Source organism: Lactiplantibacillus xiangfangensis (assembly GCF_001438845.1).
Classification (GTDB): domain Bacteria; phylum Bacillota; class Bacilli; order Lactobacillales; family Lactobacillaceae; genus Lactiplantibacillus; species Lactiplantibacillus xiangfangensis.
This window is the reverse complement of record NZ_JQCL01000074.1, coordinates 214,690-255,375: the sequence shown is the minus strand read 5'-3', so window position 1 is coordinate 255,375 and position 40,686 is coordinate 214,690. Positions and strand designations below refer to the sequence as shown.

38 protein-coding genes and 2 tRNA genes (1 of these 40 only partly in view) are annotated in these 40,686 nt (G+C 47.0%); 34 read left to right on the top strand and 6 right to left on the bottom strand.

Going from position 1 to position 40,686, the window contains the following annotated elements:
• Positions 1-62: 62 nt before the first annotated feature.
• Positions 63-134, top strand: a tRNA-Gln gene (locus tag IV64_RS09175).
• A gap of 176 nt (positions 135-310) precedes the next feature.
• Here the strand turns inward: IV64_RS09175 and pnuC are convergent.
• Entirely contained in the window at positions 311-1,129 is an 819-nt protein-coding gene (gene pnuC, locus IV64_RS09170) for a nicotinamide riboside transporter PnuC (protein ID WP_057706945.1), read from the bottom strand.
• Between the two features lie 381 nt (positions 1,130-1,510).
• Between pnuC and proC the strand changes: the two genes are divergently transcribed.
• From proC to IV64_RS09155, 3 genes are all read left to right on the top strand, one after another.
• The gene (proC, locus tag IV64_RS09165) at positions 1,511-2,302 is read left to right on the top strand and encodes a pyrroline-5-carboxylate reductase (protein ID WP_057706944.1); all 792 of its coding nucleotides are present in this window, start codon (positions 1,511-1,513) and stop codon (positions 2,300-2,302) included.
• 80 nt (positions 2,303-2,382) lie between these two features.
• Positions 2,383-3,519, top strand: coding sequence for an N-acetylglucosamine-6-phosphate deacetylase (nagA, locus tag IV64_RS09160; protein ID WP_057706943.1), 1,137 nt, complete (start codon positions 2,383-2,385; stop codon positions 3,517-3,519).
• 23 nt (positions 3,520-3,542) lie between these two features.
• Positions 3,543-4,244 (top strand): GntR family transcriptional regulator, encoded by a 702-nt coding sequence (locus IV64_RS09155; RefSeq protein ID WP_057706942.1) that lies wholly within the window; start codon positions 3,543-3,545, stop codon positions 4,242-4,244.
• A 65-nt stretch (positions 4,245-4,309) separates the two neighbouring features.
• Here the strand turns inward: IV64_RS09155 and IV64_RS09150 are convergent, their stop codons facing one another.
• Entirely contained in the window at positions 4,310-5,044 is a 735-nt protein-coding gene (locus IV64_RS09150; RefSeq protein ID WP_057706941.1) for a WecB/TagA/CpsF family glycosyltransferase, read from the bottom strand.
• A 156-nt stretch (positions 5,045-5,200) separates the two neighbouring features.
• On the opposite strand from IV64_RS09150, the gene IV64_RS09145 reads away from it, so the two are divergent.
• The 24 genes from IV64_RS09145 (at position 5,201) to IV64_RS09030 (ending at position 30,232) form a co-directional block, all read left to right on the top strand.
• Positions 5,201-6,667 carry a nicotinate phosphoribosyltransferase gene (locus IV64_RS09145; RefSeq protein ID WP_057706940.1) on the top strand — a complete coding sequence of 489 codons (1,467 nt, stop codon included), beginning with the start codon at positions 5,201-5,203 and terminating at the stop codon, positions 6,665-6,667.
• A gap of 13 nt (positions 6,668-6,680) precedes the next feature.
• A complete protein-coding gene (gene nadE / locus IV64_RS09140; protein WP_057706939.1) occupies positions 6,681-7,508 on the top strand; it encodes an ammonia-dependent NAD(+) synthetase in 828 nt (275 codons plus the stop codon).
• Between the two features lie 237 nt (positions 7,509-7,745).
• A complete protein-coding gene (locus IV64_RS09135) occupies positions 7,746-10,400 on the top strand; it encodes a cation-translocating P-type ATPase (RefSeq protein ID WP_057706938.1) in 2,655 nt (884 codons plus the stop codon).
• A gap of 56 nt (positions 10,401-10,456) precedes the next feature.
• Positions 10,457-10,891 (top strand): hypothetical protein, encoded by a 435-nt coding sequence (locus IV64_RS09130; RefSeq protein WP_057706937.1) that lies wholly within the window; start codon positions 10,457-10,459, stop codon positions 10,889-10,891.
• Between the two features lie 110 nt (positions 10,892-11,001).
• Positions 11,002-13,173 carry a Tex family protein gene (locus IV64_RS09125; protein ID WP_057706955.1) on the top strand — a complete coding sequence of 724 codons (2,172 nt, stop codon included), beginning with the start codon at positions 11,002-11,004 and terminating at the stop codon, positions 13,171-13,173.
• Positions 13,166-13,612: a SprT family protein gene (locus IV64_RS09120; protein WP_057706936.1), complete on the top strand. Its 447-nt coding sequence runs from the start codon at positions 13,166-13,168 to the stop codon at positions 13,610-13,612. Before IV64_RS09125 ends, IV64_RS09120 begins: the two co-directional genes overlap by 8 nt.
• Positions 13,613-13,681: 69 nt before the next feature.
• Positions 13,682-14,968, top strand: coding sequence for a homoserine dehydrogenase (locus IV64_RS09115; protein ID WP_057706935.1), 1,287 nt, complete (start codon positions 13,682-13,684; stop codon positions 14,966-14,968).
• Between the two features lie 8 nt (positions 14,969-14,976).
• Positions 14,977-15,852, top strand: coding sequence for a homoserine kinase (thrB, locus tag IV64_RS09110; RefSeq protein ID WP_057706934.1), 876 nt, complete (start codon positions 14,977-14,979; stop codon positions 15,850-15,852).
• Positions 15,853-15,907: 55 nt separating this feature from the next.
• Positions 15,908-15,991, top strand: a tRNA-Leu gene (locus tag IV64_RS09105).
• Positions 15,992-16,208: 217 nt separating this feature from the next.
• Positions 16,209-17,039, top strand: coding sequence for a C39 family peptidase (locus IV64_RS09100; RefSeq protein WP_338033757.1), 831 nt, complete (start codon positions 16,209-16,211; stop codon positions 17,037-17,039).
• Between the two features lie 290 nt (positions 17,040-17,329).
• Positions 17,330-18,304: a mannose/fructose/sorbose PTS transporter subunit IIA gene (locus IV64_RS09095; RefSeq protein WP_057706932.1), complete on the top strand. Its 975-nt coding sequence runs from the start codon at positions 17,330-17,332 to the stop codon at positions 18,302-18,304.
• Positions 18,305-18,334: 30 nt separating this feature from the next.
• Complete coding sequence (locus tag IV64_RS09090; protein WP_057706931.1) at positions 18,335-19,144, top strand: PTS mannose/fructose/sorbose transporter subunit IIC; 810 nt, start codon at positions 18,335-18,337, stop codon at positions 19,142-19,144.
• A gap of 18 nt (positions 19,145-19,162) precedes the next feature.
• Positions 19,163-20,077: a PTS system mannose/fructose/sorbose family transporter subunit IID gene (locus IV64_RS09085; RefSeq protein ID WP_057706930.1), complete on the top strand. Its 915-nt coding sequence runs from the start codon at positions 19,163-19,165 to the stop codon at positions 20,075-20,077.
• 147 nt (positions 20,078-20,224) lie between these two features.
• Entirely contained in the window at positions 20,225-20,608 is a 384-nt protein-coding gene (locus tag IV64_RS09080) for a DUF956 family protein (RefSeq protein WP_057706929.1), read from the top strand.
• Between the two features lie 188 nt (positions 20,609-20,796).
• On the top strand, positions 20,797-23,643 hold the full coding sequence (locus IV64_RS09075; protein ID WP_057706928.1) for a sigma-54-dependent transcriptional regulator: 2,847 nt from the start codon (positions 20,797-20,799) through the stop codon (positions 23,641-23,643).
• A gap of 68 nt (positions 23,644-23,711) precedes the next feature.
• On the top strand, positions 23,712-24,131 hold the full coding sequence (locus IV64_RS09070) for a PTS sugar transporter subunit IIA (RefSeq protein ID WP_057706927.1): 420 nt from the start codon (positions 23,712-23,714) through the stop codon (positions 24,129-24,131).
• Positions 24,128-24,643: a PTS sugar transporter subunit IIB gene (locus tag IV64_RS09065; RefSeq protein WP_057706926.1), complete on the top strand. Its 516-nt coding sequence runs from the start codon at positions 24,128-24,130 to the stop codon at positions 24,641-24,643. The genes IV64_RS09070 and IV64_RS09065 overlap by 4 nt, the downstream gene beginning before the upstream one ends.
• 181 nt (positions 24,644-24,824) lie before the next feature.
• On the top strand, positions 24,825-25,796 hold the full coding sequence (locus IV64_RS09060; protein WP_057706925.1) for a ketoacyl-ACP synthase III: 972 nt from the start codon (positions 24,825-24,827) through the stop codon (positions 25,794-25,796).
• 10 nt (positions 25,797-25,806) lie between these two features.
• Complete coding sequence (locus IV64_RS09055) at positions 25,807-26,196, top strand: acetyl-CoA carboxylase biotin carboxyl carrier protein (RefSeq protein WP_057706924.1); 390 nt, start codon at positions 25,807-25,809, stop codon at positions 26,194-26,196.
• Between the two features lie 2 nt (positions 26,197-26,198).
• Positions 26,199-27,521, top strand: coding sequence for an acetyl-CoA carboxylase biotin carboxylase subunit (locus IV64_RS09050; protein WP_057706923.1), 1,323 nt, complete (start codon positions 26,199-26,201; stop codon positions 27,519-27,521).
• Positions 27,518-28,315, top strand: coding sequence for an acetyl-CoA carboxylase carboxyltransferase subunit beta (locus IV64_RS09045; RefSeq protein WP_057706922.1), 798 nt, complete (start codon positions 27,518-27,520; stop codon positions 28,313-28,315). Before IV64_RS09050 ends, IV64_RS09045 begins: the two co-directional genes overlap by 4 nt.
• Before the next feature lies 1 nt (position 28,316).
• Positions 28,317-29,090, top strand: coding sequence for a carboxyltransferase subunit alpha (gene accA / locus IV64_RS09040; RefSeq protein WP_057706921.1), 774 nt, complete (start codon positions 28,317-28,319; stop codon positions 29,088-29,090).
• Between the two features lie 246 nt (positions 29,091-29,336).
• Positions 29,337-29,621, top strand: coding sequence for a LasU family protein (locus IV64_RS09035; RefSeq protein WP_057706920.1), 285 nt, complete (start codon positions 29,337-29,339; stop codon positions 29,619-29,621).
• Positions 29,622-29,635: 14 nt separating this feature from the next.
• Positions 29,636-30,232, top strand: coding sequence for an SdpI family protein (locus tag IV64_RS09030; protein WP_057706919.1), 597 nt, complete (start codon positions 29,636-29,638; stop codon positions 30,230-30,232).
• 371 nt (positions 30,233-30,603) lie between these two features.
• On the opposite strand, the gene IV64_RS09025 is transcribed toward IV64_RS09030, so the two are convergent.
• The gene (locus tag IV64_RS09025; protein ID WP_057706918.1) at positions 30,604-31,791 is read right to left on the bottom strand and encodes an LCP family protein; all 1,188 of its coding nucleotides are present in this window, start codon (positions 31,789-31,791) and stop codon (positions 30,604-30,606) included.
• Between the two features lie 276 nt (positions 31,792-32,067).
• Here IV64_RS09025 and IV64_RS09020 point away from each other — a divergent pair, with 276 nt between their 5' ends.
• The 3 genes from IV64_RS09020 (at position 32,068) to IV64_RS09010 (ending at position 34,955) form a co-directional block, all read left to right on the top strand.
• Positions 32,068-33,030 (top strand): AEC family transporter, encoded by a 963-nt coding sequence (locus IV64_RS09020; RefSeq protein WP_057706917.1) that lies wholly within the window; start codon positions 32,068-32,070, stop codon positions 33,028-33,030.
• A 78-nt stretch (positions 33,031-33,108) separates the two neighbouring features.
• On the top strand, positions 33,109-34,140 hold the full coding sequence (locus IV64_RS09015; RefSeq protein WP_057706916.1) for a DMT family transporter: 1,032 nt from the start codon (positions 33,109-33,111) through the stop codon (positions 34,138-34,140).
• Positions 34,141-34,277: 137 nt separating this feature from the next.
• Positions 34,278-34,955, top strand: coding sequence for a 2,3-bisphosphoglycerate-dependent phosphoglycerate mutase (locus IV64_RS09010; RefSeq protein WP_057706915.1), 678 nt, complete (start codon positions 34,278-34,280; stop codon positions 34,953-34,955).
• A gap of 88 nt (positions 34,956-35,043) precedes the next feature.
• Here the strand turns inward: IV64_RS09010 and IV64_RS09005 are convergent, their stop codons facing one another.
• The 3 genes from IV64_RS09005 to IV64_RS08995 form a co-directional block, all read right to left on the bottom strand.
• Positions 35,044-36,375 (bottom strand): C1 family peptidase, encoded by a 1,332-nt coding sequence (locus tag IV64_RS09005; protein ID WP_057706914.1) that lies wholly within the window; start codon positions 36,373-36,375, stop codon positions 35,044-35,046.
• Positions 36,376-36,452: 77 nt separating this feature from the next.
• Positions 36,453-37,139 carry a ribose-5-phosphate isomerase RpiA gene (gene rpiA / locus IV64_RS09000; RefSeq protein ID WP_057706913.1) on the bottom strand — a complete coding sequence of 229 codons (687 nt, stop codon included), beginning with the start codon at positions 37,137-37,139 and terminating at the stop codon, positions 36,453-36,455.
• A 20-nt stretch (positions 37,140-37,159) separates the two neighbouring features.
• Positions 37,160-37,522, bottom strand: a complete 363-nt coding sequence (locus IV64_RS08995; RefSeq protein WP_464426824.1) for a GNAT family N-acetyltransferase — start codon at positions 37,520-37,522, stop codon at positions 37,160-37,162.
• A gap of 55 nt (positions 37,523-37,577) precedes the next feature.
• Between IV64_RS08995 and IV64_RS08990 the strand changes: the two genes are divergently transcribed.
• From IV64_RS08990 to IV64_RS08980, 3 genes are all read left to right on the top strand, one after another.
• Complete coding sequence (locus IV64_RS08990; protein ID WP_057706911.1) at positions 37,578-38,114, top strand: dCTP deaminase/dUTPase family protein; 537 nt, start codon at positions 37,578-37,580, stop codon at positions 38,112-38,114.
• Between the two features lie 385 nt (positions 38,115-38,499).
• Positions 38,500-39,876: a DNA repair protein RadA gene (radA, locus tag IV64_RS08985; RefSeq protein WP_057706910.1), complete on the top strand. Its 1,377-nt coding sequence runs from the start codon at positions 38,500-38,502 to the stop codon at positions 39,874-39,876.
• Between the two features lie 20 nt (positions 39,877-39,896).
• Positions 39,897-40,686 carry the 5' portion of a PIN/TRAM domain-containing protein gene (locus IV64_RS08980; RefSeq protein ID WP_057706909.1) on the top strand. Its footprint extends 422 nt past the window's final position, so 790 of the gene's 1,212 nt are visible here — the first part of the coding sequence; its start codon is at positions 39,897-39,899; the stop codon falls past the right edge of the window.

The following is a 40,686-nucleotide window of genomic DNA, read 5'->3' as shown; positions in this document are numbered from 1 at the left end:
CGGACTGTAAATCCGCTCCTTCGGGTTCGGTGGTTCGAATCCACTCCCCTCCATTTCATTTTTGGGCTATAGCCAAGTGGTAAGGCAACGGGTTTTGATCCCGTGATGCGCTGGTTCGAACCCAGCTAGCCCAATTAATACCAAAGCGGCTAACGACTATCATGATGATAGTCGTTTTTTTGTGTATAAAAATCCATATTTTTTGACGGATGCCGTATGTTCAATCGGTCAAATAAAACCCACGTGCAGCAGTTTGCCACGTGGGTTACTTTTTTAAGGTGAAATAACGGGCCCCGTTCCAGTTGTATTCCTAACTAGTGGTCGTTGTACGCTTTTGCCCGTAGAACCACAGGTAAGCGCCGTAAAGCCCGTTTGCCAGCATGACAAGTTGGAGGGCAAACATTGACGCGGAAGCGGGACTAAAGCCCTTTAGCTGGTTAAACCAAATGATGACGTTGATCACATCAAGGGTGATCCAAGCGTACCATTGCGAACGGTAACCGTAGACCATCAATACCATGCCAACGATGCCTAGTGGAAGTAAGGTGGCGTCTAAGTACACTTGGGTACCGTTCAAACGTTTACTGAAATATAGCACGACCATGTAAATAATAACGGTTGTAACGAGCCAGCAAAAGCCAGCCAGCTTACTAAAGCTACGCGAGGCCAATTCATGGGTATCCGCTTGTTCACTGATTTTGCGGTGCCAGACGGCGATACCTACGAATTGCATGATGAGATAGAAGGATTGCGCAGCGATATCCCCAATTAAGCGGTTATTAATGGCAATAACTAGCCAGACGGCACAACCTAAAATGCCCCAGCTATAATTAGTCAGACGACCCTGATCGACTAAAATGAGATTTAAAACCACGGCTAGGCCAGTAATGAGGCCAATCCAGCCGTTAAAACTATAATCTTTTCCTAAAACGAAACCAATGATGTTTGCCAGTAGCATTAAGCTCATCATGACCTTGGTAGAGGAGCGGAGGGTCCGTAGCTCGGTCACATTGCGTTTTAAGTCAAAAACCGCGCAAATGGCAGCAGGGAGACTAGCTAGATCGCTTTTAAATCGGGAAGCTAGTTGTTGCAAATTCGGACTTGAATCTTGGTTGGCGCTATTATTCATAATAAAAAAACTCCTTTTTTGTTTTTAGACAGCCGTGTTCGGATGCAACGCTGTTGGAACGGGTCGTTATTAGTATGTAGGGTATACGTGCGGGTAGTCATTGTCAACGTTAGCCACAATGCTTACTAAGTGGATATAAATATATTTATTCTACGGGGTTGGTCCTTGAAAGTTACTACAGTTGCTAGTGATTGGACCGATAGCTAAGCTTAAGGCTTATTTTATAGTGAGAAAAATTATTTAATTGTTTTTTAGTCGTGGCGCTAGTTTGATTTTGGTTTGCAAGTCAGATAAATTCACTGAACGTTTGGCGTTGTCACTTAGGATAGTGTAAATTAGAGGTAACAAAACCTATATTCTACTTTAAGGGAGCAATTGCTTATGAAGATTGGATTTATCGGCGCCGGCAACATGGGGCGTGCCATTATTGATGGTTGGTTGAAGATGAAAGCCGTCGCACCAGCAGATATTTACGTGCACAGTGCGCACGCGTCTAGTTATGAACCTTACGCGAAGGTCAACGGGTTAAACGCCATGGAATCGAACTTGGCCGTGGCTAACGCCGCTGACGTGGTTGTCTTGGCAATTAAGCCCAACATTGCCTTGGACACTTTAAAAGCGGTTCAACCAGCCCTGACAGCTGGTAAATGGGTCATCACAATGGTCTCTGGCCTCAGCCTTGCCGACTACGCAACGGTTGCCCCCGATGTTCCCGTGTTACGCATCATGCCCAACGTTAACGTGGCCATCGGTGCTGGGATGACCGCCCTCATTGGCAACGCAGCGTTGTCCGCTGACCAGTACGCCGCCGGGAAAAAATTGTTTGACGCAATTGGGGAGACCAGCGAAGTTGCTGAAAAAGATTTCAGTACCTTCTCTGCCTTGGCTGGAAGCTCGCCCGCTTACGTTTACTTCTTTATTGATGCGATGGCGCGTGCCGGGGTCAAACACGGTCTAAGCAAAGCCGCTGCGACCAAGATTGCGGCTCAAGCGACCTTAGGCAGTGCCGAAATGGTACTCAAATCGGATAAAATTCCGTTTGACCTGATCGATCAAGTTTCTTCTCCAGGTGGAACGACCGTTGCAGGGTTATTAGCCATGGAAGAAGCCGGTTTTATGACGTCTGTCGTCAAAGGAATCGACGCGACGATTGCCAAAGAACTCGGTGAATAAGAAATAACTTGGTGCTAGCAGTTGCATGTTTGGTCTATACCGATTATAATTAAACCAGTAAATCCAAGGAGGAATTGTACATGAGCAAAGTGTTAAAACATGCCATCATCTATACCGGTCTAGAAAAGATCGATGACGGCTACATTCGTTTTGGTAAGGAAATTGAAGCGGTTGGTCCAATGGATGACTACGTTGCCCAACCCGACGACGACATTGAATTTGTCAGTGGCAAGACGATTGTACCGGGCTTTATTGATGTTCATAGCCATGGTGGTTATAGTTTTGATTCAATGGATGGAAATCCAGCTGAAATTAACGAAATGGTCAACGATATGGTGGCCCGTGAAGGGATTACTTCATACTTCTGTACGACAATGACCCAATCCAACGAAAACTTAAATCACTCGATGGAAGGGATCAACAAGGCGGCCCAAGAAAACCCTGTTATTCAAGGGGTTCATTTGGAAGGCCCATTCATTTCAGCAACCTTTAAGGGTGCTCAACCTGAAAAGTACATCAAAAATCCTAACGTGGAATTACTGGACAACTGGAATAAGTTATCTGGTGGTCGCGTTAAGTTAATTACTTACGCACCAGAAGATCCTGGCTCGCGTGATTTTGAAAAGTACTGTCTTGAAAATGGCATCGTACCTTCAGTTGGTCATAGTAATGCGACCCGTGAACAATTATTAGCAAGTAAAGCAACTCACGTCACGCATTTATATAATGCCCAACGTGAATTCAAGCACCGCGAACCCGGTGTCACTGGCCACGCCATGCTTGAAAACAACATGTACTGTGAATTGATCTGTGACGGTTTCCATATCGTTCCTGACATGATCAAATTGGCTTACGAACAAAAAGGTGCCGATCGGATTGAGTTAGTAACAGACTCAATGCGTGCGAAGGGTGAACCAGATGGTGTCAGTGAACTTGGCGGTCAAAAAGTGATCGTTAAGGATGGCCAAGCACGGCTTGAAGCTGGTAACTTAGCGGGTTCTGTGTTAACTTATATTAACGCCTTCAAGAACGTTCAACGATTCACTGGTTGTGGAATTGCAGAAGCCGTTAAGATGTCTTCTGTCAACCAAGCACGTGAATTCGGTTTGACTCAAAAAGGTAGCTTGGAAGCGGGTAAAGACGCTGATATCAACGTCTTAGACGCAAACCAAGACTTAGTCGCAACTTATAGCTACGGCCAAAAAGCAACTAAATAAATTAGAAGTAAGGGATGAGTACCATGAGTTCGCCAATCTATATTCAAATTCACAACCAAATTAAGCAAGCCATCGAAGCCGGAAGGTGGGCCGTTGGTGATCGGATTCCGTCTGAACGGGAGCTGGCGAGTCAATTTGATGTCAGTCGAATGACACTTCGCCAAGCGATTCAGACCTTGGTTGATGAAGGAATCTTAGAACGGCGAGTTGGTGCCGGGACGTTTGTGGCCAATCAAAAGGTCCAAGAAAAGATGTCCGGTGTCACCAGCTTCACTGATCTGATGCTGGCTCAGGGCAAGGTGCCATCTAGTAAAACGATTTCGTACCACGTGACGAGTCCTTCATTATCCGAAAGTGAAAAGCTTGCGTTGAAACCTAACGAACAAGTTTTACGGATGGAACGGATTCGCTACGGTGACGATGTGCCGATTTGTTTTGAAGTGGCAACCGTACCCGAACGGCTCGTTAAACAGTTTACGAAGGATGAAATCACGAGTTCGTTATACCGGACATTGGAAGAAAAAGCTGGGTTTGTTCCCGGTAAAGCCCAACAAACGGTATCCGCCATGTCAGCATCGGAACGGATTGCGGAGTTCTTGTCCGTTCGTCGCGGTGATGCGTTGTTGCGGCTACGACAGATTTCTTATTTGCAGACTGGGGAACCGTTCGAATATGTGCGTACTCAGTACGTGGGGAATCGGTTTGAATTTTACCTCGAAAAATAAACATTTAAATGCTAAAACGACCTTGATTCGTTAAAGAATCAGGGTCGTTTTTTAGTGAATACGGACTAATGTTTTTGTTTGGCGATCTTCTTCACCAGGTGTAAGTAGCGGGGCAAAACTAACATTCGTTTGAAACGGCTCGGTTCTTGAATCAACCGGTAGAGCCACTCAATATGATGCTTTTGCCAAAATTGCGGGGCCCGCTTGACGGCACCGGCGATCACGTCAAAACTGCCGCCGACCCCCATCCAGAGGGCGTCGTAGCGTTGTCGATATTTAGCGATGAAGATTTCCTGCTTAGGAAAACCAGTCGCAACGAACACCATTTCGGGTTTAGCCGCGACGATTTGGGCGGCAACCGCCGCTTCGTCATCAAAGTAGCCGTCACACGCCCCGACAATTTCAATGCCAGGATAGTCGCGTTGGACAGTGGCCGTGACTTGTTTTAGGACGGCTGGTTTAGCGCCTAGCAAAAAGATGCGCCGGTGCGTTTGACCACCCCATTTAAGTAGTTCTAAGAGCGTATCATAACCAGTGATACGCTCGGGGAGCGGGGTGCCCAGAATTTGGGCGCCCTGAATGACGCCAATCCCATCTGGAGCAATGTAATCAGCCTGGCGCAAGACCTGCTGATAATCTGGGTGTTCGCGCGCGTACATCAAAATCTCAGGGTTGGCCGTCACAACGAAGCGGTTCGCGTGGTGGTTAATGTCTTGTTGAAGCTGATGAACAAAGGCGGTGTTAGTCGTATTAATAAACGGAACGTTCAAAATTGAAACCGTGTCAAAAGGGGCTGACATAAGCGACCTCACTTTCTAATCATAATTAAAGTATAGGTAAATCATAGATTTCTGCAACTTTTTCTGGTGCTTACATTCATTACTATTATAAAAAATGCTAAAATAGGCTTATCTTACTGTAAACATCTTTACAATGACGAAATGGAGAAAAAACTCATGACGCAAATCTATCCGGATGATAGTTTAACCTTGCATACGGATGCTTATCAGATCAACATGATCCAGACCTATTGGGAAGAGGGAATTCACAACAAGCACGCGGTGTTTGAAGTCTTCTTTCGCAAGATGCCCTTCCAAAATGGGTATGCGATTTTTGCTGGCCTGGAACGGGTAGTTAATTATATCAATAATTTACATTTTACGGATACGGATATTGCCTACCTTCGCGATACCGGTAACTATTCTGACGGTTTTTTGGATTACTTAAAGAACTTTGAGTTTGATGCGACGATTCGTTCAGCCCGTGAAGGGGACTTAGTCTTTAACAATGAGCCCTTACTACAAGTTGAAGGGCCACTGGCAACCTGTCAGCTAATCGAAACGGCGTTACTAAATATTATTAATTACCAAACCTTGATTGCCACTAAGGCGGCTCGCATCAAGTCGGTCGTTGGTGAAGACGGCTTACTGGAATTCGGGACCCGGCGTGCGCAAGAATTTGACGCCGCAATTTGGGGGACCCGAGCAGCGTATATCGGCGGCTTTGATGCGACGAGTAACGTCCGCGCTGGTAAGATTTTCGGTATTCCGATTAGTGGGACCCACGCCCACGCGTTAGTTCAGACTTATCGGGATGATTATTTGGCATTTAAGGCTTACGCGGAAACCCACCACGACTGCGTTTTCTTAGTGGATACTTACGATACGTTGCGCAGTGGGGTACCAAGTGCGATTAAAGTTGCTAAGGAAATGGGCGACAAGATCAACTTCCAAGGGGTGCGGATCGACAGTGGTGACATGGCTTACTTGTCCAAACGGGTTCGTGAACAATTGGATGAAGCGGGTTTCCCCGATGCGAAGATTTACGCTTCCAACGACTTAGATGAAAAGACGATTCAAAACTTGAAAATGCAAGGCGCCAAGATTAGTGTTTGGGGTATTGGGACCAAGCTGATTACGGCGTTTGATCAACCCGCATTAGGCGCCGTTTATAAAATGGTATCGATTGAAGATGATCATCATAAGATGGTCGACACAATCAAACTATCGAACAACGCCGAAAAGGTTTCAACACCTGGGCAAAAACAAATTTGGCGGATTACGAAGCGGGCCGACGGTAAATCAGAAGGGGATTACATTACCCTGTATGACGAGGACCCCCGGAACGAAGATGCCATCTACATGTTCCACCCAAGTTACACTTATATTAATAAAACGGTCAGCGATTTTGACGCGCGGCCGGTACTAATTCCAATCTATGATCATGGTAAACAGGTCTACGATTTACCGAGCCTCGACGCGATTAAGCAGTACGCTTATGAGAGTCTCGACTCGCTGTGGGATGAGTACAAACGGGACTTGAATCCACAGGATTATCCCGTCGACCTATCACAAAAATTATATGATCATAAAATGAACATTATCAATTCTGTTCGCGGTTGGGTGAACAAAATCGATTATTAGGAGGAACTGGCCGATGCGACCATTACAAACAGAAATTATTGAAGCTTTACACGTTGCGCCAAGCATTGATCCCGAAACAGAAATTCGGCGCAGTGTTGATTTTTTGAAAGCGTATTTGAAGAAGAATACCTTTTTAAAGACGTACGTATTGGGCATTTCGGGCGGGCAAGATTCCACCTTAGCTGGTAAGTTAACACAAATGGCGATTGATGAAATGCGGACCGAAACTGGGGATGCACAGTATCAGTTCATCGCGGTTCGTTTACCATACGGCAACCAGGCCGATGAGTCGGATGCAATGGAAGCCATTAAATTTATGAACGCCGATGTGACTGACCGGGTTGATATCAAAGCGCCAACTGATGCCATGGTACAGGCACTCGAAGCCAACGACTTAACGATTCATGATTTTAACAAGGGCAATATCAAAGCCCGGCAACGGATGATCGTTCAGTACGGAATCGCGGGTGAGATGCACGGCGCCGTTGTGGGGACCGATCATGCGGCGGAAGCTGTGACCGGTTTTTACACGAAATATGGTGACGGTGGGGCCGATATTGTGCCACTATGGCGGCTTAACAAGCGCCAGGGCAAGCAAATGTTAGCCTTCCTAAATGCACCTAAGCACCTTTACGAAAAAGTGCCAACGGCGGACCTAGAAGAAGATCGTCCCGCTTTGCCGGATGAAGTCGCACTTGGTGTGCACTACGACGACATCGATGACTACTTGGAAGGCAAAACGATCGCTGATGACGCTGCTGAAAAGATCGAAGCGTGGTACCTTAAAACGGCACATAAGCGGCATGCCGCCATCAACATTTACGATAACTTTTGGAAATAGACCCAAAGGATTATTAGTAGACAGTTCAATATGAATCCGTTATACTAACGTTACAATCATAAGGGAGTAACTAGCGGAGTTAAATTCGCGGCAATATCGTCAGCAAGAAGCCAATCCGGTATTGTCTTAAATAGTGAGACTTATGTATGTTCACACATTTTGCGTGCATACATGGGTCTCATTTTCTATATCCAGACCATTTAGAAAATGAGATTCAGATGCCAGGAGGGATTTATTATGAGTAAACAACCTAAGTACCAACAGCCGTTATCGGCCATTTACGCCGAACTTAAAACGGATGAGCAAGGTTTACAACAGGCCGACGCCAAGCAGCGGTTGGAGCAGTACGGAAAAAACGCACTGAACCAGCAGAAAACGACTTCGATGCTACAAAAATTCTTGGCGCAGTTCAAGGATTTCATGATCATCGTGTTGCTAGTCGCCGCCTTAGTCGCTGCCTTTAGTGGTGAAGTCGTCGACGCTGTCATTATTTTACTAGTGGTTGTCTTAAACGCCGTGTTTGGTGTCTTTCAAGAATCTAAAGCTGAAGAAGCCATCAACGCCCTTAAGGAGATGGCCGCTCCGGATGCGACCGTTTTACGGGATGGTCAGTTACAAACCGTCAAGAGTGATGAACTCGTCCCTGGTGACGTGGTTACGCTTGAAGCCGGTGACATTGTGCCCGCAGACCTACGTTTGATTGAAAGTGCGTCACTTAAGGTTGAGGAATCCGCCTTGACCGGTGAATCCGTGCCGGTTGAAAAGAACGCCGCTACGCTTGAAGCCGGCGACCTTCCCATCGGTGACCGCCTAAACATGGCCTACATGAATAGCAACGTGACCTATGGCCGGGCGACCGGGATCGTGGTTGCGACCGGGATGCAGACCGAAGTTGGTCGGATTGCCGGGATGATCGAAGCTGCTGATGAAACGACGACGCCATTACAAGCGAACTTGACCCAATTAGGAAAGTCATTGACCATTTTGATTTTGGTCATCGCAGCCATCGTCTTTGGTATCGGAATGTTGCGTGGCACTGAGAACTTGATCGATATGTTACTAACGGCAATTTCATTAGCCGTTGCTGCTATTCCAGAAGGGTTGCCAGCTATCGTGACGATCACGTTAGCGCTAGGAACACAACGAATGGCCAAGCGCCACGCGTTAGTCCGAAAGTTGCCCGCCGTTGAAACGTTGGGGAGTACTGACATTATCGCGTCGGATAAGACTGGGACCTTAACGCAAAATAAAATGACCGTTGAAAAACTCGTCTTAAACCAAAAGTTAGTGGACGCGCGGACAACGGAATTACCAGTTGATAGTCACTTAGCCCAAGTTATGATTTTAAGTAACGATACGAAAATTATGGCGGACGGTTTAGCCGGTGATCCTACCGAAACGGCGCTGATTCAATATAATTTAGATCAGGGCTACCCGGTTGACCAACTATTGACCGATAAACCCCGGGTCAATGAAGTGCCATTTGACTCCGAACGAAAACTAATGTCGACGGTTCACCCGTTAACGGACGGCCAGTTCTTAGTTGCCGTTAAGGGTGCGCCCGACGAGTTACTGAAACGAGTCACCCAGGTCGAAACTGATGGCGACGTTAGCCTATTAACGCAGCCAATTCGGGACCAAATTTTAGCGACGAACCATGAATTAGCGACCCAGGCGTTACGGGTCTTAGCGTTTGCATACAAGGTTATCGATGAGGTTCCCGCCACGGTTGATTCTGAAACCATGGAAAATGATTTAGTCTTTGCCGGGATGGTCGGAATGATTGATCCGGAACGTCCGGAAGTTGAACAAGCCGTAACGGATGCGAAGTCAGCGGGAATTCGTCCGTTGATGATTACCGGTGACCACCGTGATACGGCCGAAGCCATTGCGGCCCGGTTAGGGATCATCGAACCTGGTGATGACGCCGCCGTGATTACCGGTGCCGAATTAGACGCTTTAACCGACGCCCAGTTTGATAAGCAAGTTAGCCAATATTCCGTTTACGCTCGGGTTGCGCCTGAACATAAGGTTCGAATCGTGAACGCATGGCAAAAACGTGGGAAAGTCGTTGCTATGACCGGTGATGGTGTGAACGACGCGCCAGCACTGAAAGCTGCCGATATTGGTATCGGGATGGGCATTACCGGGACCGAAGTTTCTAAAGGGGCCAGTGACATGGTCTTAGCTGACGATAACTTTGCGACCATCGTGGTGGCCGTTGAAGAAGGTCGGAAGGTCTTTGCTAACATTCAAAAAGCAATTCAATACTTGCTGTCTGCTAACTTAGGGGAAGTTTTGACCCTGTTCATGATGACGATGCTTGGTTGGCAAATTTTAGCACCAGTGCATATCTTGTGGATCAACTTAGTTACCGACACCTTGCCAGCCATCGCGCTGGGGGTTGAACCGACCGAAAAGAACATTATGAAACACCAGCCACGGGGCCGGAATTCAAACTTCTTCTCGGGTGGCGTCTTCAGCAGTATTATTTACCAAGGCCTACTTGAAGGTGGGATCACGTTACTTGTTTACTGGTTAGCCTTAACTTACCCAGTGCATGCCAGTGCTTCAATGGCGCACGCCGACGCGTTAACGATGGCCTTTGCAACCTTAGGCTTGATTCAGTTATTCCACGCGTTTAACTCGAAGTCGATTCACGAATCCTTGTTTACGGTTGGGCTCTTTAGAAACAAGTTCTTCAACTGGGCAATTTTAATTGCGTTTGCCATGTTAGCAATGACGATCATGGTGCCAGGCTTGAACGGCTTGTTCCACGTCACTAACCTGGATGCTTACCAATGGGGAATTGTGGCAGTGGCTTCCTTATCCATGGTTGTTATCGTGGAAATTGTTAAATTCTTCCAACGTCGTCACATGCGTCGCGCATAAGTGGCCGGTTACTGGTAGAATAAGGATAACTAAAAACAAAGAAAAGAGCTGTGAATATGCGTAAAGCAACGGTTCAGACTTACATGCCAGTATTATCTAAGGTGATTGAAAGTACGGAAAAGATGGGGGACCAATTAAACCCATTATTTGAAAAATTGCGTCAAGCTGTCGATGATAACGCAGTCGCACAAATGGTACCCGCTGAATTCAATGATATCCAGATGGAATTTAGCGACGGCACCGAACAGTACCAAAAGAATTTAGCACAATTGAAGAAAGCACAAGTGCCCGTTCGTTTGATTGGGCGTCACCGCAACTTATTAGCGGCCTATGAAACGTATACCAACGCTTGTGCCGCTATGACGGCTAGTTTAAACGTCGATGATCAAACCATTGACGTTGACACTTTCAACCAGGCGGAAAAGGATCAAGAAGCTGCCATGGAACGGGTCTCAGGTGATGTTCAACGAATCATGAACGTGGTGATGTAGCGTTCTTCATAAAGCTAACGACAAAAAAGGATCTGGTTTTTCCAGGTCCTTTTTGTCATCTTTACCGGGTATAATAGAAGGTATGAGTCTTAAAGAGATTGGGTGAAAAAATGGATAATCAAATTTTAACGTTAGTCAATCAGACACTGACCAAGTTTAAACCGCAACAGATCAAGGCCGTGTTAGGTTTGATGGACGAAGGCAATACCGTTCCCTTCATTGCACGTTACCGGAAAGAACGGACCGGCGAACTCGATGAAGTGGAAATTCGAGAAATTAAAGAAAACTACGATCGGTTGGCCAATTTACAAAGTCGCAAGGCGGACGTACTGAAACTGATCGATGAACAGGGGCAGTTAACGCCAGCGTTGACCGCAGCGATTAAAAAAGCAGCTAAACTGCAAGACGTGGAAGACCTATACTTACCGTACAAGCAAAAGCGGCGGACGAAGGCGACAATCGCCAAGGATGCCGGCTTAGAACCATTGGCCGCATGGTTACTGAAGTTCCCTAAGGATGGAATTCAAGAAAAGGCCCGTCAATTTGTGAATGCTGAAAAGGACGTGAATGACGCTACGGCTGCACTGGCTGGTGCACACGAGATTTTAGCGGAAGCGTTTAGTGACAACGCACAGTTACGTAACTGGATTCGTAACGATACACGGGATCACGGGATGTTGGTTGCAAAGGTAAAGCCTAAAGGGAAGGCGCTCGATGAACAGGGCGTCTACCAGCAGTATTACGACTTCACTAGCCCCATTAAGCAGCTAGTCTCGTACCGGGTACTAGCCCTCAACCGTGGGGAAAAGGAAAAGGTTTTGCGGGTTGGCATTCAAGTGGACCAAGCGGGCATTGACCGGTACTGTCATTTTCGCTTTGTTGGCCAGCACCAAGGACCAGCCGTGGCGTTGGTTGAAGCGGCCTATCAAGACGCTTATAAACGTTTTATTGGTCCGGCCATTGAGCGGGAACTGCGGAATGAATTAAGTGACGCGGCCGATGAACAGGCCATTAAAGTGTTTGGCGATAATTTATATCACTTATTGATGCAAGCACCGTTGAAGGGGCGGGTCGTATTAGGCTTCGATCCCGCTTACCGGACGGGGTGTAAATTAGCGGTCATGGATGCTAGCGGTAAGTTCTTAGATAAGTTAGTCATTTATCCGCATAAGCCAGCATCTCAGGCCAAGCGGGAAGCGGCAGCTGGTGAGTTTAAGGCGTTTATTGAAAAGTACCAAGTTGAAATGATTGCGATTGGTAACGGGACGGCTTCCCGTGAATCCGAAGAGTTCGTGGCTGAAGTCTTGAAAACGTTGAAACGGCCCGTTTACTACGTCATTGTAAATGAAGCCGGTGCGTCCGTTTATTCAGCGAGTGATAAGGCGCGACAGGAATTTCCAGAGCTCCACGTTGAACAGCGTAGTGCAATTAGTATTGGTCGCCGGTTGCAAGATCCGTTGGCTGAACTTATCAAGATCGATCCTAAGTCGGTTGGTGTGGGGCAGTACCAACACGATGTGCCCCAAAAGGAACTCAGTACCCAGTTGGATACGGTCATTGAAACGGCCGTGAACCAAGTCGGCGTTAATTTAAATACGGCGAGTTCTGAACTCTTAACTCACATCTCGGGGTTATCCAAAACGATTGCCACGAACGTTGTGGCGTTCCGGGATGAAAACGGCGAATTTGCCAGCCGGCCACAATTGAAGAAGGTTCCCCGATTAGGACCTAAGGCTTACGAGCAAGCGGTCGGGTTCCTCCGCATCATTGACGGGAAGAACGTATTTGATAACACGGATATTCATCCAGAAAGCTATCCAGCCGCCAAAGCGTTGTTAGCGGCGGCGGGACTAAAACCCGCTGATGTTGGGACGGATAAGGCACAACAGCTTAGCCAGTTAGATTTAGCCCGGTTAGCTGAAACGACCGGGGTGGGTCAATTAACGCTAAAAGACATCGTCAATAGTTTACAAAAACCTGGTCGGGATGTCCGGGACACGATGCCCGCACCGTTATTGCGGCAAGATGTTTTAAAGATGAGCGATTTAAAGCCGGGTATGCAGCTTCAAGGAACGGTCCGCAACGTCGTCGATTTCGGGGCCTTTGTGGATATAGGTGTTAAACAGGACGGCTTAGTGCACGTTTCTAAGTTGAGCCATAAGTTCTTAAAGGACCCACGCCGAGTCGTTGCGGTTGGTGATATCGTGACGGTCTGGGTCGAAAGTATCGATGAGCAGCGCCAGCGGATTGCCCTGACCATGGTGGCCCCAAGCGATGACTGATTTAGAACTTCAGCGTCTGGTGATGGCCATATCCGAGCAAGCATTTCGACAGCCGTTTCGTCACCGAGCTTACTTTAACGCGCGGTTACGTTCGACGGGTGGGCGTTATCAGTTAGAAAGTCATAGTATTGATATCAATCCTAAGATGCTGACGGATTTTGGAAAGGCAACGTTGATCGGTGTAATCAAGCACGAACTGTGTCACTATCACTTGCACTTAGCTCACCGGGGCTATCGTCACCGAGACGCCGACTTTAAGCAATTACTGGCTCAGGTCGGCGGATCACGCTATGCGCCAGCGCCTAAGCATCCAGCGAAACAAGCGTACCGGTACACGTATGTCTGCCAAAATTGCGGACAAGTGTATCGGCGCAAACGGCGAATGGATTTGACGCGCTATACGTGTGGACGGTGTCGGGGGCCAATCAAATTAGTCTGAAAAGGATTGCTTAACGACTGGGCTTTCGATAGAATGAGCTTAACTATTAAAAATAATGGAGGGTTTAGCATGGAAACGATTAAAATTGGGATTGTCGGACTGGGCACAGTTGGTACCGGCGTTGTAAAAATGTTACAAGCGCACCAAGAAAAGATCTCAGAAATCACCGGCCGCAAGCTGGAACTTGCTTGTGTGGTTGTCCACAACTTGAAAAAGCACGAACAAGTCGATTTAGGGGATGTCCAGTTGACCGACCAAATTGATACGTTGATATCTGACCCGTCCATTCAGATCATGGTCGAAGTGATGGGCTCGATTCACCCGGCGAAGGAATACATTACCCGAGCACTTCAAGCAGGTAAACACGTGGTCACGGCTAACAAGGATTTAATTGCGCAATATGGACGTGAACTCGTTCAGATTGCCCGTGAAAATCACCGCGACCTCTTTTACGAAGCTAGCGTTGCTGGTGGGATTCCTATTTTACGGACCATCGACAACAGTTTTGCAGCTGATAAGATCCAACGGGTGATGGGAATCGTCAACGGGACGACCAACTACATCATGACGCAAATGCTGACCAAAAATTGGTCCTATGAACAGGCATTGAGCTCGGCACAGGACTTGGGGTTTGCTGAAACGGATCCGACAAACGACGTTGAAGGGCTGGATGCGGCCTATAAGATGATTATTTTGACGCAATTTGCTTTTGGGATGAGTTTGTCCATGGATCACGTCCACGTTCAAGGGATTACCAACATTAGTCCTGAAGACATTCGGGAAGCAAACCAATTAGGATACACCATTAAATTATTAGGCATCGCGGAAGAAATCGATGACCGGATTGCCGTCTCGGTCGGTCCCGTCCTCGTTTCTGACCACCATCCTTTAGCAACGGTGCAAAATGAAAATAATGCCGTCATGGTTACGGGGACGGCCGTTGGGGATACGATGTTCTACGGCCCAGGCGCCGGTGAACTACCAACGGCGAACAGTGTCTTAAGTGACATCACCACCGTTGCCAAGAATATTGCGTTGAACACGACTGGGAATACGTTTAATTCGTACCGACAAGAAACCGTGTTAGCCGCACCGGAAGACGTTGTGTACCCACACTTTATCGCGTTAAAGATGCGTGACGTTCCCGGGATGATGATGAAGTTGACTGCAATTATGACTAAGGCGGAAGTTTCATTTAGCCGGATCATTCAAAACCAGTTAAGCGATGGTAACGCGCGGGTCGTCATCATTACCCATGCCATGAACGATCAACAGTTGGCCGAGATTACGGCGGCAATTGGTGAGCAGGACAATATGCGTTTGTTGGCCAGTTATAAAGTTTTGAAGAATGCGTAGGTGAGCACATGTTAACAATTTCAGTCCCTGCAACTTCAGCTAACTTAGGCCCAGGTTTTGATTCGATTGGGCTTGCGTTAGACATGCAATTAACGTTGCAAGTCTTGCAACCCAGCGATCATTGGCAGATTGATCATCCGTTTGGTGATGAAGTACCAACGGACGAACGAAATTTAATTATTAAAACGGCGCTGACTTTGGCGCCCGATTTAAAGCCCCAACATTTACAAGTGGATTCAAAGATCCCACTGGCACGGGGATTGGGAAGCAGTTCGACGGCCATCGTCGCGGGCTTAGCTTTAGCTAACGAATTGAGTGGTCAGCAGCGGTCGTTAGATGAACTGTTGGTCGTAGCAACCCAGCTAGAAGGGCATCCGGATAACGTGGCGCCCGCAATCTTTGGTGGGTTGGTCGTTTCAACGGCGGTCGAACAACAGGTGCACGCGGTCAAATTACCGTTACCAAGTCTTTTTGCTAGTGTCTACGTGCCTAACGAAGAGTTGTTGACGTCAGTAAGTCGTGAGGCTTTGCCAGCAAACTTACCGTTTAAACAGGCGATTGCGGGCAGTAGTGTGGCCAACACCTTAGTCGCGGCCTTAGCGACCCAGAACTGGGAAGTGGCGTTACCGTTACTAGAAGCGGATCAATTCCACGAGCAGTACCGAGCTAAATTGGTGCCAGCGTTAGCAACGATTCGGAAGACGGCCCACCAGCTGGGAATCGTGGGCACGTATTTGAGTGGCGCTGGCCCAACGATTGTCACGCTGGGTGATTACGGGCAGTTAAACGAGCTACAACAGAAATTACAAACGAATTCGACGTTAACGGGGCAATATCACTTGCTACCGGTGGATGCGGCTGGTTTAAAAGTTCAAAAATCTTGAATTAGACTTGTCAGACTCACAAAATTTTGGTATGATGTTTTTTGTGAGTTATGATGCGGCCATGGCGGAATTGGCAGACGCGCAAGATTAAGGATCTTGTCGGGGCAACTCGGTGGAAGTTCGAATCTTCTTGGCCGCACTAGCGAATAACAAAAGTAGTCGGTATTGAGACGTGCAAGCGTTGATGTATCGGCTATTTTTTTGCGCTTAGCATTTATGGCGCCAGGTATGGCCCTGATCCGTTGATTAAAATCAGCGTTTTTTTTACTTTTATCCCACCGTTTCCAGCATTATAATGAAACTGCTTAAATATTCTGAAAAGAAAGTGGGTTGAAACATTGAACAGATGCGGCGGAATCTTGGCCGGACTCATTGGGTTAGGTCTTGGTTGGCAAGCCAGTCAACCAGTTCAGGCGGCGACGACTTATCCAATCACGGGGATTCAGGTCGTTTCAAAGCAAACGTACCGCGCTAATAATCTGAACGGTCTAGCCTATCATTTAACGGTGCAACGGGGACACCGGGCCAAATTACGAGTAAACCTTCACTTAAAACGGCACCCTCAAACCGTTTGGACGCGTTCAGAGCAGGCTGACATTGTCCGCAACGGTAAGAAGCAACGTTACTACTATATTAGTAATGGAACTAAGCAAAGTGGTTGGGTTTTGGCGAGTGATTTAAAACCCGTGACCCCGGCAGCGGTCCGGTTAGCAGTGCCCCTAATTAGTCAATTACCGGAGTTACCGACGGGGTGTGAAATGACGGCGACGACCATGATGCTACAATATACGGGTGTTAAAATCGATAAAATGAAATTTGCGACCGTGGTTCCACGCAGTTCGGACCCAAACAGTGGGTTTGTCGGTGATCCAACTAGCAGCATGGGGGTGGGACTTTACATCTATCCTCAAGGGCTGTTAGCAACCGTCCGGCAATATCTTCCCACGGCAGTCAACCTAAGTGGGATGAGCTTATCCCAACTAAAAGCCCAACTGGCTAAGCGTCATCCGGTGGTCGTGTGGGTGACCGGATTAGATGGTTTTGCGAGTCATACGGTAACCATGACTGGCTATCAAGCAAACCAATTATTTTATAATGATCCGTGGACTGGAAGGCGAGAAACAATCAGTAATCAGGATTTTGACGCTATTTGGCAACAAAATGGCCGCCGAGCGCTCAGTTATTAAGTGCATCAGTCAAAAAGGTTAAGAAAGTGCAGTGTTTCGTAAGTTAGTATTAAAAACACGCTATTTGATACACAAATTGAACAAACTAATACTGTATCATAATTGTGTATCGGTCTAAAAGGCCGAAATAACGGTAATTTGTTTTTAGTGTATTTTGGCACGGAAGTTGCATATATATTAGTGAGGGCAAAAAAGATTGCGCTTTCAGTATCAAACAAAACCGTTACGGGCTATTTAGATATTATTTATTCGTTTTATTATGACTGTAACGAAAAATAGGAGGTACAAGGATGGTAAGCATTATCATTGCTAGTCACGGCGAATTCGCTAAAGGCATTTTTCAATCTGGTTCAATGATTTTCGGCGAACAAGAAAACGTTCAACCGGTTACGTTGATGCCTAGCGAAGGTCCTGATGACATCAAGGCTAAGTTGGAAAAAGCCATTGCTTCTTTCGACGATCAAGACCAAGTCTTATTCTTAGTTGACCTTTGGGGCGGAACTCCGTTTAACCAAGTCAACGGACTGTTCGAAGCACATAAGGACACATGGGCGATTGTTGCTGGTTTGAACTTGCCAATGTTGATTGAAGCCTACGCTTCACGGCTTTCGATGAACTCGGCTCACGAAATTGCAACCCACATCATTGAAACGGCTAAGGACGGGGTTAAAGTTCGTCCAGAAGCCTTAGCGCCTAAGGAAGAAAAGGCAGCCGCTGCAGCTCCTAGCGCAAACAATGCGGGTCGTCCTGGGTCACTCGAATACGGGTTGGCACGGATCGACTCACGGTTATTGCATGGGCAAGTTGCCACTGCCTGGAGCAAGACTGTCAATCCAACGCGGATTATCGTTGTTTCAGATAACGTTGCTAAGGACGAATTACGTTCTAGCATGATCAAGCAGGCTGCACCTGCCGGAATCAAAGCGCACGTTATCCCAATCAAACAAATGATTAAGATTGCTAAGGATGACAAGCATTTCGGTGGTCAGAAAGCCTTACTATTATTTGAAACACCAGAAGATGCTTTGACTGCTATCGAGGGTGGGGTTCCAATTAAGACCTTGAACATCGGGTCAATGGCTCACTCAGTTGGTAAAGTTCAACCAAACAAGGTTTTGGCTTTCAGCCAAGAAGATATCGATACTTACAAGAAGTTGGAAGCTGACGGCATTGAATTTGACGTTCGTAAAGTCCCAACTGATGGTAAGGACAACATGGATAACATCTTGAAAAAAGCACAAAACATGTTGAACGAACAAAAATAGATTATCAGAAGAAAAATGGAGGATTAAATCATGACTTTGAATTTTATTCAAGTGATTCTAGTCGTACTGGTCTCATTTTTAGCTGGTATGGAAGGTATTTTGGATGAATTCCATTTCCATCAACCAGTTATTGCATGTACGTTAATCGGTTTAGTAACCGGCCAATTAGTACCATGCATGATTTTAGGTGGTTCACTACAAATGATCGCCTTAGGTTGGGCTAACATCGGTGCCGCTGTTGCACCCGATGCTGCTTTAGCCGCAATTGCATCTGCAATTATTTTAGTTTTAGGTGGCCAAGGCCGTGCCGGAGTTTCTTCCGCCATTGCGATCGCCGTTCCTTTAGCTGTTGCCGGTTTATTATTAACCATTCTTGCTCGTACTTTAGCAACTATCATCGTCCATGTTATGGACCGTGCTGCTGAAGAAGGTAGCTTTACTAAGATTGATATTTGGCAATGGATCGCTATCTGCATGCAAGGTTTACGGATTGCCATTCCAGCCGCTGCTATCTTAGCCGTTGGTGCTGGCCCCGTTAAAGCAATGTTAAACTCAATGCCTTCATGGTTGACTGATGGTTTGTCAATCGGTGGTGGTATGGTTGTTGCCGTTGGGTATGCGATGGTTATCAACATGATGGCTTCTCGTGAAATGTGGCCATTCTTTGCATTAGGTTTCGTCTTAGCCGCTGTTAGTGAAATCACTTTGATTGGTTTAGGTGCTATCGGTGTATCATTAGCCTTAGTTTACTTACACCTTGAAAAGAGTGGTAATTCTGGCAATGGTGGTGGTGGTGCCAATACTGGTGATCCAGTTGGCGACATCATCGACAAGTATTAATGAAGGAGGAAACTAATAATGGCTGATCAAGTTAAATTAACAAAAACCGATCGTCGGCGCGTTTGGTGGCGTTCAACGTTCCTCCAAGGTTCATGGAACTACGAACGTATGCAAAACGGTGGCTGGGCTTATTCCTTAATTCCAGCATTAAAGAAATTATATACAACTAAAGAAGACCGTGCCGCTGCTTTGAAGCGTCACTTGGAATTCTTCAACACTCATCCATACGTGGCTTCACCAGTTATTGGTGTTACCTTAGCGCTTGAAGAAGAACGTGCCAATGGGGCTCCCATTGATGACGTTACGATTCAAGGGGTTAAAGTTGGGATGATGGGTCCACTGGCTGGTGTTGGTGACCCTGTGTTCTGGTACACGGTTAAGCCAATTGTTGGGGCCTTAGCGGCTTCACTTGCTATGGCTGGTAATATCATGGGACCAATCCTGTATTTCGTTGTTTGGAACGCTATCCGGATGGGCTTCATGTGGTACACTCAGGAATTCGGTTATAAAGCCGGTTCTAAGATTACCGAAGACTTATCTGGTGGTATTTTACAAGACATTACTAAGGGTGCTTCGATCTTAGGGATGTTCATCTTAGCTGCCTTAATTGAACGGTGGGTTAACGTGGACTTCAGTCCGGTCAAGGTTTCGACCATCAAGCAATCTAAGGGTGCGTTCATCGACTGGGCTAACTTGCCTTCAGGTGGTGAAGGAATCAAGAAGGCTTTAGTTGAACAAAAAGCTGGTCTTTCACTCGACAAGTACAAGGTAACGACCTTACAAGATAACTTAAACACTTTGATTCCTGGGTTAGCTGCCTTACTCTTGACCTTCTTATGCATGTGGTTACTCAAGAAGAAAGTTTCACCAATCATCATCATTCTTGGCCTCTTCGTATTTGGGGTTGTAATGCACGTTATTGGTGTGATGTAATCAATGGTTTTTAAATCTGAGTCGTAGGCTTAGGTGAAAAAGGATGGACTCATGGAGTTCATCCTTTTTCGTAATAGTGGTTTTGCATCGGCGGCGCTTGCGCCGTATAATCGGTGTAATCAATAAAAGAAATGGAGTTTTAAATAAATGGTTCAATCACTCAATCACAAAGTTGATTTGGTCATGGATGCAAACTCCCACATGGGATTAACCGATTATGGCAAAATTATGGTCGGCGACAAGGGGTTTGAGTTCTATGATGATCGTAACGTTAAAAACTATATCCAGATTCCTTGGGATGAAGTTGATCGGGTTGTTGTTTCGGTAATGTTTGGCGGGAAGTGGATTCCACGTTTTGCCTTTAAGACAAAGAAAAACGGGCTGTTTACTTTCTCATCTAAGGATCCTAAGCGGGTATTACGGGCTGTCCGTAAGTACATTAAACCAGATCGAATCGTCAAATCGCTAACGTTTTTCCAAGTTTTACGTCGTTCGTTTAAACGTAAAGATAAAGACGACTATTTAAAGTGAATCAATCGGATGAATAAACTATTAGATCTTGGTCTAATAGTTTATTTTTTTGTGATACTGAAACCGTTGTCAATTAGAGCTGATTCTCAAGAATATTGATAGTGTGTCAATACACTCTGTGGTAAGATTAAACACAACTGAAGTTATAGATTTAAACTGATACGCTGTGAAGTAAAGGAGTGGCGAAGTTGACCAGAAAAGCACGGATATTTGACTATCTCTGTCAGCATAGTGATGCGAAGGGATTAACCACCGAAGCGGTGGCCAACGCTTTGATGTTAGCTCGATCCAATGTCAGTAAAGAATTAAATGCACTGGTGCGAGAGGGCCAGCTGGATAAGTTAAGTGGCCGGCCAGTGCACTACGTACAGGCGTCTGCCGCGGTATCAAACGTGGTTGAACCGGTGACTGCCGCTGTAGCGAATGCTGGAAAGAATAGCGCTTCTCAGAAGAGGCAAGGTGTCGTTCAATCGCCGAAGCCGGACATCTTCAATAGTATGATTGGGTCCCATGAAAGCCTGTCAAATCAAGTCGAACAGGCCAAGGCCGCAATTTTATATCCACCGCGGGGATTGAACACGTTGATCATTGGGCCGACGGGTTCCGGGAAGACGTACTTTGCAAACGCCATGTATCGTTTTGCGGAGGGCAACGATGTTCTGACGAATGCTCAGGGATTAATCACGTTTAATTGCGCGGACTACGCCCATAACCCAGAATTATTGATGTCACACCTGTTTGGCTATGTTAAAGGGTCCTTTACGGGGGCTAATGAAGATAAGGATGGGCTGATTCAGGAAGCGGATGGCGGCATGCTCTTCCTCGATGAAGTTCACCGGCTACCACCGGAAGGTCAAGAGATGATCTTTTACTTTATGGATCACGGGACCTATTCGCGCTTAGGGGAAACGTCAAAGAATCACCACGCCAACGTTCGGTTAGTCTGTGCCACGACCGAAGATCCGGAGAGTACGTTGCTACAGACCTTCGTTCGGCGGATTCCGATTACAATCCAATTACCGGCGTTTAACAATCGCTCGGCGCAGGAACGGTTAGAATTACTTAAGGCTTTATTATCACTGGAAGCCAACCGGATTAATAAACAAATTAAACTGACTGAAGACGTCGTTCAGGCGTTACTCGGTTCCGTAACGTTTGGGAACGTCGGTCAGTTAAAGTCAAACATCCAGTTAGTCTGTGCCCAAGGTTTTGTGAATAGCCTTGAAAACGATAGTGAAATCAACATCACCATGGATGATCTCCCACAAAACATTCGTAGCGGACTCATGACGGTGGCGTCCAATCGCCATGAGCTAGGGGCCATTTCAGAACTATTGGATCCAATCTTAACCGTCAAGCCTAACGATGGGCCGACACCCATGCGTAATAAGAACGATAACTATGAGTTACCGTATAATTTATATGAAATTATTGGGGATAAAGCGTCCCTATTGCGGCGTGAGGGACTCGATAAGGAACACATTAATCGGTTTATCACGACGGATATCAATTTACACCTGAAGTCGTTTTATAAGCAGACCCAGATGGAAGTTTCACCCGAAAACAAGTTAGCGGAAATTGTTGACCAAGACGTTATTGACTTTACGAAGACGGCCCAAGCAACGATTCAAGAAATGCTCGGTTACAACTTTAAGGACAACTTCATTTATGCGGTTAGTTTGCACGTCAGTTCGTTCATCAAGCGTATTCAGGCGGGCAAACCGATGCGGCAGATGAGTTCTGATATGCTGGCCATGGTCAAAGAATATCCGGCTGAAATCAAGGCGGCCGAAGTCTTGAAGCAGGGACTAGAAGAACGCTACCACCTGCCAATTCCACAATCAGAAGTTTATTATTTAGCCATTTTGTTGATTTCTTTAAAATCCATGCAACTCAATGGCAAAGTCGGCGTGTTAGTCGCAGCGCACGGAATGAGTACGGCGTCATCGATGGCCCAAGTGGTGGGGCAATTACTGGATGACTACGATGTACGCGCCTTTGACATGCCGCTGGATATGGACCCAACCGTTGCTTACACGCACATAAAGAAACAAGTTCAGACGCTGGATGCTGGTAACGGCGTCCTGCTGTTAGTGGACATGGGGTCGTTGACAACGTTTGGTGAACGGATTCAATCCGAAACGGGGATTGCCATTCGAACGATTGATATGGTTACCACCCCGGTCGTTTTGGAAGCTGTTCGGAAAGCTAGCTTAATTGATAGTGATTTAGATTCGATTTATCAGGAGTTGGTCGGTTTTAAGGGGTACTCACGGATTTCACGGAACCTGCCAACCGAAGATCAGAAAAAGTCGGTTAAACCAGCGGCTGCCACGGATAATACGGCGCAACGTGCAATTGTGGCGATTTGTGCAACGGGCGTTGGGACCGCTGAACGAATCAAGTCGATCTTAGATAGTTTGCTTGCGCAGAACTTCATTGAAGGCATCACGGTCTTTCCGATTTCCGTCGTTAACATGACGACTCGAATCAAGCAGATCGGACAAAACTATCAGATCATTGCGGCGACTGGCATTACGCAGCCGGCCTTGGACGTTCCGTTTATTTCGCTTGAAGAACTGCTACAGGGTGGTGGCGAGAAGTTTATTGACCAATTGGCAATGGGCATTGATTCGCCTCAGAGTAACGTGGTCGAAAGCCAAGCGTTAACGCCTGAATTATGTGAACGTTACTTGGGCGACTACTTTACGTTTTTGAATCCCCATAAACTAATTAGCTTGCTGTGGCAGTATAGCGAAACGATTGAAGCGAGTCTTGCAAACGATATGAGCAATGCTTTTCGGATTGATCTCATCATGCACCTCGCTGGGGCACTTGAACGAACGGCAATTAAGGACGAGATTACGGCACCGACTGAGGAGCTACCCAGTGTGATGGCTTCCAAGTGGTACCCAGTGGTCCAAAAAGCCAATCAGCAAATCAGTGATCAGCTCCAGCTCACGTTTTCGGATGCTGAAAATTACTACATTGTGCAATTATTAGAAACGCATCAGGCGCAGGTGGTAGCTAGTTGATACACTAATTGGCACGTTTCTTGCATGTTATTCCTATGAATGGGTTAAATCAAAAGGAGGAGATTTTCGTGTTAGCATTTGTCGTAGTCAGTCATGGTAAATTTGCTCAAGGGGTAGTGGACTCTTCCTACATGATTTTTGGACCACAGGAGAAAGTTCAAGTTGTGACCTTCCAGTTGGATGAAGAACCTGAAGATTTAAGTAAAAGTCTAGCAGCGGCGGTTGCTCGTTTTGATGCCGATGATCAAGTCTTGTTTTTAGTCGATTTATGGGGAGGCTCACCGTTCAACGCGGCGAGTCGAATCGTTGCCGAACACGTTGATCGGATGGGGTTAATTACTGGTTTGAACCTGCCGATGCTGATTGAAGCCTATACGGTGCGGGACAAACCATTGAACGAAGTGATTGCGCACTTGGAAGAAACCGGTAAGATTGGGATTAAACACCTCGATTTACTTCAAGATAGCGAGAAAGATGAGATACTATGACGATGGAAATCCGCTTAGCCCGGATTGACAGTCGCCTACTACACGGTCAGGTTGCGACCGTTTGGACTAGAAGTGTGAACCCGAACCGCATTTTAGTGGTGTCGGATACGGTTGCGCAGGATACGTTACGCAAGATGTTGATTGTCCAGGCCACGCCGCCGGGGGTCAAGGCGAATGTCATCACGGTTGATAAAATGATTGAAATATATCGAAATCCGTTATTTGACGGGGTCAAACCATTAGTGTTAACGGACACGCCACAAAATATGGCCCGGCTAGTTGCGGGTGGAATTGATTTTAGCGCGACCGGGGTAGACATTGGGAGTTTAGCTTATACGGCTGGGATGGTCATGGTGACCAACGCGATTGCGGTCGGTCCAGCTGAAGCCGATGCGCTGTATAAGATTCATGCCGCGGGCCTACCAATTTTTGCCCAGAAAGTGCCGACGGATAAGAAAGTCGACGTCATGCCATTGCTAACTAAGAATGGCTTTGAAGCCCCCGTTAATTAGTTAAGTGAGCAGTGATTGCTGACCGTTATACCGGTTGGTGTCACTGTTTTATTTATTACGGGGATCGAATATAAGGATTTGCCTAAAAAAGCGGTCGCTGGCTTTGACCAATGGGGTTTTATTGATAAAATTAATATAATTGATTTGATAACGAGATAGAAAGTAACGGGGAATAAATAAAATGTCAACTTATACAAAAATCACGGCGATGGGACAGTACGTTCCCGAACGGGTCGTTGATAACGATGAATTAGCGACAATCATGGATACTAGTGATGAGTGGATTCAGGCGCATACGGGAATTAAGACCCGGCACTTTGCCATGGATCAAGAAAATACGTCGGATTTAGCCACTCAAGTTGCGCACCAATTGTTGACCAAAAGTGGCGTGGTCGCAACCGATATTGACCTCATTATCGTGACGACGATCACGCCAGACGCGTTAACACCGGCTACCGCTTGTATCGTTCAGGCCAACATTGGTGCCGATAACGCCTTTGCGTTTGATATGAGTGCCGCTTGCGCGGGCTTTACGTTTGGTTTGGCAACGGCTGATAAATTCATCCGGAGCGGTCAGTATCAGAATGTGATGGTGATTAGTGCCGAAGTGAATTCCAAGATGATGGACTTTCAAGACCGGACCGCCGCGGTGTTCTTTGGCGATGGTGCTGGTGGCGCGTTGCTGCAAGCGACGGAAAACGCTAACGAAAATAGTCTATTAGCGGAAAAATTGCAGACCCAGGGGAATGCGGAAGTCATTCACTCTGGCCGTGTGCGCCCGCTGACTAAGGTTGCCGCTAGCAACTATCCACAAACCGATGCCTTTTATCAAAATGGTCGCGAAGTCTTTCAGTTTGCAACTAACGTGGTTCCCGAACAGATGAAGACGTTGTTGCGGACGGCGAACGTTCAACCAAGTGAGTTACAATACGTTATTTGTCACCAAGCGAACTTGCGGATCATTGAAAAGATTGCGGCTAACTTAGCGTTACCAATGACCAAGTTTCCACATAACGTTGAACGGCTGGGCAACACGTCTTCAGCGGGTGTAGCGATGGCCTTGGCGGAAGCCTTTGATCACATGACCGGGCCGACGCTGTTGACCGCTTTTGGTGGTGGCTTGGCCTATGGTTCTGTTTTGATCAAAAAGTAGGGGTGCAACTATGGAATTAAAAGATTTAGACCGACTAGTCGAAAAGTATGCGCGTGAAGGGTACCAACAGATCCGGGTCAAAGCTGGCGAACTCGAAATTGAAGTCACGAAGTCGCTTGGGACGCCTAACGGTACGGGACAGTCGCCGGCACCAGCAACTAGTGCGGACAATCTTGAGGTTAGTGTTAAAAGCCCGATGGTGGGTGTTGTTCACTTAGCCAGTGATTTGAAAGTCGGCCAGACCGTTACAGCGGGTCAGGAGCTTGGTCAGATTGAGAGTATGAAGTTATTTAATCCGTTAACGAGTCCCGTTGCGGGCCAATTAACGGCCGTTTTAGTGGCGGATGATACGGCGGTCGAATTTGAACAACCGCTATTTACAGTGCGAAAGGACCGGTAAGTATGTTTCGCAAGCTTTTAATTGCCAACCGCGGGGAGATTGCCGTTCGAATCATTAAGGCCTGCCGGGAACTAAATATTCAAACGGTCGCGGTCTGCTCTACGGCTGATCGGGGCGCTTGGTATACGCAGCTTGCCGACGAGGTGGTCTGCATCGGCCCGGCCGCGGCGAGTGCGTCGTACCTAAACGCCGAAGCAATTTTAATGGCGGCCCTGAACACTCATGCAGATGCGATTCATCCTGGTTACGGTTTTTTGTCGGAAAATGCCGAGTTTGCTGAGATGTGTGCCGAGTGCGGTATTACGTGGATTGGACCACAGACGGTTCAGATCAAGCTCATGGGTGATAAATCGCGTGCTAAGGATTTTGCGCGCAAGCAGGGGGTGCCCGTTCTATCTGGGCATTCACTCCAAGGACTTGGATGGACCAGCATTAAGCCCCTGGCGCAACGACTGGGCTTTCCATTAGTCTTAAAAGCGAGTCATGGTGGCGGCGGTAAGGGCATCCGCGTGATTGCGGACGTCAAAAAACTCCATCAGCAGTTACGAACGGCGCGTCAAGAAGCCGTTGCGTCTTTTTTAGATGATTCAATGTACTTAGAACACTACCTTAACCGCGCCCGACACATTGAAGTGCAAGTGCTCGGAACGGCGACGGGGTTGCTGATTTTAGGCGATCGGGACTGCAGTTTGCAGTTACACAAACAAAAAGTGATCGAAGAGAGTCCGGCTAGCATTTTATCGACTGAGCAGCGCCAGAAGTTGTATCAGTTAACGCGCCAATTACTCGCTGGGACGCACTACCAAAGCTTAGGGACGGTTGAATTCTTATTCTCAAATGGCCGTTTTTACTTTATGGAAATGAATACCCGGTTGCAAGTTGAACACGGTGTGACCGAGTTAACAACGGGCATCGACATCGTGCAGGCGCAAATCAAGCAAGCTGCGGGACTGCCCATTGAAGTTGACGCAAATGTCGGCTTACATCCCCAGTGTACGGCGATTGAAGCACGGATTACGGCGACACTACCGATTCGACAAACTAAGATTGAACGGTTGGACTGGTCACCCGATGTCCGTGTTGACACCGGTTATCGGGTGGGGGACCACCTGGTAACGATGTATGACGGGCTGATTGCTAAGTTAATGGTCACGGGACCGACGCGTCAGGTTGCGGTTCAAAATTTGCAACGGGCGTTAGACGCGGTTCAGTTAGTTGGTCCAGAAACCGACCTAGCTTTTTTGCGGGCAACGGTTGCCCGTCCTGAATATGAACGTGACCAGTATTCGATTCACAGCTTAGGTCGTTGGGAGGCTGAAAAATGACGCATTATCCAAAGACGGGAACGTGGACGACGTGCGTCGCTTGCGGTCGCCACGTTCACCACAGCCAGTGGGGGCCGTTTCGGCAATGTCCGTACTGCAAACATTGGCAACGACTAACCGCACAACAACGCATTGATCTGTTAGTTGATGCGGCTAGTTTTCAACCGTTACCGATGCCCGAACGACCTGTGAATGCGCTGCATTTTCCCGCGTATGACCAAAAATTGGCACGAGCACAGGAACGTACGATGTCGACTGAAGCGGTTGTGACCGGTGTTGCGACGATTGATCAGCACCCGGCCGTCATAGCCGTCATGGATAGTTATTTCATGATGGGAACGTTGAACACGGTCGTGACGCGGCGCATCGTGGCCGCAAGCCAAGTTGCCCGGAAACGGCGATTGCCATTGATCCTCGTCACAACTTCGGGCGGTGCCCGCATGCAAGAGGGGGACTACGCGTTAGTCGGGATGAATTTAGTTTTGGCAGAGCTCGCTCGCTTAGCCGCAGTACCATTACCGTTGATTACAGTATTGACCGATCCGACCATGGGTGGCGTGTCGGCAAGCTTCGCCTTCAAGGGTGACGTCGTTGTGGCAGAGGCCGGTGCTAAGATTGGCTTTGCCGGCGCCCGGGTAATCCAGCAGACGATGCCGGTCGACTTACCCGCAGATTTTCAAACGGCGGAAAGTTTATTTGAACACGGGATGTTAGATGCGGTCGTTGCCCGACCACAACTCTCCCAATACTTAGCGACCGTTTTGGCGAGCTATGATCTGAAGGGGGACCATTAGCATGGATGAACGATTGAAGCGACTCCGGGCTGCGGACCGAATTAGTGCGCCGACGATTATCAGGGCGTTACTCCCGACCATGGTGCGCCAACGTGGGGACCGGCTACTAGGCCAAGACGCCGCGTTGACGGCCGGATTTGGACAAACGGCGACTGGTCAGCGGTTAGCCGTTTTGGGCGTTGACCGGGGGAACGATCTCGCCAGTCGGCGCAGTAAAAATGGTGGGGCGTTGACGGTTCCTGGTTACCGAACGGCGTTACGGGTGGTTCAGCACGCACAAAAGTTTGGGATGCCAGTTGTTAGTCTGATCAACATGCCGGGTGCGGATGCCAGTCCAGTGTCGGAACGGTTTGGTCAGAGCCAAGCGATTGCCGATTTGATTGCGGCAACGGGACAGTTACCGGTTCCTAATTTAGTGATCTTTCTCGGCGAAGGGCATAGTGGCGGTGCGTTAGGTTTTGCCAACGCTAACCGGATTATGATGCTAGACGACGCGTTATTTAACGTGGCGTCACCCGAAGCCGTGGCCGCCATTTTGCACGGGCAACAGACCGTTAGCGATGCGATTGACCTGTTACCCATGACGGCGACGGACTTGGCTGAACGCGGGTTAGTCGACCAAGTGGTGTCGCACGAAACACCGAAGTTGGTGGATACGCTGATCAGCTTGATTGAAACGCAATTGCAGGATTTGAGTCAGTGGGACGGGCTTGCACTGATTGCCCAGCGAGAAGCCAAATTTCAACATTTTTTGGATACTTGGCCGATCAATTAAAGTGAATAAAACTGATAAAACCACGCACAAAAGCTGAGCTGTTTTTGTGCGTGGTTTTGAGTAGCTAGTTGCGGTTTGATTGCTAAGTGCCCAAACAAAATTATCGGCACGGAGGTTGCATCAAAGCGTCGTATACTGAGATTAAACGGTGGAACTTAGTCAGTCGGGTGGGCAAATGGTCGTCAACGCAGTCCTGCTATGGTATCTTTAGCTTGGGTAAGGCTAAAAATTTAGGGGGACAAAGCAATGCGAAAAATTGGTGCGGTTTTGCCGACGTGGGTATTTTTAGGAACGTTAATTATGGGATTTTGTATCAGTACAACCCAGCCAATAGTTGGTCATAATTGGGTGGCGGCTAGCACGGTTGGCTTAGGGATTTATCCAATCATCGTTATCTTTATTGCGTGTATGGCAAAAACGGTTAGCGGGGTCAAGACGTATTCCCGCAGTGAGAAGTGGTTTTACGGTTACTTGCTAGGTGTAGCTATCCTGACTGTTTTAGGTGCAATATACTTCATGGCGCATAACTGAAAAGTGGTGGTCTCATGTCAAGCATTGAAAAATGGCGCTGGCGTGCGCTAGTTTTATCCGGTTTAAATAGTTTGATGCTAGTCTGGTTGTGGCTCCCGAAACCTGTGGGATGGCGACAACTTCATTTGACGCTTGAAGTCTTGGCTGTAGTGACAATCGCGTATATCCTTTCCTTGGTAACACCATTTATCGCAGCCGCGACTTATCATTGGACGGCCTGGCAAGTCGCGGAGCACTGGGCGCTGGCGTGGTTTATTTATAGTGGTCTGGCAATTTTGGGACCCATTGGATTAAAAATGTCATCCCAAGGTGCGTTGGGTGGCTTAGTAATCAGTTTTGTAGGGATCCTATGCGTGGATGCACCGCAAAACGGCGTACTTGGATTTCGGGTTCCTTGGACGTATCGCTCGCCAATCATTTGGCGTAAAACCAACGTGTTAGGTGGGTGGTTATTTTTTGCCAGCGGTGTATTCTGTCTGATTATGAGTAGTTGGTGGCCAACGGCGGCGTTACCGGTAGTTCTGATCAGTATCATATTGCCAGGGGCTTCAGCCGTGGTCTGGTATTCGTATTGGCTGGAGCATCACCCTAATCATTTAACTAAAGGGTGAAAAGTCTAAACTTACGGTCAACACCGTAATAGTAATGATAATAATTCCGTCCGACTGCACTCAAATTAGTTTTACAGTTGTTATTATTGTCGAATGTTCGGAGACTGCCACTGATGGCATCAATCGAGAAAGTGGCCTTGCCTGCTCTTCAGGCTAGGTCCAGTCCCACGAACATGTGTCATCAGTGGTAACCGAAATAGCTTACAAGTTGTTAATTTTTATTGATTAGATACTGATACAATAATTAATACTTAAATTGGGTCTTCAACTGTTAGTATAGACAAAAAATACCCGTTCAGAAATATTTTGCTATTTCTGAACGGGTATTTGAGTTTTAGACGTCTAATTGTGGTCTAGTTCGTTTAGTCAGTTTAATACCGTGTGTCCTTTGTCGTTGTCGCATCCTGCGTTGTGGTACTGTCAGTAGTAGTTTGTTGCGTGCTACTCTGCGTGGCATCCGTGGTCGTGCTAGCCGAATCGGAACTGTCGGAGCTACTGCCACTACCAGTAGTGACTGAAGCGGTATCCGTAAAGTCAGCTTCAGAGATACTGCTGGTTGAAAGTTGCAACTGGGTCCGTAATTCCTTAGAAATCTTGTAGCGTTGGGAAGCCGAAGCAACTTGGTAAGAAAGACCGTTGATCGTGGCATCCGTTCCTTGTAACGTATAAGTCTTTGCATGGTGAGACGCGTTCTTATACTTCGTATCTAAAGTGACCATGTCGTTCCAAGTCAAATCAGTCCGCATGTTGTTAGAGAGTTGCTTCGTAATTTTTTCAATGTTAGCGATTGAGCCTAGTGAGTTAGATTGACTAACCATCGCCATGATAATCTGGCGTTGGCGTTTCTGTCGACCGTAGTCACCGAGTGGATCACTGTAACGCATCCGGGAGTAATCAAGGGCCGCCGCACCGCTTAACTTTGTTTTCACACCTTTTTTAACGTTAACGTGACCGTATTTAAAGGTCATCTTTGGCGTAATGGTCACACCACCCATCGCGTTGATGATCTGTTTTAAACCACCCATGTTGATTAGGGCGTAGAAATCAATCGGAACGTTAACCAGTTTTTCAACGGATTTAACGGCACCGCTCGCGCCGCCAATCGTATAGGCCGCGTTGATCTTCTGTGACTGACCATCGATCATCACTTGCGTATCACGAGGGATACTAGTCAGTGACATGCTTTCTTTTTTAGGATTGATGGTTGCAATGATCATCGTATCCGTTCTGGCTGAGAAATCTTTGCCTCGTCCCAAGGCCCCCGTATCAGTCCCTAACAGAAGGATTGAAAACGGCTTGCCCTGTTTAATGACGGCGTCGACGTTCCGGGATTTAGAAGCCCCAGTTGCTTGAAACGTGGTATTCATTGTATCTTTAGCGGCGTTCCAAGTCTTTGTTCCCCAGTAAGCACCGGCGACTAAGAGTACGCCTAAGGCAATTAGCAAGCCGACTAACCAAGTCCGTTGCTTGTGTGGTTTTAAATGTGGATTGCGTTGTTGTTGCTGCCGATAGCGCCGCTCGCGGGGCCCCATCCCATTATCGTTATTATTTTCTGACATAATCGTTCCTCATCATTTCGTATTTTCACCAATTCTATTCTAGGACGGATAGCAGACTTTTGGTCTGAAAAACGGCTGACTTAATAAGATTTTAACAATCAACTGGTCAATAAATGAACCATATCAGTCTGCACACAATTATAGAACACTATAAATAAAATTATCCAGAACGTCAAACGTTTTCATACGGAAATTGCGATTAGCTTCCTAAAAAACAGTGGTATACTGGTATGGTTCTCATCGAATTATTATTTTTCAGTGAAAGGAGTGTGAAAAATGCAAGTTTTACAGACATTTTTACATAGCATTCAAGGCGTCATGACGATTATCATTATGATTGCCGTCGGTTATTTATTAGCGCGCTGGGGCTGGTTTAGCGAGGATTCAACTAAATTGGTCGCGCGACTCGTCACACAGATTGCGTTACCCGCTTACATGATTGCAACGATTACGAAGCAGTTCACCGCGCAAAAGTTATTAGATACGTTGCCTGGACTGCGTTTTCCCGTCCTTAACATGGCAATCTTATTTGGGATCTCATTTGGAGTGATGCGGGCTTTAAACATCAAGAAGAGCCATCGGGGGCTTTTCTCGTCGATGTTTTTTAACTCCAATACCGTTTTTATCGGGTTACCCGTTAACGAGGCGTTGTTTGGGAGTAGTGCCTTACCGTACGTTCTGGTGTACTATATGGCCAACACGACCATCTTTTGGACGATTGGGGTTTACCTGATTCAGCGCGACGGGGTGGGGGCTGCTAAGTTTGATTTGAAGCAGACCCTCAAAAAGATTTTCTCACCGCCATTGTTAGGCTTTATGATCGGGGTCCTGATTGTTTTATGGCAGATCAAATTGCCAAGTTTCTTAATGGATGACTTCTCTTACATTGGGGGATTGACGGTCCCACTCTCGATGCTCTTTATTGGGATTTCCATGGCTAACGCTGGCTTGAGCAGTATGCGTTTTGACCGTGATAGTATTGGGATCTTACTCGGACGCTTCATCTTTGCACCCGTTTTGATGACGCTAATGCTCATCCCAATGTCCATTCCGGTTGAAATGAAACAAGTCTTTATTTTACAATCCGCCATGCCAGTTATGACCAACGCGCCGGTCGTGTCAAAACTCTACGGCGCCGATGCTGATTACGCGGCCGTAATGGTGACGGAAACCACGCTTTTGAGTTTAATCGTGATTCCAATCTTGATGGTGGTTGTTCAGTCGAATCTCATTAGCTAGTTTGAAAAGGGTTTGAAAATGGTGCTATACTGAAACGCGTGACTATTAAATTTTTGTTAAGAAGGAAGCGAACGTTTCGTGAAGAAAGCATATCTTTACATTGCAATTTCAACGTTGATGTTCAGTTCAATGGAGATTGCACTAAAGATGGCCGGTAGCGCCTTTAATCCGATTCAATTGAACTTAATTCGGTTTTTCATTGGGGCAGTCGTTCTATTGCCATTTGCGCTGAGTGCGCTCAAAAAGTCAGGTCGGCGCTTAGTCGGGGCTGACTGGCGCCTCTTTGCTTTGACTGGATTGATTTGTGTGATCATCAGCATGTCGCTATACCAATTAGCCATTACGGTGGACAAAGCGTCGACGGTGGCCGTGCTATTTAGCTGTAATCCGGTCTTTGCGCTGCTCTTCTCCTACCTGATTCTGCACGAACGGTTAGGTCGAGCCAATTTAATTTCTGTGATTATTTCTGTCATTGGGTTATTAATTATTGTGAACCCGGCTCATTTGACGAATGGCTTAGGGTTGATCCTCGCCATCAGTTCAGCCATCACGTTTGGCCTATACAGTATCGTTTCGCGGTACGGTTCCGTTAAACGGGGCCTGAATGGATTGACGATGACGTGTTTCACATTTTTTGCGGGCGCGTTTGAATTATTTGTTCTAGCGTTGATTACAAAAATTCCAGCGGTAGCTTCGGGGTTAACAGCCATTGGGTTGCGCCAGTTCGCCGCTATTCCGGTACTTGTAAATGTTAATATGCAATATTTCTGGTTATTATTCTTTATTGGGGTCTGTGTCACGGGTGGTGGCTTTGCCTTTTATTTCTTGGCAATGGAACAAACCGACGTGTCGACGGCTTCACTAGTTTTCTTTATCAAACCGGGGTTAGCGCCGATTTTAGCTGCGCTGATCTTGCGGGAACAAATTGTACTCACGACGGTGATTGGAATCGTTGTGATCCTGATTGGGTCGGTCGTGACCTTTGTTGGCAATCGGTTCAGAGAACGTGCCAGCGCCATGGGCAAAGTTACGCAGTCTGAAACGGATGGGGATGCTGAAGCACTTAGATTGGCTCAGCATTCTAACGCCATTTCGAATCAAGAAGACTGATAATTAAAAAGAACGGTTAAACTTAGTGGTGACGCTAGTTTGGCCGTTCTTTTTAATTGATAGTAAGACAGTTCCGACTTTGAAAAACAGCTTAAATCGATTATGATTAGAAGTAATTAATATGGCAGGTGTAGAGAATGACAGAACTGGTATTGGTACGACACGGTGAGAGTACGGCGAACCGCGATAATACGTATACGGGCTGGAGTGACGTACCACTGACGGACGTTGGTGTGATGCAGGCCCACCATGCGGGTAAGCGACTACGAGAAACTGGCATTCAGTTTGGCGCGGTCCACACGTCGGTTTTAAAACGCGCAATCGTCACGGCCAACATTATGTTGGATGAGATCGATCAGGCGTGGTTGCCGGAGTATAAAACGTGGCGCTTGAATGAGCGGCACTACGGCGCGTTACGCGGACAGAATAAGGACGCTACCCGCCAAGAATACGGTAAGGCGCAAGTTCAAAAATGGCGGCGAAGTTTCTATACGGTACCCCCATTATTGACGGCGGCCGAACTGGATCACGATCGGCGTTACATGAAGTACGGGCCAAACATTGAGCCCCGCGGCGAAAGTCTGAAGATGGCGTACGACCGCATCATGCCGTACTGGATCGATATGATTGCACCGCGGTTGTTAGACGGACAAAATCAGTTGGTCGTGGCACACGGTAGTACGTTACGTGCGATGATCAAGTACCTCGAACAGATTAGTGATACCGGGATTGATGGGGTCGAAGTGGCCAACGGGGTCCCAATCTGTTACCACCTGGATGACCATTTGAACATTACGGGTAAAGAAGAATTTTAAGGCTTAAAAATAAAAAACACACGGAACGCTCATGGCAATGATTTGCCGGTGTGCGTTTCGTGTGTTTTTTATCATGCTTCAAATATGATTAAGCTAAAGCGCCCATTGGATCCCAAGGTGCTAAGATCGTTGGTTCTTCTGCTTGGGCCTTTTTCAGTTCATCAGGCAAGAATTGCTTGTTAACAACGACTTGGTAGCAGTATTCGTCCATCCAAGCGTCACTCATCACGAAGAAGCCCTTCGTTCCGACTTTGTCACCCCAGCTGTTTTCGACCTTCCATTTAGTTGGTTGGCCGTTGACTAGGTCGACACCGGTGATAACCATCGCGTGGGTCATCAAGCTTTGACCGTAGTCCAAACGTTCTGCTTTAGACATGGACAAATCAACGTCGAATAATTCATCTTGGTTGTAGACGTCCATGGCCATCACACCCTTTTGACGGTCAGAAGACTTACCAACGTCACAACCGAACCAAACACTTTGGCCCGCTTTGAGTTGGTTGATGGCGAGTTGCTTGAAGTCTGCCATTGAGACGTTCAAATGCTTAACTTCACGACCGCCTAAAACGTTACCTAACATTTCAATCGTGTAGGTGTGGTTGTATGGCTTGTCATCGGTTGGGGCGTTGATGATTGAAACGTAGTCGTCCAAGTTCCAGCCAATGTACTTCTTGAAGAAGCTTTGTGGTGTCAAGCCTTGGTCAATGTGATATTGTTTGTTGTCATCGCGGTATTCCCAGTCGAATTCAGTAACGGGTTCGCCAAATGCGTAAGATAACATCCGGTAAACTTCATTCAACATCTTTTCCTTACGGTCTTGAATGGCGTCAGCGCTAGTGCCAGCTGCGACTAATTCCCGGAGTTCAACGGCGTCTTTCCGTAATTTTAAATTCAACGTTGCGTTGATTTCAGCGGACTTAGAACTATTGTAGGTTTCAGGCATCACGCTCTTAGGAACAATCCCGTATTTCTGGATGATCGCAACGAGCATGTCCCATTGGCCACCGTCTTGTTGTGGGGTGGTCATTAACCAAGCGACTTTACGGCTGCTAGTTGGTTGGTCAGCAGTTGCTAAGACGTTTTCGTAGAAGTAGTTGGCCTTTTCAAACTTGTCCCAGAAGAAAGTGTAGTTCTGAGATAATTCAAAATGCTTTAAGTTGAACTTTTCAGCTAAGTCGTGACGCATCGTGTTCAATGCGGCAAACATCCAGCAACGGCCACTTTGTTTTTGGTTAGCCACGTCACCGGTGTCCAAATCAATTGAAAATACTGGGGTGGTTTGGCTCATTGCTTGAATATCTTGACTGCTTGCTAAAATACCGTTCTTGGTCACGCTACGTTCGATGACTTTTGCATCGGCGTGTTGATCTAAATCGGCTTGAAAATTGGCAATCTGGTTCATACTAATTTCTTTACTCAAAAAATCACGCTCCTTTAATCTTATTCTCATTGTATCGGTTTCTGAAGGCGTCGACAAGCAATCCGGGAAAGGAAAGTTTATGGACGAGCTTCAAGTACTTCGGGACCATCGGCATGGCCGACGATCACTGTGTTGACCATATCAAGGAATAACCCGTGTTCGACGACGCCGACCATGTGAATCAGGTCTTCGGCTAGTGCCTGTGGATCAGTGATGGGATCGATATGCAAATCAATGATGATATTGTTGGAGTCGGTCCGGACAAATTCACCGTCAACTTTACGGAAAACCGGGTTATAGCCGCGGGCAGCCATTTTTTCAAAGACGTGTTGGCTACCATAAGGAATAACTTCTACTGGTAAACCAAACGCACCAAGTTGTTTAACCATTTTACTTTCGTCCACGATCCACATAACTTTATCGGAATTAATGGCAACGATCTTTTCAAAGAGGAGGGCGGCCCCGCCACCCTTGACCCCTTGATAGTCAGCGGAGATTTCGTCAGCGCCATCAATGGTTAAATCGAGGTGGTCGACTTCATCGACGGACTTCATGGGAATGCCCAAACTTTTTGCTTGTGCTTCGGTCCGTTCGGAAGTTGAGACGCCGACAATATTGAGGTGTTCGTTTTTAACACGTTCACCGAGGGCGTCGACCATAAATTTAACGGTGGACCCGGTACCGAGTCCAACTTGCATGCCATCTTTGATATATTCAACAGCTTTTTGGCCAACGAGCTGTTTTAATTGATCCTGCTGATTCATTAGTAGACGTGCTCCTTTATTTAAGACTTAGTGACTAAGATATCCTGTGCTTCGGGGTGACGATCAAAGTAAGCCTTGGCATAGGTACAGAGGGGTTGAATTTGTTTGTGTTCAGCCCGCGCAGCGTCAATGACGGCTTCGGTCAGTTGAGCGGCGAGGCCTTGATGGCCAAAGTCGTCGCGCACAAAGGTGTGTTCAATGACCCAAGTCTGATCATTATTGATGGCTGGAAAAGTAATTTCACCAGCTAATTTTCCCTGATCGTCGTTGAAGAAAAATCGGTGCGGTTCACGCGTGAATTCCATTGCTGTCACCACCTTGTAAAGGGTTTTATAACTAAAGCTAATTAAACCGGTAAATGCCCATTTTGTCAACGAATCCACTGGTAGAAGTGTGGTAAAATGTGGTCACATATTAAACTTGAAAGTAGGAATAAACATGGCCCGAGGATTTGAGATTGTGAGCGCATACACTGACCAAGGATTACACGTCCCTTATCGGACAACTAAGCAAGCGGCTGGATACGACTTTGAAGCGGCGGAAGATTTTACGTTACCATCAATTTGGAAACTGAACTTCATTAAGATCTTGTGGCAGTTACACCACGGCGAAAAAAGTTCCGAAGCGGACTTAGACGCCGCTGCCAAAACGTTAAAACCATTTTTAGTTCCCACGGGGATTAAGGCTTATATGAACGATGGCGAGTATTTGTTGATTGCTAACCGCTCCAGTAACCCGTTGAAGCGCAACCTGATTTTACCGAACGGGATTGGCGTCATCGATGCGGACTACTACAACAATGCTAAAAATGAAGGGGCCATCTACGTCCAGTTGATCAACATGGGCATTCGCGACGTTCACATCAAAAAGGGTGAACGCATTGCGCAAGGCATCTTTACCCACTATCTGACAGCCGATAACGAAGCCGACGTCACAACCACCCGTTCCGGTGGCTTTGGCTCAACGAATCGATAGCGGACCTAATCCGGCTGTCACTGATGTTTTACTAAGTTAAACCATCGCATAAGGGACTCGTCAAATAATAGGAAAACTGTATTTAGTGAAGTCAGACAGAATTGGTGTGCTGTGGCGACAATATTGGCGGGGGTCTTGGCCAATATTGTGGGGCGCTTCAAAGACGTGGGCTATCGGCTTTGAAGCGAGGTTCCAGACCGGACTTTGGCTGGGACCGTCCCTCATAAGCACACCAATTCTGTCTGGCGAAGCGGCGGTAATCGATAAAAATCCATTAAACTGATGCGATTTACCGGCTTTAATGGTTAATAATGGTAAAATAAAGTGATGTATATTGAATGTCGATTAAGCGCCGAAACGGTGCACGGATGGGAGGCCAATTTTAGTGGCAAAAGTGAAGACCCAGTTTGTTTGTTCTAATTGTGGGTATTCGACCCCACGTTATCTTGGGCGTTGTCCCAACTGTGGCGAGTGGAACACGTTGGTTGAAGAACACTTTGATAAAAAGCCGGACCGTAAGTCGCGGGTCAGTTTTGCCGGTAAGTCGGCGAAGCCCCAACGGTTAAAGGAAGTTTCTTTAACGAAAACGCCACGCGTCAAGACGAAGCTTCAAGAGTTTAACCGGGTCTTAGGTGGCGGTGTCGTGCCAGGCTCCCTAGTTTTAATTGGTGGGGATCCCGGTATCGGGAAGTCAACCTTACTGTTACAAGTTTCAGGGCAACTCGCCGAAACGGGTGGCTCAGTGCTGTACGTGACCGGTGAAGAAAGTGCGTCCCAAGTTAAAATGCGGGCCGACCGGTTAGCGGTCGATAGTGAAGACTTCTACCTCTACCCGGAAACGGATATGTCAAATATCCGGGCGACGATTGAGTCAATGAAGCCAGAGTTTGTGGTTATTGATTCGGTTCAAACCATGCAGGAACCGGATGTGGATTCCGCAATTGGCTCGGTGTCACAAATTCGTGAAATTACGGCGGAACTTTTACAAATTGCAAAAACGAATGGCATTACGATTTTTATTGTTGGACACGTGACTAAGGGCGGCGCTATTGCTGGACCAAAGATTTTGGAACACATGGTGGATACCGTGCTCTACTTTGAAGGTGACTTGCACCATACTTACCGGATCTTGCGGGCCGTTAAAAACCGGTTTGGGTCTACTAATGAACTTGGTATCTTTGAAATGCGGACGGGGGGCCTATACGAAGTCGCTAACCCGTCAGAAATTTTCTTGGAAGAACGGTTGAAAGATGCGACCGGGTCAGCCATCGTCGTTTCGATGGAAGGAACGCGACCGATTTTAGTCGAAGTTCAGGCATTAGTGACGCCGACGGTCTTTGGTAATGCCAAGCGAACCGCCAGTGGTTTGGACCATAACCGGGTGTCGTTACTCATGGCCGTGCTTGAAAAACGGGCTAGCTTGATGTTACAAAATCAGGATGCCTATTTGAAGGCGGCCGGCGGGGTCAAACTTGATGAACCCGCAATTGATTTGGCGATTGCCGTCAGCGTGGCTTCTAGCTACCGTGATCAGCAGACCCGCCCCACTGATTGTTTTGTCGGTGAAGTTGGGTTGACCGGTGAAATCCGGCGCGTTAACCGAATCGAACAGCGGGTCGGTGAAGCGGCTAAGCTTGGTTTTGAACGAATCTTTATCCCGAAGAATAATCTGCAAGGCTGGGATATTCCAAAGGGGATTAATGTCATTGGGGTTTCGACTTTAAAGGAAGCCCTACAGTTAGCATTACAACAGCCAAACTAATTTATAAAGGAGTCGTCGCGATGAAGAAGTTAACGGTGCGACTCGTGTTTATCGTTGTCGGTGGGACGTTAGGATTAACTTACCTGCCGTTTTTATGGGACACGATTTGGGCGCAACCAAACGTACTAGTGAATAACATCTTAACCAACTTTGTGTTGGGAGCGTTAGTTTTATGGGTTTTGTCGCTGTTCTTAGCGAATGCCGCGGTGCGGCTCGTAGATCGGGTTGAAAAAAATCTGTCGAAGCAAAATCCAATGACGTTATTATTTGGAAGTATCGGTTTTATTATTGGGTTACTGATCGCGGTTCTGATTTCGCAATTATTCAATCGCAGTCCGTTATTCTTATTGAACACGGTCGTCCCAATTATTTTGATGCTGTTTTTTGGCTATATCGGTGCCCGGGTCGGGACGACCCGAATCGATGAATGGCGGAAAGTCTTTAATTTTCGGCGGCGTGAGAAGGAAGCCGACCCGGAAATTACCGATGCTCAGCCGGACCAAAACTATCACCATTACAAGATTTTGGATACTAATATTTTGATTGATGGTCGAATTTACGACATTGTCAAGACGGGATTTTTAGAAGGAACGTTGCTGGTTCCTAACTTTGTCCTGTACGAATTACAGTACATTGCGGATTCTGCGGATAGTATTAAGCGGGTCCGGGGTCGGCGGGGCCTAGATATTTTAAATAAGCTCCAAAATGAAAATATCATTCCCGTTGAAATGTACGAGGGTGACTTTGAAGACATTCCAGAAGTGGATAGCAAACTCATCCAGTTGGCTAAGAAAGTCAACGGTGTGATCG

Bases quoted from the DNA above. Each gene is read 5' to 3' on its own strand.
- pnuC (WP_057706945.1), bottom strand. From the start codon at position 1,129: ATGAATAATAGCGCCAACCAAGATTCAAGTCCGAATTTGCAACAACTA.
- proC (WP_057706944.1), top strand. From the start codon at position 1,511: ATGAAGATTGGATTTATCGGCGCCGGCAACATGGGGCGTGCCATTATT.
- nagA (WP_057706943.1), top strand. From the start codon at position 2,383: ATGAGCAAAGTGTTAAAACATGCCATCATCTATACCGGTCTAGAAAAG.
- IV64_RS09155 (WP_057706942.1), top strand. From the start codon at position 3,543: ATGAGTTCGCCAATCTATATTCAAATTCACAACCAAATTAAGCAAGCC.
- IV64_RS09150 (WP_057706941.1), bottom strand. From the start codon at position 5,044: ATGTCAGCCCCTTTTGACACGGTTTCAATTTTGAACGTTCCGTTTATT.
- IV64_RS09145 (WP_057706940.1), top strand. From the start codon at position 5,201: ATGACGCAAATCTATCCGGATGATAGTTTAACCTTGCATACGGATGCT.
- nadE (WP_057706939.1), top strand. From the start codon at position 6,681: ATGCGACCATTACAAACAGAAATTATTGAAGCTTTACACGTTGCGCCA.
- IV64_RS09135 (WP_057706938.1), top strand. From the start codon at position 7,746: ATGAGTAAACAACCTAAGTACCAACAGCCGTTATCGGCCATTTACGCC.
- IV64_RS09130 (WP_057706937.1), top strand. From the start codon at position 10,457: ATGCGTAAAGCAACGGTTCAGACTTACATGCCAGTATTATCTAAGGTG.
- IV64_RS09125 (WP_057706955.1), top strand. From the start codon at position 11,002: ATGGATAATCAAATTTTAACGTTAGTCAATCAGACACTGACCAAGTTT.
- IV64_RS09120 (WP_057706936.1), top strand. From the start codon at position 13,166: ATGACTGATTTAGAACTTCAGCGTCTGGTGATGGCCATATCCGAGCAA.
- IV64_RS09115 (WP_057706935.1), top strand. From the start codon at position 13,682: ATGGAAACGATTAAAATTGGGATTGTCGGACTGGGCACAGTTGGTACC.
- thrB (WP_057706934.1), top strand. From the start codon at position 14,977: ATGTTAACAATTTCAGTCCCTGCAACTTCAGCTAACTTAGGCCCAGGT.
- IV64_RS09095 (WP_057706932.1), top strand. From the start codon at position 17,330: ATGGTAAGCATTATCATTGCTAGTCACGGCGAATTCGCTAAAGGCATT.
- IV64_RS09090 (WP_057706931.1), top strand. From the start codon at position 18,335: ATGACTTTGAATTTTATTCAAGTGATTCTAGTCGTACTGGTCTCATTT.
- IV64_RS09085 (WP_057706930.1), top strand. From the start codon at position 19,163: ATGGCTGATCAAGTTAAATTAACAAAAACCGATCGTCGGCGCGTTTGG.
- IV64_RS09080 (WP_057706929.1), top strand. From the start codon at position 20,225: ATGGTTCAATCACTCAATCACAAAGTTGATTTGGTCATGGATGCAAAC.
- IV64_RS09065 (WP_057706926.1), top strand. From the start codon at position 24,128: ATGACGATGGAAATCCGCTTAGCCCGGATTGACAGTCGCCTACTACAC.
- IV64_RS09060 (WP_057706925.1), top strand. From the start codon at position 24,825: ATGTCAACTTATACAAAAATCACGGCGATGGGACAGTACGTTCCCGAA.
- IV64_RS09055 (WP_057706924.1), top strand. From the start codon at position 25,807: ATGGAATTAAAAGATTTAGACCGACTAGTCGAAAAGTATGCGCGTGAA.
- IV64_RS09050 (WP_057706923.1), top strand. From the start codon at position 26,199: ATGTTTCGCAAGCTTTTAATTGCCAACCGCGGGGAGATTGCCGTTCGA.
- IV64_RS09045 (WP_057706922.1), top strand. From the start codon at position 27,518: ATGACGCATTATCCAAAGACGGGAACGTGGACGACGTGCGTCGCTTGC.
- accA (WP_057706921.1), top strand. From the start codon at position 28,317: ATGGATGAACGATTGAAGCGACTCCGGGCTGCGGACCGAATTAGTGCG.
- IV64_RS09035 (WP_057706920.1), top strand. From the start codon at position 29,337: ATGCGAAAAATTGGTGCGGTTTTGCCGACGTGGGTATTTTTAGGAACG.
- IV64_RS09030 (WP_057706919.1), top strand. From the start codon at position 29,636: ATGTCAAGCATTGAAAAATGGCGCTGGCGTGCGCTAGTTTTATCCGGT.
- IV64_RS09025 (WP_057706918.1), bottom strand. From the start codon at position 31,791: ATGTCAGAAAATAATAACGATAATGGGATGGGGCCCCGCGAGCGGCGC.
- IV64_RS09020 (WP_057706917.1), top strand. From the start codon at position 32,068: ATGCAAGTTTTACAGACATTTTTACATAGCATTCAAGGCGTCATGACG.
- IV64_RS09010 (WP_057706915.1), top strand. From the start codon at position 34,278: ATGACAGAACTGGTATTGGTACGACACGGTGAGAGTACGGCGAACCGC.
- rpiA (WP_057706913.1), bottom strand. From the start codon at position 37,139: ATGAATCAGCAGGATCAATTAAAACAGCTCGTTGGCCAAAAAGCTGTT.
- IV64_RS08990 (WP_057706911.1), top strand. From the start codon at position 37,578: ATGGCCCGAGGATTTGAGATTGTGAGCGCATACACTGACCAAGGATTA.